Origin of the sequence: Hymenobacter metallicola, from assembly GCF_004745645.1 — a bacterium.
In the GTDB taxonomy this organism is placed as follows: domain Bacteria; phylum Bacteroidota; class Bacteroidia; order Cytophagales; family Hymenobacteraceae; genus Hymenobacter; species Hymenobacter metallicola.
This window is the reverse complement of sequence record NZ_SRMB01000002.1, coordinates 747,564-805,234: the sequence shown is the minus strand read 5'-3', so window position 1 is coordinate 805,234 and position 57,671 is coordinate 747,564. Positions and strand designations below refer to the sequence as shown.

The 57,671-nt window shown below is 60.9% G+C and carries 45 protein-coding genes and 1 tRNA gene (2 of these 46 cut by a window edge); 21 read left to right on the top strand and 25 right to left on the bottom strand.

Going from position 1 to position 57,671, the window contains the following annotated elements:
* Together E5K02_RS14140 and kbl are read left to right on the top strand one after the other, a co-directional pair.
* Positions 1-656, top strand: partial view of a patatin-like phospholipase family protein gene (locus tag E5K02_RS14140; RefSeq protein WP_135395556.1) — the 3' portion only. It extends 400 nt beyond the left edge of the window; the window shows 656 of its 1,056 coding nt (coding positions 401-1,056); its start codon lies beyond the left edge, outside the window; it ends in the stop codon at positions 654-656.
* Between the two features lie 223 nt (positions 657-879).
* A complete protein-coding gene (gene kbl / locus E5K02_RS14135) occupies positions 880-2,127 on the top strand; it encodes a glycine C-acetyltransferase (RefSeq protein ID WP_135395554.1) in 1,248 nt (415 codons plus the stop codon).
* Between the two features lie 129 nt (positions 2,128-2,256).
* On the opposite strand, the gene E5K02_RS14130 is transcribed toward kbl, so the two are convergent.
* The 6 genes from E5K02_RS14130 to folP all read right to left on the bottom strand — a co-directional run bounded on the left by E5K02_RS14130 (position 2,257) and on the right by folP (position 11,587).
* A complete protein-coding gene (locus E5K02_RS14130; protein ID WP_135395552.1) occupies positions 2,257-6,603 on the bottom strand; it encodes a PDC sensor domain-containing protein in 4,347 nt (1,448 codons plus the stop codon).
* Between the two features lie 2 nt (positions 6,604-6,605).
* A complete protein-coding gene (locus E5K02_RS14125) occupies positions 6,606-8,141 on the bottom strand; it encodes a patatin-like phospholipase family protein (RefSeq protein ID WP_167856403.1) in 1,536 nt (511 codons plus the stop codon).
* A gap of 58 nt (positions 8,142-8,199) precedes the next feature.
* Positions 8,200-9,006: a peptidoglycan-binding protein gene (locus tag E5K02_RS14120; protein WP_206025961.1), complete on the bottom strand. Its 807-nt coding sequence runs from the start codon at positions 9,004-9,006 to the stop codon at positions 8,200-8,202.
* Between the two features lie 387 nt (positions 9,007-9,393).
* Positions 9,394-9,801 (bottom strand): STAS/SEC14 domain-containing protein, encoded by a 408-nt coding sequence (locus E5K02_RS14115; RefSeq protein ID WP_135395548.1) that lies wholly within the window; start codon positions 9,799-9,801, stop codon positions 9,394-9,396.
* Positions 9,802-9,869: 68 nt separating this feature from the next.
* Positions 9,870-10,706: a diadenylate cyclase CdaA gene (gene cdaA / locus E5K02_RS14110; RefSeq protein ID WP_135395546.1), complete on the bottom strand. Its 837-nt coding sequence runs from the start codon at positions 10,704-10,706 to the stop codon at positions 9,870-9,872.
* Positions 10,703-11,587: a dihydropteroate synthase gene (gene folP / locus E5K02_RS14105; protein ID WP_135395544.1), complete on the bottom strand. Its 885-nt coding sequence runs from the start codon at positions 11,585-11,587 to the stop codon at positions 10,703-10,705. Before folP ends, cdaA begins: the two co-directional genes overlap by 4 nt.
* A 47-nt stretch (positions 11,588-11,634) precedes the next feature.
* Between folP and E5K02_RS14100 the strand changes: the two genes are divergently transcribed.
* The 5 genes from E5K02_RS14100 (at position 11,635) to E5K02_RS14080 (ending at position 16,007) form a co-directional block, all read left to right on the top strand.
* On the top strand, positions 11,635-12,189 hold the full coding sequence (locus tag E5K02_RS14100; protein WP_135395543.1) for a DUF1599 domain-containing protein: 555 nt from the start codon (positions 11,635-11,637) through the stop codon (positions 12,187-12,189).
* A gap of 157 nt (positions 12,190-12,346) precedes the next feature.
* Positions 12,347-13,456, top strand: coding sequence for a BT_3928 family protein (locus tag E5K02_RS14095; protein ID WP_135395541.1), 1,110 nt, complete (start codon positions 12,347-12,349; stop codon positions 13,454-13,456).
* Positions 13,457-13,543: 87 nt separating this feature from the next.
* Positions 13,544-14,599 (top strand): ABC transporter permease, encoded by a 1,056-nt coding sequence (locus E5K02_RS14090; RefSeq protein ID WP_135395538.1) that lies wholly within the window; start codon positions 13,544-13,546, stop codon positions 14,597-14,599.
* A 125-nt stretch (positions 14,600-14,724) separates the two neighbouring features.
* Complete coding sequence (locus tag E5K02_RS14085) at positions 14,725-15,246, top strand: shikimate kinase (protein WP_135395536.1); 522 nt, start codon at positions 14,725-14,727, stop codon at positions 15,244-15,246.
* 80 nt (positions 15,247-15,326) lie between these two features.
* Positions 15,327-16,007: a sterol desaturase family protein gene (locus E5K02_RS14080; RefSeq protein WP_135395534.1), complete on the top strand. Its 681-nt coding sequence runs from the start codon at positions 15,327-15,329 to the stop codon at positions 16,005-16,007.
* 177 nt (positions 16,008-16,184) lie between these two features.
* Here the strand turns inward: E5K02_RS14080 and E5K02_RS25565 are convergent, their stop codons facing one another.
* From E5K02_RS25565 to E5K02_RS14050, 7 genes are all read right to left on the bottom strand, one after another.
* Positions 16,185-16,355: a hypothetical protein gene (locus E5K02_RS25565; protein ID WP_167856402.1), complete on the bottom strand. Its 171-nt coding sequence runs from the start codon at positions 16,353-16,355 to the stop codon at positions 16,185-16,187.
* Positions 16,356-16,558: 203 nt separating this feature from the next.
* A complete protein-coding gene (locus E5K02_RS14075) occupies positions 16,559-18,811 on the bottom strand; it encodes a beta-1,3-glucanase family protein (RefSeq protein WP_135395532.1) in 2,253 nt (750 codons plus the stop codon).
* 537 nt (positions 18,812-19,348) lie between these two features.
* Complete coding sequence (locus E5K02_RS14070) at positions 19,349-20,731, bottom strand: ABC transporter permease (RefSeq protein WP_135395530.1); 1,383 nt, start codon at positions 20,729-20,731, stop codon at positions 19,349-19,351.
* Between the two features lie 3 nt (positions 20,732-20,734).
* The gene (locus E5K02_RS14065; protein WP_135395528.1) at positions 20,735-22,153 is read right to left on the bottom strand and encodes an ABC transporter permease; all 1,419 of its coding nucleotides are present in this window, start codon (positions 22,151-22,153) and stop codon (positions 20,735-20,737) included.
* Positions 22,154-22,160: 7 nt separating this feature from the next.
* Positions 22,161-22,868, bottom strand: coding sequence for an ABC transporter ATP-binding protein (locus E5K02_RS14060; RefSeq protein WP_135395526.1), 708 nt, complete (start codon positions 22,866-22,868; stop codon positions 22,161-22,163).
* 20 nt (positions 22,869-22,888) lie between these two features.
* Positions 22,889-25,318 carry a TonB-dependent receptor gene (locus E5K02_RS14055; protein WP_135395524.1) on the bottom strand — a complete coding sequence of 810 codons (2,430 nt, stop codon included), beginning with the start codon at positions 25,316-25,318 and terminating at the stop codon, positions 22,889-22,891.
* Between the two features lie 340 nt (positions 25,319-25,658).
* A complete protein-coding gene (locus E5K02_RS14050) occupies positions 25,659-25,970 on the bottom strand; it encodes a hypothetical protein (RefSeq protein ID WP_167856401.1) in 312 nt (103 codons plus the stop codon).
* A 315-nt stretch (positions 25,971-26,285) separates the two neighbouring features.
* On the opposite strand from E5K02_RS14050, the gene E5K02_RS14045 reads away from it, so the two are divergent.
* The 3 genes from E5K02_RS14045 to E5K02_RS14035 all read left to right on the top strand — a co-directional run bounded on the left by E5K02_RS14045 (position 26,286) and on the right by E5K02_RS14035 (position 32,114).
* The gene (locus tag E5K02_RS14045) at positions 26,286-27,374 is read left to right on the top strand and encodes an efflux RND transporter periplasmic adaptor subunit (protein ID WP_135395519.1); all 1,089 of its coding nucleotides are present in this window, start codon (positions 26,286-26,288) and stop codon (positions 27,372-27,374) included.
* Positions 27,375-27,493: 119 nt separating this feature from the next.
* Positions 27,494-30,682 (top strand): efflux RND transporter permease subunit, encoded by a 3,189-nt coding sequence (locus tag E5K02_RS14040; RefSeq protein ID WP_135395517.1) that lies wholly within the window; start codon positions 27,494-27,496, stop codon positions 30,680-30,682.
* Positions 30,675-32,114: an efflux transporter outer membrane subunit gene (locus E5K02_RS14035; protein ID WP_135395515.1), complete on the top strand. Its 1,440-nt coding sequence runs from the start codon at positions 30,675-30,677 to the stop codon at positions 32,112-32,114. The genes E5K02_RS14040 and E5K02_RS14035 overlap by 8 nt, the downstream gene beginning before the upstream one ends.
* 93 nt (positions 32,115-32,207) lie before the next feature.
* On the opposite strand, the gene E5K02_RS14030 is transcribed toward E5K02_RS14035, so the two are convergent.
* Positions 32,208-36,701: a DUF7619 domain-containing protein gene (locus E5K02_RS14030; protein ID WP_135395513.1), complete on the bottom strand. Its 4,494-nt coding sequence runs from the start codon at positions 36,699-36,701 to the stop codon at positions 32,208-32,210.
* Between the two features lie 390 nt (positions 36,702-37,091).
* On the opposite strand from E5K02_RS14030, the gene E5K02_RS14025 reads away from it, so the two are divergent.
* Positions 37,092-39,137 carry a HelD family protein gene (locus tag E5K02_RS14025; protein WP_135395511.1) on the top strand — a complete coding sequence of 682 codons (2,046 nt, stop codon included), beginning with the start codon at positions 37,092-37,094 and terminating at the stop codon, positions 39,135-39,137.
* Positions 39,138-39,191: 54 nt separating this feature from the next.
* Here E5K02_RS14025 and E5K02_RS14020 read toward each other — a convergent pair whose 3' ends face one another.
* The 6 genes from E5K02_RS14020 to pheS form a co-directional block, all read right to left on the bottom strand.
* The gene (locus E5K02_RS14020; protein WP_135395509.1) at positions 39,192-40,223 is read right to left on the bottom strand and encodes a DUF1259 domain-containing protein; all 1,032 of its coding nucleotides are present in this window, start codon (positions 40,221-40,223) and stop codon (positions 39,192-39,194) included.
* 40 nt (positions 40,224-40,263) lie between these two features.
* Entirely contained in the window at positions 40,264-41,601 is a 1,338-nt protein-coding gene (gene chrA / locus E5K02_RS14015; RefSeq protein ID WP_135395507.1) for a chromate efflux transporter, read from the bottom strand.
* A gap of 102 nt (positions 41,602-41,703) precedes the next feature.
* Positions 41,704-42,549 (bottom strand): chromate resistance protein ChrB domain-containing protein, encoded by an 846-nt coding sequence (locus E5K02_RS14010; protein ID WP_135395505.1) that lies wholly within the window; start codon positions 42,547-42,549, stop codon positions 41,704-41,706.
* Positions 42,550-42,680: 131 nt separating this feature from the next.
* Positions 42,681-42,757, bottom strand: a tRNA-Asn gene (locus E5K02_RS14005).
* A 96-nt stretch (positions 42,758-42,853) separates the two neighbouring features.
* A complete protein-coding gene (locus tag E5K02_RS14000; RefSeq protein ID WP_135395503.1) occupies positions 42,854-43,291 on the bottom strand; it encodes a Rieske (2Fe-2S) protein in 438 nt (145 codons plus the stop codon).
* A gap of 159 nt (positions 43,292-43,450) precedes the next feature.
* A complete protein-coding gene (gene pheS / locus E5K02_RS13995; protein ID WP_135395501.1) occupies positions 43,451-44,494 on the bottom strand; it encodes a phenylalanine--tRNA ligase subunit alpha in 1,044 nt (347 codons plus the stop codon).
* Positions 44,495-44,710: 216 nt separating this feature from the next.
* Between pheS and E5K02_RS13990 the strand changes: the two genes are divergently transcribed.
* From E5K02_RS13990 to E5K02_RS13980, 3 genes are all read left to right on the top strand, one after another.
* Positions 44,711-45,244 (top strand): hypothetical protein, encoded by a 534-nt coding sequence (locus E5K02_RS13990; RefSeq protein WP_135395499.1) that lies wholly within the window; start codon positions 44,711-44,713, stop codon positions 45,242-45,244.
* 80 nt (positions 45,245-45,324) lie between these two features.
* Positions 45,325-45,663, top strand: a complete 339-nt coding sequence (locus E5K02_RS13985) for a hypothetical protein (RefSeq protein ID WP_135395497.1) — start codon at positions 45,325-45,327, stop codon at positions 45,661-45,663.
* Positions 45,664-45,828: 165 nt separating this feature from the next.
* A complete protein-coding gene (locus tag E5K02_RS13980; protein ID WP_135395496.1) occupies positions 45,829-46,365 on the top strand; it encodes a hypothetical protein in 537 nt (178 codons plus the stop codon).
* A 78-nt stretch (positions 46,366-46,443) separates the two neighbouring features.
* Here the strand turns inward: E5K02_RS13980 and E5K02_RS13975 are convergent, their stop codons facing one another.
* Entirely contained in the window at positions 46,444-47,724 is a 1,281-nt protein-coding gene (locus E5K02_RS13975; RefSeq protein WP_135395494.1) for a M16 family metallopeptidase, read from the bottom strand.
* An 86-nt stretch (positions 47,725-47,810) separates the two neighbouring features.
* The gene (locus E5K02_RS13970; RefSeq protein WP_135395492.1) at positions 47,811-50,537 is read right to left on the bottom strand and encodes a TonB-dependent receptor plug domain-containing protein; all 2,727 of its coding nucleotides are present in this window, start codon (positions 50,535-50,537) and stop codon (positions 47,811-47,813) included.
* 135 nt (positions 50,538-50,672) lie between these two features.
* Here E5K02_RS13970 and E5K02_RS13965 point away from each other — a divergent pair, with 135 nt between their 5' ends.
* The 4 genes from E5K02_RS13965 to ytxJ all read left to right on the top strand — a co-directional run bounded on the left by E5K02_RS13965 (position 50,673) and on the right by ytxJ (position 53,869).
* Complete coding sequence (locus E5K02_RS13965; RefSeq protein WP_135395490.1) at positions 50,673-52,652, top strand: alpha-ketoacid dehydrogenase subunit alpha/beta; 1,980 nt, start codon at positions 50,673-50,675, stop codon at positions 52,650-52,652.
* Positions 52,653-52,774: 122 nt separating this feature from the next.
* On the top strand, positions 52,775-53,089 hold the full coding sequence (locus E5K02_RS13960; protein WP_135395488.1) for a hypothetical protein: 315 nt from the start codon (positions 52,775-52,777) through the stop codon (positions 53,087-53,089).
* Positions 53,090-53,196: 107 nt separating this feature from the next.
* A complete protein-coding gene (locus tag E5K02_RS13955; protein ID WP_135395486.1) occupies positions 53,197-53,520 on the top strand; it encodes a hypothetical protein in 324 nt (107 codons plus the stop codon).
* 4 nt (positions 53,521-53,524) lie between these two features.
* Positions 53,525-53,869: a bacillithiol system redox-active protein YtxJ gene (gene ytxJ, locus E5K02_RS13950; protein ID WP_135395484.1), complete on the top strand. Its 345-nt coding sequence runs from the start codon at positions 53,525-53,527 to the stop codon at positions 53,867-53,869.
* Positions 53,870-53,956: 87 nt separating this feature from the next.
* On the opposite strand, the gene E5K02_RS13945 is transcribed toward ytxJ, so the two are convergent.
* Positions 53,957-54,364, bottom strand: a complete 408-nt coding sequence (locus tag E5K02_RS13945; protein ID WP_135395482.1) for an OsmC family protein — start codon at positions 54,362-54,364, stop codon at positions 53,957-53,959.
* A gap of 111 nt (positions 54,365-54,475) precedes the next feature.
* Between E5K02_RS13945 and E5K02_RS13940 the strand changes: the two genes are divergently transcribed.
* Complete coding sequence (locus tag E5K02_RS13940) at positions 54,476-55,252, top strand: hypothetical protein (protein WP_135395480.1); 777 nt, start codon at positions 54,476-54,478, stop codon at positions 55,250-55,252.
* A 156-nt stretch (positions 55,253-55,408) separates the two neighbouring features.
* Positions 55,409-56,311, top strand: a complete 903-nt coding sequence (gene lipA, locus E5K02_RS13935) for a lipoyl synthase (protein WP_394346421.1) — start codon at positions 55,409-55,411, stop codon at positions 56,309-56,311.
* Positions 56,312-56,389: 78 nt separating this feature from the next.
* Here the strand turns inward: lipA and E5K02_RS13930 are convergent, their stop codons facing one another.
* Positions 56,390-56,992: a DUF4136 domain-containing protein gene (locus E5K02_RS13930; RefSeq protein WP_135395478.1), complete on the bottom strand. Its 603-nt coding sequence runs from the start codon at positions 56,990-56,992 to the stop codon at positions 56,390-56,392.
* A gap of 220 nt (positions 56,993-57,212) precedes the next feature.
* Between E5K02_RS13930 and E5K02_RS13925 the strand changes: the two genes are divergently transcribed.
* A complete protein-coding gene (locus tag E5K02_RS13925) occupies positions 57,213-57,509 on the top strand; it encodes a hypothetical protein (RefSeq protein WP_135395477.1) in 297 nt (98 codons plus the stop codon).
* Positions 57,510-57,608: 99 nt separating this feature from the next.
* On the opposite strand, the gene gcvP is transcribed toward E5K02_RS13925, so the two are convergent.
* On the bottom strand, positions 57,609-57,671 hold the end of the coding sequence (gcvP, locus tag E5K02_RS13920) for an aminomethyl-transferring glycine dehydrogenase (RefSeq protein ID WP_135395475.1). 2,859 nt of this gene lie beyond the right edge of the window; 63 of the gene's 2,922 nt are visible here — the last part of the coding sequence; its start codon lies off the right edge, out of view; the stop codon is at positions 57,609-57,611.

Genomic DNA, 57,671 nt, shown 5'->3' with positions numbered 1-57,671 from the left:
CCGGCTCGGCCGACCTTACCCTGGGGCAGTTGCACCAGCTGGCGGTTCAGCACAAGGGCCGCGACCTGTATACGACCGGCACCAACCTGACCCGCCAGCAAGTGCAGGTGTTCAGCTACGAAACCCACCCCGACCTGCGCGTGGCCGACGCGGTGCGCATTTCGATGAGTATTCCGCTGTATTTCCGGGCCGTGCTCCTCGATGCCCAGGGCCACGTGGTGCACAAGCCGGCTAAGAATCAGGCCGTGGAAGTGCTGGTCGACGGGGGCCTGCTGGCCAACTACCCCATCGACTTGTTTGACCAGCCCCGCTACCTGCCGGCTTCCCTGGCCGCGGCCAAGCAGCCCGTCGTAAACCCCGAAACCCTGGGTTTGCGCCTCGACCGGCCCGAGCAGATTGCCTACGACACGCTGGCCAGCGGCCGGCAGCAGCTGGCCCCCTACCGTATCAACAGCTTCGGTAGCTACGTGGGAGCTTTGTACAACGTGGCCCTGGAAAACCTGAACCCGGCCCGCCCCGCCGACTGGCCCCGCACAGTGAGCATCAGCACAGCGGGCTTCAACCCCAAGATCAAGCGGATGAGCACGGAGCAAAAGCAGCAGCTCATGGACAGCGGCCGGGCCGGGGTGCAGCAGTTTCTGGCCCGAAGGCTGTAGCGGTAGTATCCGCCAAGTCCTTTATCCTAGCTGTCATCCTGGGCATGCGCAGGACCTTCTCCCGCCTGAACAAACTATGCTACCAATTGTCGTTCTACGGTGGTCAGGACTTTCGCTTTGCGTAGAATGACAGCCGGGAAACGACAGACAAAAGTCCAAACCTCCGAAGTCCGTACTTTTGCCGTATCCCACTCACCACTACCCTACATTCCAACCTCACCATATGTATACCACCCTCCAGCCCGATCTGCAGCAGCAGCTCCAGGAAATCAAAGACAATGGCCTCTTCAAGAAGGAGCGGGTTATTACCTCCGCCCAGGGCGCCGAAATCCGGACCGACGAAGCGGGCGAGGTGCTCAACTTCTGCGCTAACAACTACCTGGGCCTTTCCTCTCACCCTGAGGTGATTAAAGCCGCAAAGGAAGCCATTGACACCCACGGCTACGGCATGTCGTCGGTACGCTTTATCTGCGGTACTCAGGACATTCACAAAGAGCTGGAAGCCAAGCTGGCCGAGTTTCTGGGCACCGAGGACACCATCCTCTACGCCGCCGCCTTCGACGCCAACGGCGGGGTGTTCGAGCCCCTGTTCAACGAGCAGGACGCTATTATCTCCGACGCGCTGAACCACGCCAGCATCATCGACGGGGTGCGCCTGTGCAAGGCCCAGCGCTACCGCTACAACCACAACGACATGGCCGACCTGGAAAAGCAACTCCAGGACGCCACCGCCAAAGGCACCCGCCACCGCATCATCGTCACCGACGGCTCGTTCAGCATGGACGGCACCATTGCCCAGCTTGACAAAATCTGCGACCTGGCCGACAAGTATCAGGCCCTGGTCATGATTGACGAGTGCCACTCCATGGGATTTTTGGGCAAAACCGGCCGCGGCACCCACGAGTACCGCGACGTGCTGGGCCGCGTCGACATCATCACCGGCACGCTGGGCAAAGCCCTAGGCGGGGCCATGGGTGGCTTCACCTCGGGCCGTAAGGAAATCATTGAGATGCTGCGTCAGCGCAGCCGGCCGTACTTGTTCAGCAATACCCTGGCTCCGGCCATCGTGGGCGCCTCGCTGCGGGTGCTGGAGCTGCTGACGGAAAGCACCAAGCTCCGCGACCAGCTCGAAGAAAACACCAAGTACTTCCGCAAGAAAATGACGGAAGCCGGCTTCGATATCAAGCCCGGGGAGCATCCCATCGTGCCCGTCATGCTCTACGATGCCCGCTTGGCCCAGGAGTTTGCTGCCAAGATGCTCGACAAGGGCATTTACGTGGTAGGCTTCTACTTCCCGGTGGTGCCCAAGGGTCAGGCCCGCATCCGGGTGCAGCTCTCGGCCGCCCACACCCGCGCCCACCTCGACAAAGCCATTCAGGCCTTCATCGAAGTTGGTCAGGAGCTGGGCACGCTCAAGGACCGCTCGGCCGCCCGGCCCGAAGCCGGCCAAGTGGTGACGAACACGCCGTAAAGGGAGCCGCCCGAAAGTATCAAATAACGGTTCTTAAAGGGCCGGTTACCTGGGCGGTAACCGGCCCTTTTTTATCTGGTGTGCTGCTCAAGGGGTAGCTTTTAAGGATACGGTGTGCCGGTGCTAGTGCTAGTGATGATTGGTCGGTGCATCCAGCGTAGTCTCCTGCGACGAGGCCGCCGGGCCGGAAGCCACCCCGGAAAACAGCCGGAGCAGCAAGGCCACCAACCCCGTGAGCAGGGCCAGGTACTGCTGGGCCACGCTCAGGGTTTCGCCCTGGGTAGCGGCCAGGAACACGGCCGCCGATGCCAGCAGCAACAGCAGGGGCAGGCTAAGCTTAGCCCACAAGCCTTGCCGCCGCTCTTTGGCTTCAAAGGTCAGGGCCTGCTGCCGGGGTACGGTGGAGAGAATATAGGCCCGAAACCCTTCGCTCATGATGCGCAGCCGGTCGTCGTTGCCGATGATGAGGTAGCCCTTGCGCACCAGCGAGTCGAGCACCGGCCAGTTGTTGGTGTTGATGATGCCATCCTGGGCCAGATCAAACAGCAGGAATTGCTCGTGGGCCGAGAGCTTGCGCCACAGGCTGCGAAAATACAGCATGCCCATGCGCTTGATGGTCAGCGTGACGATATCCCGCTCGATGCAGTAGCCGATTTGCTCCAGATGCTGCAGGTTCGCTTTAATGCTTGGCTCGATGCGGTGAATAAAGTCCAGGTTGTGGCACTCCCGGGTCAAGAAATGCTCGGGCAGCTTAGCCAGGTTCGGGGCCGCCGCACCGGCTGGCTGCGGAACGTGCTGTAGCGGAAGGTGCTGAATCCGGAACTGACTTAACTCATCCAGCAGTTCGTTGCCGGCCCGCCGCAGGGCGTGGTGGTCGTTGTCGTGGCAGTCTTTTTCAAGCGGGTGGCCGCAGTCGACAAAAGCCCGTGGGTGCACCCTTGAGATGACCACTATTCGCAGGTCGGAGTAGTGGTTGAGCCAGCGGAGCAAGGCCGTTTTCTGGGCGGTAATAGCGGGCTGCTCGGTCTGAAATTCAAAATGGTCGACCAGTACTATCCGGGGATGGGGCGCGGGTTTTTCCGGTTCCAGGTGCAGGCGCTGCAAGACGTGGTGGGCGGTTTTGAGCAAACGGGTGCCCTTGGCTTCCTGTGGCAGGTGCAGGGGCTGCAGGGCCTGCGGCCACTTGGTGCTGCTGTCCAACGTCCGGCAGTCAAAGCAGGGATAAGGGCCCGAAAGTCCTAGATAGCTGAGCACCCCGGCACGGGCCGCCCCGGCCGGATTGAAGACATAGTACTGCGGGTCGGTGCCCAGGGGCCAGCCCTGCAGGGCATGGTGGGGAGGCTGGTTCAGCAGCGGTGGCGCAAAGACCTGCCGGATCAGGTGATACAGCAGCCACACCACCAGGGTAAGGGCAGCCAGCGTGAGCAGGGCAGCGGCCCAGGCGTAGTGGGAGCCATGCCACCAGTCGGCGCTGAACAGGGGCTCCGGCAAGCGGGACAGCAGGTATTCGTCGTAGCCATCGGCCGGAATAATCCGACTGTGAACATTCATAAACTGCTCGACCGGCTGCCAGGACCAGCTATTGGCTTTGTTCAGCTTGGGCTGGTTTAGGCGGGGCACGATGTAATCAGGTTCCAGCAGAGTTTCCAGCCGCCCGACGGCGCTGGGGTAAAAGCGGCGCACAAAGTCTTCGGGCTGGAGCGGCGGCGCAGGGGTAGCTGGCCGGATGTGGGTACCAAAGAAAAAATCCAGGTAGGTGTTAACACAGCCTATTTTATAGGAAGGCCGGGCGGCCCGGTCGATACCAGCCGCTGCGTTGGTGGCATTGTTGAGCTGGGCCATCAGGTGCAGGTGGGCGCCGCGTACGTGCAGCAGACGCACCAGCTGGTAGCTGGTTTGGTAGCACACCAGGGCCGGAACGATACCCGCCACTCCCAGCCAGCCGAGCAGCAGAAAGGCATATACCAGGCGGTAGCGGCTATATAAGACCTGCACAACAACCTTGAGTACCGGGTGCAGCCGCGCCACGCCACGCTGCTGCCAGGACGCGGCGGCGGCGGGCTGGGGTTTGGGAAGGGGAGCCAGCGGTCGGACGTGGCGCACAAGCCGCCGTAGGCCTGCCAAGGCAACATAGCCGACGCCGACCAGCCCCTGTACCAGCAGTGCCCAGCGCCACGGATTGTTCCACAGCTCGAGGCTTTCCGGCCCTTGGGCAACGTAGATAACCCCATTCACGAGCACGAGCACGCTGCACACCACGGCCACCTGCCGCACCGGACTGCGGTTCAGGTGTTCCTCCGAGTCGGGGTCGTTTTCCGGTGCCGGGCGCGTGAGCAGTACCCGCGTAACGGGATACAAGGCCAGGGGCAATACCAGCACCAGCAGCAGCCGCACGCTCAGCAACAGGTTGGGCAGAATCAGCAGCACTACGACCAGCACTACCCCCAGCAGCAGGGCCAGGCCCGTATAGAGAGGGGCGCGCTTGCGCCGGGGCCACAGGGCATGAAACCGGTAGCGGGGCAGCACTTCTACCTGGCGCGAGGGACGGATGGCGCGCAAAATTAGGCCGCCCAGGAGCCACACCAGCCACATGCCCGTGAGCAGGGCGGCCCCCAGGGCGTAGGCCTGCGAATGCTGGGCGCGCGACACCCGCAGATCAGCCAGCGTGACCAGCGTAAGACCCAGCGACGACAAGGGGCGCACGTAGAGGCGATGGTCGTGCCCCTGGTAGCGTACCGAGAGCGTGGCCGGCTCATGAGCCAGCAACGCGGCCAGCAGCTTGGGCGAGTCGCAGTCCTCCAGCAGGTTCTCACTCAGGCCCAGCTGCGCGTCCGAATGAAACAGGATTTCTCCCTGCTCATCAATCAGGCAAAAGGCGTAGTCGGGCGGCAGGATGGGCGCCTGGAATGTGCGCAGATGCTGGGTCAGCAGGGTGCAGGTGGTACTATCAGCGGCGGGTTGCACCAAGGCAGCCGTCTTGACGGCCTGCCGGTAAGAAATAATACCATCGAGTGTGAAAGGAAGGGTAGAGTTATAGGGGCGGGGCAGGTGCATCCATTGGCGCCGCCGGGCCATGCGGAAGTATTTTCGGTCCTTGAGCGTATTGCCGTACAGCAGCGGCTTGGTGAGTTGCGGGTCTCGCAGGTAGCGGATGATGTTGCCCTTCTGATCTACCCGAATGATCATGTCTTCCTTTACCAGCGGCCGGGGCAGGGTACTGGGGCTGGCGAGTAGATCATGCGGTGGAAGCCGGTTAACCAGCATCGTGGCTTCCTCGGTGTTCTTGGCGAAGAGGCTGTCGGTGGCCCCCATACTATACTCCCGTCGATAGTAGGCTAAGGTAGTATTTAGCTCGCTCAGCTCCTGGTATAACTTGTTTTGGACCTGCGCACCCAGCTGCTGCAGCTGTTTGTCCAGCTCATCGGTTTCCGGGTAGCGGCGGGTAAGCTCGGCTACCAGGGTGAGCGTAAGCAGGCCACTGCCCAGCAGCAAACTAACTCCGCACTGCACCACGTCGCCGTAGTTCAGCCGCTCGTGCTCATTAAGCAAGCTCACTTTTAGAAAAGGCAGGCTCAGCAACCCCAGCAGCAGGCCTCCAAACAGCAACTCCTGTAACCCGCGCGGCAGGTTGTGCTGCTCGGTGCGAAACTCTTGCTGCGACACGGTTCCCGCCAGGTACCACACCTGAGTCTTATCGGCCCGCAGCCGCAGGGGCAGCATAAACAAGATGCTGGGCTGCCCGTTGATTTCCAACTCCTGCACCTGCCAGTGCGTGGTGTCCTGCTTGCTTTCCAGGAATCTGGTCAGACCAGTGGGCCCGTGCGCATGGTTCGCGTAAATCAACTGCCCGTTGGCGTCGGCCACGTAGAAATTCTGGAAAGCTTCCTGACGCACAAAGGGCTGTACAAACCGGCTGGCCGAAATAATGGTGAAAAGCGACCAGGCCGAGGAATCGGCCGCCAGAAAGCGGTTGGCTTTTGCCTGATCCAGGGTAAGAGGCTTCCAGAGCCGGTGCTGAAAAACCAGATTTTGATCTTCCGGACGGTAGGCAAATGTGGGCCGGGTCGCATCAAACTGCTGGACTCGGTCGAAGCGCAGGTCAGCGCAGAAGGGCAGCAGCCGAAACCAGGCATCCTGAATTGCGTCTACCGTAGCAACCGAAGTCAGAGCCCGCGCCGGGTCGCGCTGGATTTGGTCGATGTCCCGCTTGATATCGAACAGGGTGTCCTTGGGAAAGTTGCGGATGCTGAAGACACTGGCTACTTGCTCACTGATGCGCTGGTGCACCCGAACCCGATCCTGAATATTATGTCCTACGCGGGCTAACACCCGAAAGTAGCGCTGCTCCAGCTCGTGGCGGCGCTGCGGCAGATAAACCAGGGCATAGTAGGCCACGCTGGCCGCCAGCACCAAGCTCAGAATAAGGGTGCCGATGTGATGCTGAAGGGCACCCGATAAGGAAGACAGGAATTTCATGACTACACCGCGTGGCCGACGGCGGGGAGTTGCTGGGCCGCTATGGCAGGCTTCATGTAGGTTGGCATCACGCAGGGCCAGGTTAAGTCCGTCGGCCGGGGCTCGGGCAGGCGCGTCTTGCTGTCGTCCATAGCCCGGGACTGCTGCACCACATCCACTTTCGCCTTGCGCAGCTTTTTGTAGGCTTCCCAGTCAAATTTTGTCAGGAACTCAACCGCGCCCCGCACGCCTACCAGGAAGAGGTTGACCTTGTCGCGGTTCGGCATATTGAAATCCAGCCAGTTGAAGCCGTCCACGTTCAGGCAGTGCACCAGGTGGCGGTAGTCGGAGTTACGATGAATAAAGTCGAAGTCGTACTGGGTGCGGGCCGCATCAAACATGGCAGCTAGCACACCGGGCAGGTTGCGGGTAGCGCGTGCCATGCCCCGGTCGATGCCCAGCTTGATGCCAAAGGTTGGAGCAGCCGGCACCTGGGTGTTGTCGTGAAACAAGTCGATAGGGAAGTTCGACATGATACCACCGTCCATAAACATGACGGATTCCGGAATGGGGCCCGTGTAGCCCAGGGCTGCCCAGGCGTCGGTGTAGGACTTGGCCTGGACCGGCGGCAGGTTGTAGCCCGGCATGTGCCGGATCTGGTAGGGCTGAAAAAACAGGGGAATCGACATGGATGCCCGCACCAGCTCTGCCGGGTGCACGTGCCGCCAGTCGCCCCAGTAGAGTGGGGCCATTTCCGGAAACACCACTTTGGTTTGCGTGGTAATGTCAGCGGCCACAATAGCCACACGGCACAAGTCCTCAGGAGTGTAGGGGGTTTGCGCCGGCGCGTTATCGGCCGTGTGCGTACGGTGCAGGCCCGTCGCCGGCACCTGCGCACGGAGCGTCACCAGTCGTTCAATGGTGTTGACACCCCGCTGGTTGAGCAAGCGGGCCAGCCAGGCCTTGAACACCTCTCCCCGGTGGAGACCAAAATCGTCGCGGATATTGTCCACAATCTGCAGCCCGTCGCTGATAAGGCCGGCTTTGCTGGCCGTACGGTTCAGCCAACCCCATATACCGCGCCCCGTTTGGGTAGGCTTCAGCAGGTCGGCCGTAAAGTCGCGGGCATCGTCGTCTCCATCCACGAAGTCGTAAAAGTTCTGATTAGCCAGCTGCTCAATAATCCAGGTTGTGCTGGGCTCCTGCCGGGGGGCTGCCACGGCCATCAGCAGGGCATTGATGGAGCCGGCAGAAGTACCACCCAGGCGCAAAAACCGAATTCCGACCTGTTCCAGGGCATACACGTACCCAACCAGGGCTATGCCGAGCATCCCGCCTCCTTCCATTACCAAGTCCACGTACTGCAGTGCATAGCTGCGCTCGGGCCGCTGCGGGTCGGGGGTGTAGGCAGGGCCACCCCCAATGTCCGAAACGCGCCACCCACCCGTTTCCAGGGTTTTCAGGGCTATATAGTCGTGGAGTTTTTCCAGGGCCTCCAGCACTTGGGGGTGCCGGGTGAATTGTTCGGGTTGCAGCAGCTCAGGTTGGGGGGCAGGCATAGCGGTTGGGATATAAATAGTGACCGGAAATTCCAAAGTGGATAGAGCGGGGGCTCTGCTATTGCGCGTAGTCAATAAAGCCAACGTTGATACCGTTGACCTTGCGCTGAGTTTGCCGATAAACGCCGCCGCCATTGTCGGAGCCGCCGGCGTTGGTATTGCCTTCGATAGTTACCAGTTTGCCTCCGTTGACTTCAAGCACAATGCCGGTGTGGCCGGCGTTAGCAGTGCCGGGCCGGGCGGTGCGGATAATAAATATCTGACCGGGCCTTACCACGGCCGGGTCCTGGCGGGCCATAGCAGCCGTGATACGACTTACCCGCCCCTTTGCGCGCTGCCAATGGTCGAGACAGCCGCCCGTGCGAATGCAGGGATTGGCAACGCCAAGCTGGGCCGCCGCCTCGTCGAAGCACCAGTAAACAAAGCACATACACCAGAATACACCGGGTTGGAGCCCGGTACGCTCAATGTAGCGGTTGACCCGCGGACCCCGGTTGCTGAAGGGCGGGTGCTCGCACACGCCTAGCTCGCCCATAGCTATCTGCAGCACGCGGGCCAACAGTGGGCGAGCAGGGTCGGGGGTAGTTTCCCGGGTAATGCTCTGCTGGCCAAAAAGCGCCGTCCACGTCAGTGGCCCAAGCTCACCGTCTATCTTAAGCGGAATTCCATCCTGATCAGTAAAGCGGGCCTGCAAGCCCCGGACCGCGTCGCGGGTTTCGGGGCCAAATTGGCCGTCTGCTTGTACCGGCCCGCACCCGAGTCGGTTCAATTGCTGTTGGATGCGCCGCACGAGGCCAGCATTGTTCTCCCCTACTTTTACAATATGCCCGGGGTACCCCATGCCGGGCTTGGCCAACGGTGCCATAACGGTTGAAGGTAAGACTGGTCAGAAAGGGCCACAAATCCAGAGCAACATGCCATGCCCGTGCCCGCCGCATATAGCTTGCAGGCGTTCAAATCGGGCAGCATAAGTAGGAGAGGGGTGTGCGCCTGTCCCGGGAAGGTGGCAACGCTGCGGTTACCATAGGGCCATTACACGGGGTCGAACCGTGGTAAGGCGGAGCTTGAAGTGAAAATACGAACTTATTCCAATATTTACTTTAATTATTCTTATAAAAAAATCTAAGGCTACCCACCTCTTGTTGGTCGAAAGGGTGAGAAGCAACCGACCCGTCGGGGCGCCTACCTACCTAGCACTAGAAAGGCGCCTGCTGCTTGGTTCGAGAAGAAACAGACTAAATTCTCTTCACTTTTAGGCGCACACCGAGCGTAGCCACTGCTGAGCGGCTTGGCGGTTGTCAAAAACCTGGGCCTGGAAAGCAGTAAGCTGGCTGTAGAAGGTTGAAGCCGACTCTTGGGCCAGGGTTTCGGGTGTGGTTACCATCGCAAAAAAGCGCAGTCCGGCCCCCGCCGCGCTGGGGGCCCACTCATTGATGACCCAGTCCATCGAATGGTCCCAGGGCCCGCGCACCGAGCGGGTGTCGTTTAGCACGCACGAAAACCCGGATTGGGCCAGGGCTGCCGTGTAAGCCTGGGCCCCGGCCTTAATGCTGTCGGCCGTCAGGTAGCCCATCCAGTTCACCAAAATCCAACGGTTTTCCGTATCACTTTCAATAGTAAGATAAACGCGTCCGGTGGGAGTGGTCAGGTCTTGAGTCATAGGCTGAAAAACGTAACCCTGGCCTAAATCGTTGACCAGGCCGGCTAAACTGCCTGGCTAGCCAATGCTTACGCGGCTACTTCCGTGGCCGAAGCGGAAGCATTGGCCGGCTTGGGCGCCGCATCAAACAGGAACTCGTTTAGCCGGGCCCGCAAATCCGACGACGACAGGTTGCGGAATACTTCCCCGCCCCGCACCAGGGAAATCTGCCCGGTTTCCTCACTCACCACTAGCACCACGCTGTCGGTCACCTCCGTCAGGCCGATGGCGGCGCGGTGGCGCAGGCCCATGGAGGCCGGCACATCGGGGTTTTCGCTCACGGGCAAAATGCAACGGGCCGCCTTGATGCGGTTGTTGTTGATAATGACGGCCCCGTCGTGCAAAGGGCTAGTTTTGTTGAAGATGGACATGAGCAGGCGCTTGCTCACGGCGGCATCAATCAGGTCGCCGGAGTCGGCGTAGAATTTCAGGTCTGAGACCATGGTAAAGGCAATCAGGGCCCCGGTATTCTTACCAGCCAGGCTCTTGGCCGCCTCCACGAAGGGTGTGATGCTCATGCGCTCGGACGGCACTTCGCGGCGCCAGGGAAACACCCGCATCCGGTCGAAGGCCGTGGCCTTGCCGATGGTGAGCAGAAAGCGGCGGATTTCCTGCTGAAACAGGATGATGCTGGCCAGCACGCCCACACTCATAAACTGCCCCAGGATGCTGGTCAACAGCTCCATACCGGCGGCTTTGACCACGAGATAGAGCAAGTAGATAGACATCAGGCCCAGAAAAATCTTCAGCGCCACACTTCCCGTCAGCAGCTTGTAGAGCTGATAGAACAACACCGTAACCAGCAGCACGTCCACGACGTCTATCCAGCCAATGCGCAGGAAGCCGATGCTGAAGGAGCCAATCACGGGGAGGAAGGTAGCAGGGTGTTGGAAACGAGCCGAACGGTCTGCACCGCTTCGGCTACATCGTGTACGCGCAACAGCCGGGCTCCGTTGAGCAAGGCAATAGTATTTACCGCTACTGTTCCGCTCAGGGCGGCTTCGGGTGTAAGTCCCAGAGGCTTGTAAACCATGGCTTTACGCGACAATCCCGCCAGGATGGGCAAACCCAAAAGTTGCAATTCTCGTATACGACCGAGCAGCTCGTGGTTCTGGGCGGCCGTTTTGGCAAAGCCGAAGCCCGGGTCCAGAATAATATCGGCTACGCCCAAGGCGCGGAGCTGGGCTACTTTGTCGCGGAAGTAGCGCACCAGCTCCAGCACGAGGCCGTCGGGGTAGTCGGTGAGCTGCTGCATGGTTTGGGGCGTGCCGCGCATGTGCATCAGCACGTAGGGCACCTGCAGGCGGCCGGCGGTGGCAAACATGGCTTCGTCCAGTTCGCCCCCGCTGATGTCGTTGATGATGTCGGCCCCGGCGGCTACGGCCGCGCAAGCCACGCTGCTGCGGAACGTATCGACGGAGAGAAAGGCGTCGGGAAACGCGCGGCGCAGGGCTTCCAGGGCCGGCAGCACCCGCTGTTTTTCCTCGTCCTCACCGATATGCTCGGCCCCGGGCCGGGAAGAGTAGCCGCCCACGTCGAGGATGCCGGCCCCGGCCTGCAGCATGGCTTCGGCGCGGTGCAGCAGGTCGGTGTGGCCGGCCACGCGGCTCTGGGCAAAGAAGGAATCCGGAGTCAGATTCAGAATGCCCATTACCTGGGGCGAGGCCAGATTCAGGACGCGGCCACCGGGGCAACGCAGCGTTTGCCTCGGAGAAAAACACGTATCTTTCGCGGCCTGGGCAGACATGAGCGGAGAGGCTAAAAACCGGGATTCTTAAAAGTAGGCTGAAAATTTTGAGTAACCAAACCCAGCACGAGTACGACCAGGTGATTGGTCAATGCCGGAGCCTGTTCCTGGCCAAGACCCACGACTATGGCACCGCGTGGCGCATTATGCGCCTGCCTTCGGTCACGGATCAGATTTATATCAAGGCCCAGCGCATCCGCTCCATTCAGGAGAAGGGCGTGCAGCTGGTGGCCGACGGCGTGGAGGAGGAGTTTGTAGCCATCATCAATTACTGCATCATTGCCCTGATGCAGCTGCGCCTGCCCGCCGACGCGCCCCTGGACCTGCAACCCGCCGACGTGGAAGCGGCCTACGACGAGCAGGTGGCGGAAAATCGCCGGCTGCTGTTCGCCAAAAACCACGACTACGGCGAGGCCTGGCGGCAAATGCGGGTGGAAAGCATTACCGACATTATCCTGATGAAGCTGCACCGCACCAAGCAGATTGAGGACCTGGCCGGGCTTACCCGCGTCTCGGAAGGCGTGGACGCCAACTACCGCGACATGCTCAATTACGCCGTGTTTGCGCTGATTAAATCGGGGTTTGCGGAAGCCAAAGCGTAGTGATTAGGGCGCTTGGTAGTAGCCGCCATACCTGACAACTTTGCAATGAGAGTAACCTATTAGAAGACTGCTAGGTTAATTGCTCGTATGACACGACGGCCCTAGCCGGGCCCGTTGTCCTATCCAAGACCCTAAGCTCCCAAGACCATAAGTCCCCATGAGACTCCTTACCCGTATCTGCTGGCTGCTGCTGGGCGTGCTGTTTATCTTCTCCGGCCTGGTGAAGCTCAACGACCCCATCGGCACGGCCTACAAGCTGGAAGAATATTTTGAAGTGTTTGCCGCGTCCGTGCCCAGCATGGCCGGCTTTTTTCTCTGGTTCAAGGACAGCTCCCGCACGCTGTCCATCGTGCTCAGCTCCCTGGAAGTGATTCTGGGCGCGGCCCTGCTGCTGCGCTGGCACCTGCGCCAAACCCTGTGGGTGCTGCTGACCCTGCTCGTGTTCTTTACCTTCCTCACGTTCTACTCGGCCGCCTTTAACAAGGTAACCGACTGCGGCTGCTTCGGCGACTTTATCAAGCTCACGCCCTGGACCTCGTTTAGCAAGGATGTGTTCCTGCTGGTGCTCTGGGCCGTGGTGTTCTTCAACCAGCGCTACCTGCGCCGGGTATTTGCCCGCGGCATGCTCGGCATTATGTACATGACCCTGGCCTCGGCCGTGGCCATCGGGATTGGGGTGCGGGCCCTGGGCCATCTGCCTTACTTCGACTTCTTGCCCTATAAAGTCGGCAACGACATCGGCAAGCTGATGAAGGCCTCGGAGCCCTTACGCTACAAGTACATCATGGAAAAGAACGGGGCCACTCAGGAGTTCACCGAGTACCCCACCGATACCACCTGGAAATACAAGCAGATGGTGGCCCTGAACCCCGAGGCCGGCCCAAAAATCACCGACTTCAAGGTGTGGAACGACCAGGGCGACTACACCCAGGAGCTGCTGAAAGGCAACAAGCTGGTGCTCATCATTCAGAACACCGACAAGGCCGACCGGGACCGTTTCCTGATGATCAACAAGCTGTTGCAGTCGGCCGACTCCTCACAGAAGAAGATTTCCCACCTGGTAATTACCAGCAGCAGCCCGGCCGAATTCGACGCCTTCCGCCACGAGGTCAATCTGTCGGCCCCCTTCTACTACGCCGACGCCACCGTCCTCAAGTCCATGATTCGGTCGAATCCGGGTTTTATGCTGCTCAAGGACGGGGTGGTGAAGGGCAAGTTCCACTACCACGATATTCCGACCCGGGCTACCCTGGAAGAGCTTCTGTAGTTGGTTGTTGTTGGTTGTCAGTGGTTAGGGGTAGACGAGACACCAGCACATGCTAACGATTGACAACCAACAACTACCAATTAATCTATGATTTCTTTCGTGCTGCGGCGGCTGTTGCAAGGAGTGTTGGTGCTGGCTGGTGTGGCCCTGACCGTCTTCTTCCTGTTTACGGTGCTGCCCGGCGACCCGGTGGCCTTGCTGGCCGGCCAACGCTCGGACGTGGCCACCCGCGCCGCCATTGCCGCCGACCTGGGCCTCGACCAGCCCGTGCCCGTGCAGCTGGTCGGGTACCTGAACGACGTGTCGCCGCTGGGCCTGCACCCGCGCGACTCGGCGGCCGTGGCCAAGTACGGCGGCGTGGCCGTGCTGCCCCTGGGCGAAAAGTCATTAGTTGTGAAAGTGCCCTATCTGCGCCGGTCCTTTCAGAGCAACAAGGATGTGCTCAGCATCCTGCTCGACCATTTTACCGGTACGCTCTGGCTAGCCCTGGCGGCCATGCTGCTGGCGGCCGTGCTCGGTATTGGCTTCGGCGTAGTGGCGGCCCTCAAGCCGCATTCCTGGCTCGACCGGGCCCTGATTACGACCTCCGTGCTGGGCATTTCGGTGCCTTCGTTTGTGGCCGGTATTCTGATTGCCATGACCTTTGGCTTCTACTGGAGCCACTGGACCGGCCTGAACCTGACCGGGCAGCTCTACGAAACCGACCCGTTCACGGGCCGCCACCTGGTGCTGCGCAACCTGCTGCTGCCCGCCTTTGCCCTGGGCATCCGGCCCCTGGCCGTTATTACCCAACTCACCCGCAGCTCCATGCTCGACGTGCTCAGCCAGGACTACATCCGCACGGCGAGGGCCAAGGGCTTATCGGGCTACCGCGTAGTGGTCGGCCACGCCCTGAAAAACGCCCTGAACCCGGTTATTACGGCCGTGTCGGGCTGGTTGGCGTCCCTCATGGCGGGAGCTTTCTTTATCGAGTATATCTTCAACTGGAAAGGGCTGGGCACCGTTACGCTGCGCGCCGTCGAAAACCTGGATTTTCCGGTGGTAATGGGCGCCACTATCTTCATTGCCTTCCTGTTTGTGGTCGTCAATATCGTGGTCGACGTGCTCTACACCGTGCTTGACCCCAGGGTAAAGCTCAGGTAGCGTCCTGCTGAGCAACGTGCCATGGCGAGGCACGAAGCCATCCGCCTTCTGTGAAGGCCGCTCCGCCCTTTTACCGCGAAGTCCTTGCCTGACAGTACCTTCTTCTCATTAGCACCCTGACCACAATGCGGCTTTATTTGATTGGTATGCCGGGGGCGGGCAAAACGACGCTGGGCCGGGCGCTGGCCGCCGCCTACGAACTGCCCTTCCGTGACCTGGACGAAGAAATTGTCGCGCGCGAGCAACGCAGCATCGCCGATATTTTTGCGGCCGAGGGAGAGGCGTATTTCCGGCAGCGCGAAGCCGCTGTGCTGCGCGAGGTGGTGGCCGAACTGCCCGGGGTGGTGCTGGCGACGGGCGGGGGCACACCTTGCTTTCACGCCAATATGGACTTGTTGCTCCAAACCGGCTACCCGCTCTACCTGGAGGTGCCCATCGAGGAGCTGCTGCAGCGGGTGCAACGGGCGGCGGGTAGCCGGCCGCTCCTGGCCCAGGTGGACAGCCCGCAGGCCCTGGAAACTCGCTTGCGCGAAACCTTAGCCGCCCGGGAACAGTTTTATAGCCGCGCGCCGCTACGCTGTAGTGGCAGCGCCTGCACGGTTGCGGCTGTGCAGCAGCTGTTGCACCAGTATCGGGTGAGCGGCTAACTTGAGCCCGGCTGCGTATTCGGCGCAGTGTTTGTGCGGCTCTGTGTACTTTTGCTTTTTCTAATAGCTGATCATTGCTTATGAATTCCGCTTCCTCTACATCAGCCCCCGAACTAGCTCCTTCCCCGGTGAAAACGCCTGACCAGATCAAGCCCAAGCACAAGGGCTCGGCTCAGCTGTTCAAAAACCCCGTGCTGGAGCGCCTTACCCACACGCACATTGCGCTGCCCGTATCCATCTTCCTGATTACGGCGGTGGTAAGCCTCTACTACGGCCTGACCCACGGCTTTATCAGCGGGCTTTCGGCTTTTGGCCTGTTTTTGCTCGGCTGGTTTATGTTCACTTACGTGGAGTATGCCATGCACCGCTACCTCTACCACATTCCGGCCACTACGCCCCGCAAGGCCAAGTTCCAATACACCCTGCACGGCGTCCACCACGAGTATCCCAAAGACAAAACCCGCCTGGCCATGCCGCCCATCATTACGGTGTTTGTGGCCTCGCTGCTGTTCTTCATCTTCCGCTTCACGTTTGGCAGCTACGCCTTCGGTATTCTAGCCGGCTTCACCTTTGGCTACGCCCTGTACCTGTTTGTGCATTACGCCATTCATGCCTACGCGCCGCCGAAGAACTTCCTGAAAGTATGGTGGACTCACCATGCCCAGCACCACTACCGGCAGGACGAAATTGCCTTTGGCGTTTCGTCTACCCTCTGGGACCATATCATTGGCACCATGCCCAGCAAGAAGGCCGAAAGCTAAGCCGCTACTTTCCTAGCAAAAGCCTGACTGGAAACAGCCAGGCTTTTTGCTTTTATCTGCTCGTGCCTCTGTAGAACGCCCCTGCCAGCTACAGGCACCAGAAGTAGGAGCGAGGGTTGTAAGCCAAAAAGGGCGCCTACAAGGCGCCCTTTTTTCGTGCATGACTATTGGGCAGGCTTAGCGGCGGATTTTACGCACTAAGAACCACAGCAGCAGCACTACCAAAAACACCCCAATGAGGGCCGTCCAGGCGCCGGCTTTGAAGATGTCGCCAACTAAGTCGCAGCTGCTGAGCGAGAAGGTGAGAAGCAGCAGGCAGAAAGGCAGGAGAAAACGGTAGTTTTTCATGGGAGTGCGAAGAGAAGTGGGAGAGCAGGCCACTGGAAGGGCCTGACTCTGCTTGAATACTGGCCGGTGGTGGAAAAGGTTGAGGCCGCGCTTCCCGCCCGAACCGCCCTTCGGGTCTTAGCCGGCAACATGGTCGGGGCTCGCCCACCAAAAAAGGCGGCCCGCGAGGACCGCCTTTCTGGTGCGTGTGCTACTGAGTGCTCCTACTTTACGAAGCGGCGCAGTACCTGCTGCTGGTCTTTGGTAACTACCGACAGCGTGTAGATGCCCGCGGGCAGCGCCGCCACGTTCACCGGGCCCTGGTCGAGAATGCCCCGTTGCAGCACCCGGCCGCTGACGTCCCGAATCTGGTACTGGCTGCCCGTAAGCTCCACGGCTGCGCGCAGCTGCAGGTGGTCGGCTACGGGGTTGGGGTACAGCTCCAGGGCTTCGGGTTGGCTGAGCCCAGAGTTGGTAGCCAGCGTGGTGCCGGCCGTGCGGGCCGCGGCGGCCTTGCTGATGCGGACCCAGTTGATGTTCCAGCCGCCGGTTTGGGCGTAGATGCCGAAGTTGTAAGTACCCGCGTTGATGGTCACCGTGCGCGACACCGTGGTCCAGTTCTGCCAGCCGCCCGTGCCAGGAATAGCCGAGTTGCCCAGTTGAATGGCGCCGGCGTTCAGGTCCGAAGAGATAGTGCCCCCGCTGCCCCCGCTGGCCACGCGGTACTCGATGGTGTAGCTGCCCGAGGTGGGGAAGTTGATGCCATTCCAGACCAGGTAGTCGCCCGCGTCCACGTAGCCCATGTTCTGGCCGCCGCCCGCGTCGGTGCAAGTTTCCACCGTCATGCCGTTGTTGACGCTGGCCGCCTCGGCCTGTAGCGTCACGCTGAAGGTAGACGTGCTGGCGGCTCGTACCCGCAGCGAAGTAGCCTTGTCGTTCCAGTTGCCGGTGCCCAGCGGGTTGTTTACCAGGCAGCCATTACCGGCGCTGCCCACTGTCAGGGCGCTGCCGCCGAAGTTGTCGTTTTCGTAGAGCACCACCTCGTAGCCGGCATTTACCTTGAGCGAGGAAATGTCGTCGTTGAGAATGCCGCGGCTTTGCAGGGCGGCCAGGGTATAGTCGCCCACGGGCAGGTTAACGGCCGTGCCGGTATAGTTGCAGTCCTTGTACATGGTGCTCACGCCCGCCACTGGGGGCGGCGTGCTGCCGGCGTAGCCGCCGAAAGTAGCAATAACCCGGGTTGGCTGGGGCGTGTGCAGGGTGGCCGACTGGTCGTTCACGTCGTCGTAGGCAAAGCCGTACGAGAGGTTATCCACGCTAATGCCGGGCAGGTGCCAGAAGCGGGCGTAGTAGTTGGCTGGCGCGGCCTGGTAGTACTTCGAGGCATCGTACCAGTTCTGCTGGCCGGGGGCGGCGGTGGTCACGTCTACCACGTGGCGGTTGATGGCGGCCGTCATCTGGGCTTGTACTACCAAGTCACAGTCGCCGTCGCTCACGCGGTTGTCGAGCAGGCCCTTGCCTTCAAACGCCATCTGGGTGGTGGGGCGGCCGTTAATAATGCCCGTACGGCCCGCAAAGGCCCCTGATTGGCCCACCACAACCAGCCGGTCGTTGGCGTCGACGCGGCCCTTGAACACGCCCGCGTTGCCGGCGTAGAAAATCAGGTCCGTAGTCTTGTACTTGTTCCAGATGGCATCGATGTAGCTCTTAAAGTAGTTGCCGTAAGGGCCCGCTACGGTGCCGTTCGAACCGTCCTGGAAGGCAGGCGTTTTGGAGGGGAAGGTGATTTCGCCGGTGGTGCTGTTCACCGTGCCCTGAAACTCGGCCGGCACGTTAGCTTTGTAGGCGGCCACGATGTCGGCGGCTGACTTCAGCTCACCCGTGCGCTTCTGGTAGCCGTTGCCAATCAACTCCAGCCCCATCGGGTAGCGGAAGGCGTCGACGCGGGTCGTATTGCCGAAGAAGCCGAACTGGTTGTTGGTCAGCTCGATAAACTCGTACATGATGCCCTTGTTCGGGTCGTTCGGGTTCTGGTGGTTGGGGGCCGCGTAGCCCGAGGGCGCCCCCGACGAGCCAAAGAAGTACAGATAGAGCTGCTGGCCCCGGGAAATGAACACCCGGCAGCCGGCAATGTAGGGCAGGGTGAAGGTCTTATTGGGAATGCTGCTCAGCCGCGTGAAGCAGGCCGCGTACTTGGAGTTCTGGCCCGGGCCGGTGTTGCCGTTGTAAGTGGGGCCGGTTACGGTATTGTACGACGAGGACATGGGCAACACCTGGCTGTTGGCCGCGTTGATCCACACGTGGTTGCCGGCCGGGTCGATGCCCACGATGGCCACGTAGAGGTCGGTGTCGGGGAAGGGCGAGTTGTTGGCAATGGTAAACGGAATGCTGCCTTGGGCCCAGCTGGCCGTGGTCAGAAGCAGCGCGCAAAGCCCGGTAAGCAGGCTCCGCAACAAGGTACGGGTAGGGGTTTTCATGGAGATTGGGTAAGAGTGGGAATTGGGTTGGAAAGGGCAAGCCCCGCCTGGCTCACCTAGAACTAGGCGGGTAAGTGGCCACGCACTGGCACGGGCAAAAGACGCGAAAGGGCGAAAAGGCAAGTAGAATAAAGGGCGGGAAGCGCCCTGCGCAGGCCGGATATGAGGCGCCAGATGACTACAGCGGGGCCTGGTGTGATTTAAATATAATAGCCTTTTTCGAAGAAAAACAAGTGCGGAAACGAGGCTGTACTGCTGTCAACGGGTTGTGGGGGCGCCTACGTCGCACGCGGGCTACAACTACTGCACACACTTTTTAGCCCGTAATCGAAAAAGCCTTGTTTTGCTAATAAGGGAGATAATTAAGCAATTCGTTTAAAAAACAATCAAAAAACAGGGTTGCAGGACGATAATTTTAGAAATGTGATAATGTATAGCCGGAAGCTCGTAGAGCAGACTACCCGAGCCTGCTCTACGGACCATGGTGCCAACGGGTGATATTTACCGCCGGGCCAGCCTGCTACACCCCGACTGGTTTTAGCGGGGAGTGACAGGGCGCACGCATAGCAGCCCTAGTCCCAGCAGGTGCACCAGGGCCACGCTCAGCAGTAGCTTCAGGAGCCCGTGCTGCACAGTAGTTAGCTCCGGGGCACTGATAAAAGTATGAGTTGGTTCCTGAGCATAGTCGGCGTGGGTAAACGCAACCCGGCGGAAAAGAAAGGGGTAGTAAAACGCCCGCAGCGCGTCGTGGTGCCGTTCCGCGCTGCGCTGAAACTGCAAGTGGGTGGGCAGGTCGGTGCCGGCCAGGGCGTTGAGGCTGCTTTGGGCGCTGATGGCTGGCGACAAAAGGTTGAGCTTCTCAACCAGGTCGTAGCGTTGCTGCAGGCCCTGCGCATACGCAGCCGCCTGCCGGGCCACGGCCAGGTCGCCCAGGTGCTGAAAGGCGTAGTACCAGCGCCACGCAAACCGCTCCCGGATGGTGGTCGTGTCGCGCCACTGGGGGTAGAGAGCAAAAAAACGGCTCATGGTCTGGGCCTTGGGCCGGTCCCAGCCGGCATGAATTTCTTCGCGCTGCTGAATGGTCAGCGCAATACCCTGCGGCACGGGCCGGGCCGCGGCGACGCCCAGATTCAGCAGGCTGGGCACCAGCACGACCAGTAGCAGCCACACGCCCAGCAAGCTCACGGCATTCACAGCTGAAGGGCGCTGCAGGCCCGCGACGACCAGCACCACGCCCAACCAGAACAGGCAGTAAAGTGTCGTCAGGACCAGCCAGCTGGCCACCCGCCCATCCGGGGGGACCCCGGCCCAGAGCATGCCCACCACCGAGAGCAGCAGGGCCAGGGTCAGTACCAGCACCAGCCGGAAAGCTAGTTTGGCCCCGACCACCACCGCGGGGCGAACCGGCTGAGCCAGCAGCAGCGGCAGAACGCCTTCCTCCCGCTCCCCGGAAAGCAGGTTGAAGCTCAGGGCAATGATAAGGAGCGGAAACAGGTATACCAGCACAAAGGCCAGGTCGAAGTTGCCGCTGAGCGTCTTCATTGGGTTGGTGTTGTCGGCGGCGTAGAGCTGGTTTTGCAGGCCCAGCAGGCGCAGCTTCACGTACGTGGGGTTCACGTCGCGCAGGCCCAGGGAAAGCGCCGCCCACGAGTCGGGGTGGTGCACGGCGAATGTTGAGTGGTAGTAGCCGATGTCGCCGGCATCAGCCGGACCGGGGAATTTCTCTTTCAGCTCCGCAATGTTGCGGCGGGTAAGCTCGGGCAGGGTAGCCAGGTGCTGGCGCTGCCGCTCAATTTCGGTGGTGCCGTAGTAAATACCGTAGAGGCCCGTGGCCAGCAGCAGGCCGCACAGCAGCACCAAGCCTTTGGCCGCGCGGAAGTGGTGCCACTCGGCGGAAAACAGAATCCGGAATGTGTGCATACATCAGGTAACAGAAGTGGTAGAAATGAGCCGCAGCCCCAGCCAGCTCAGGCCCACGCCCCAGAGCAGCAGCGCCGCGAGGGGCAGCAGCAAGTGGGGCCAGGCCCAGCCCAGCGTGGGGGCGTGGTAGGCAAATACCGGCAGCTCGCGCCAGGTGCGGGCGTCCAGCCGCCGCTCCTTGTCGCCGTAGCCCATGCCGGCTTGTAGGTGGTTGAGGCGCTGCACCAGCATGTAGCGGTAGGCTTCGGCGGCCTGCTGAAAGTGCACGTAGTGGGCAAAGTCGGAGCCGGCCAGGCCCATCGACAGCGGCCGGATGGCTTGGTAGGGGTTCAGCAGCCCGGCCCAGTCGGAAAGGCGGTTTTGGCGCTGGTACGTGGCATTCAGAGCCGCAAAATGCTGCTGATACACCTTGGCCGAGTATGCTTCGCCCGCCGCCATTTGCAGGCCGGCCACGCTGACGGGCAGCTTTTCCTCGGAGTCGACCCCGTACTGTTTAAGTAGGGCGGCTTTCAAAGCGGCGGCGCGCTGGTCGTGCGGGTCGTGGCCATTGATGCCGTGCTGGGCCTGCTCGTGTACCTGGGCGTCCATTTGCGCTTTCGTGGTAGTCGGATACAGGGAAGCGCCCAGGTTGGCCGTGGCTTTGGGCAGGATGATGCAGCCCAGAATCCAGAGGCCGAGTAGGGTGACCAGGGCCGCCCGGGAGCTGGCCTGCCGCGCCGATACCACCACGGACCCCACCACGAACAGAAAGAAATAGAGGGCGTAGCTCAGGCCAAACAAGAGCAGGCGCAGCAGCAGGTCGGGGCCGGCGGCAAATTCCTCGCCCGTAAACAGCAGCGCGGCGGCCAGCCCCAGGGCCGGGGCCACCACCAGGGCCACGGCCTGGCTCAGACCCCGGATTTTGCCCCAGGCCACCTGGCGCAAGCTGACGCCCTGGCTGAGCAGCAGCTTCAGCATGCCGGTTTCGCGCTCCTGCGTGAAGGCGCCGAAACACAGAAATATAATGAGCAGGGGCACCAGCAGCTGCAATACAAAAGCCACGGTCATCTCCCCAAACCGAATCAGGGAGCCCGACTGCTGGGCCTGGCTGAAGTTGACGCTGTTTTGCTGGTGGGCTTCCAGGTACACGACGCTGCCCGTGTAGGTGTCTACGCCCGCGTCGAGCAGGCTCAGGCCCGACTTGGGCCGGAAGGCAAATGAGCCGTAGTGGGCCACCCGGTGCGGGTGCCGGGCCGGCTGGTTGCGAAACTGCTCGTTGACGGTGCCCTGGGCCAGCTCCCGTTCTTGCTGCAGGCTGCGGTAGGAGGCCCGGCCCACCAGCGTAGCGGCCAGCAGCAGGGCCAGCACCAGCCCGCTCAGCACCACAAAGCGCCGGTCGCGTAGGGTGCTGACGAATTCTTTTTGCGCAATGCTATGGATCATCAGCGGGCTAGTGCATGTAGGTGAGGTAAAGCTGCTCCAGTTCCTGGGCGTTCAGAGCGGCGGTGGGGCGCACATCCACCAGCTCTCCTTCCCGCATGATGCCCACGCGGGTGCCTACTTCCTTGGCCCGGAAAATGTCGTGGGTGGCCATGAGCACGGCGGTGCCCTGGGCGCTGAGCCGCCGCAGCAGCTCCGAAAACTCGTTGGAAGCTTTGGGGTCGAGGCCGGAGGTGGGCTCGTCGAGCAGTAGCACCTGGGCGTGCTTGGCCACGGCAATGGCAATGCCCACTTTCTGGCGCATGCCCTTGGAGTAGGTGCCCACCCGCCGCCGCACCGCTTCGGCGGGCAGGCCGGCATCGGTGAGGTAGCCCTGCAATTCCGGTTGGGAGTACCGGTAGCCAGCCAGGCTGCTGAACAAAGCCAGGTTTTCCAGGCCCGTCAGGTGGGGGTAGAGCATGACTTGCTCCGGAATGTACGCCAGGTATTCTTTGATTTTGAGCGGGTTGGCCGCTACTTCCAGCCCATTGACGAAGGCGGCGCCCGAAGTAGGCGATACAAAGCCCAGGAACAGATTAATCGTCGTGGACTTGCCGGCCCCGTTTTGGCCCAGCAAACAAAAGATTTCGCCCGGAGCAATCTGCAAATCCAGCCCGCGCAGGGCCAGCTTGTCGGCGTACTGCTTGCGCAGAGCCCGGGCTTCGAGAAGGTAAGTCATATAAAAAAGAATGGGTGCCGTTAGAAAGTGTAGCCCAGCGTGGCCAGGAAGTTGCGCGGGGCCCCGGGGCTGGCCCGGAAGAAGTCGTAGCCCCCGACGAAGTAGTACTGGTCCAGCACGTTATTGACGTTCAGGTGGAAGTTGAATTTGCCGGTGGTGTAGAACAGGGCCGCATCGAGCACCGTGTAAGCGGGCCAGTACGCCCAGTACAGCTCGCCCGTAGTGGTGTTGGCCACCTGGTTTTCGGTGCGGCGGCGGCTCACGTGGTTGCCGCCCACGGCCACGCCCAGCCCCCGCAGGGCCGGCGTCAGAAAGGTGTACTTGGTCCACAGGCCGGCCGAGTGCCGGGGGGCATTGGCCAGGGGCTGCCCGTTTTCCACGGCCAGATCCGCCTCCAGCACCTCGGAGTGGTTGAAGGCGTAGCTGGCGTTCAGGCTCAGATTAGGGAGGATGTTGCCGGCCAGCTCCAGCTCCGCTCCGCGGGAACGGGCTTGGCCATTCTGCCGGTACACGGGCGCCCCCTCGGGCGTGAGGGAACCGGTATTGACCAGCTGGTTGCGCTTCACAATCTGGTAAGTGGCCACGGTGGCCAGCAGGCCCTTGTTGAAAAATTCACCCTTGAGGCCGGTTTCCAGCTGGTAGCTGGTTTCGGGGTCGAAGGCGGTGGCGCGGCCGTAGCGCTCCGGAAAGCGGATGTACTCGGGCTTGAGCGGCCGGAAACCAGCGCTGTAGGAGGCAAAGTACTTCAGGTTGTCGCGCAGGGCGTAGGTCAGGCCGGCCCGGGGCAGCAGCTGGCGCTGCCGGATGTTCTGCTTCCCGTCGCCGTAGTCCCGCTCGTCGGCAAACAGCTCGTAGCGCACTCCCAGCAGCAAACCCAGGCGTTCGGTCACGTCCAGCTGGTCCTGCACGTACACGCCCGTGGTGTGGTACACCGAGTTGATGTAGTCGGTGAAAAACTGCGGCAGGGGCCGGCGCACGTACTTGGTCGGGTCCTGTATTTCGTAGAGCGGCTTTTTTAAATCGAACGTCAGGGATGAGGTGACGCCGTTTACCACCTTCTGCCGGGCCTCAAACATGGTGCTCTGCGGGTCGGTATTGAAGCGGATGTAGTCCACGCCCGCTACCACTTTGTGCGCTACCGGACCCGTAGAGCGGTTGAGCACGAAGTAGGCGGCCAAGTTCTTAGTGTACTCCTCGGCGCGCCGGTCGAAGTAGCGCAGGTTCATCACCGTATTGGCCGGGGCGTCGGCGTAGGTGTTCAGGGTGCGATGCTCGCTCAGATCCTCATGGTAAGTAAAATCCAGGTAAGAGGCGTTGAACGACAGCCAATTGGTGAATTTGTGGTTGAGTGAGGCGTTGAGGTAGTAGGTGCTGGTGCGGAAATAGTCGCTCGGCTGGCTCAGGGTAAAGGACTGGGGCAGGGCGTACAGGTCGCCCCCGCGGATGGGCAGGCCCCGGTCCAGGTAGCCGTCGATGTGGGTATACACCAGCTCGGCGTTGACAGTCGTCTTATCCGTGGGCAGAAACGTCACGGTGGGCGCCGCCATCAGGGAGCGGGTATCGTTCACGGCCCGAAACGTATTCGACTTCTCAAAACCAGCGTTGAAGCGGTAGAGTAGCGTTTTCTGGTCGTTGAGCGGGCCCGTAAGGTCGGCCGTGGCGCGCAGGGTATTGAAGCTGCCGGTAGAGAAGCTCAGGGCCTGGCGGGCCACGTCCAGCGGCTTTTTCGTCACCATGTTCACCGTGCCGCCCGGGTTGATGTCGCCATACAAGGCCGCGCCGGGGCCTTTGAGGATTTCGACCCGCTCCAGATTCACCGTCAGCGGCGTTTGGGTAAAGGAGTTGCCATAGCTAAAGCCCGAACGCAGCCCGTTCAGCAGCCGGAAGCCACTCTCGTAGCCGTTGCGAAACCCCCGGATGGTCAGGTCGTCGTAGTGCGAGTATTGGGTTACGCCCGCCACATTTTTCACTACCTCGGTCAGGCGCAGGGCCTGGCGGTCCTCCATCAATTCCTTGGTCACGGTCGAAATCGACTGGGGCACGTCGATAAGGCGGGCCGCCGTTTTGGTGCCCACAAAGCTGTAGTCGCTCTTGTAAGAGGTTTCCTTGCGCCCCAGCACCTCTACTTCCTGCAGGGCCGTGGTGCTGGGCTGCAGCACGAAATCCAGGGTCAGGAAGGGCGAATCGGGGCTGAGCGCCACAACGCGGCGCTGCTCCTCGTGGCTAAGGCTGCGGACAATCAGGGTGTATTCGCCCTGGGGCAGGTCTAGCGAGTAATGCCCATCGGCCTCGCTGAACGCCGAAAATCGACCGGACAGCTCCACGATGGAAACTCCCTCCAGGCCCCGTCCTCCAGCCTCGGTAATATGACCATCGAGGTGGCCGGACAACCCTTGGGCGCCCGCAAAAAGAGGGCACAAAAGCCCCAGAAACAGAAAAAGTCGTAGCATGAAAAAACGGGAAAGCCCGGCATAGGCGGCAAGCCCACCGCGCGGGTGAAGTCGGTAAAAAAGAGAGGGAATGGGGTGCCCAACCGGTTACAGCACAATTGGGTAGCTACCCAGGGCGGCTGTCAAAAGCAGCGGCTGAGCCAGAAGCTGGCTACCCCAGCGGCAGATGGGCTGGTCGGCTAGGAGGCGAAAAAAGGGCGATACAACCCGGACCCTGCTGGCCGCAGCGGGCGATGGGGCCACGGAGCGCCGCGGCAGACTGCGCCCAGGCAACCGGGCGGTAGGCCCGGGCACGGGAGTGCCAGCGCAACGCTAGCCGCTCACCAAGGGGGCGCCGGCCTTAAACTTGAAAAGCAGGGGGGCCGCGCAGGGCCGCGCCGTCGAGCAGGTGCGAGGCCCGGCATACGGGCGCCTGGGGCCGGTACTCGGCGTAGGTCAGCACGCGCCCGGGCGCGGGCAGGCTAACTGGCCCAGCCGGCTGAAAGGGCGCATTGTAGAGCTGCTCGACGTGGCAGTGCTGGTGCTGGGCTGATAGCACGGCTTTGGTACGGCCGGTCACCGCGAGTGACTTCACGGGCCGGTCATCGGTGTGCTGGTGCACGTGCAGGCGCAGGACGGCCGCCTCGGGAGTCAGCACCCGAAGCAGCAGCAATAACAGCCACCACGCTACAATTTTACGCCCTGTATGCACTCGGCCTTACCAGTTGATGGAAAGCAAATGTAGGTAGTTTTTTTCCAGATGCATCATTGATGCATCTGGAAAAAACGCTGCACCTGGGCCGGGTACTCGCTATATAGGGTAGCGGGCCTACCCACCAGGGTAAGCCCTGAGGCCGCTAACCGCCCTGGGCCGCGGTCTACATTGTTTGTGGTGCTTCCTCTATTCCTTCATTCAGCCTTAATGTAACGCGGGTTGCTTTGCCCTCTCAATCACACGGCATCCGCTAGAATCACCATTCAGGTTCTTATGAAAAGAACAATCATGCTCATGGCTCTGGGCCTAGGCTTCTTGTGCAGCACGACCAGCTGCTCGAAGAAAGAAGAGGAAAAGGAAGAAAAGGTCAAGTTTCTGGTCACCAGTCCGCTGCAAAAGGACACGACCATCACCAAGGACTACGTCGCCCAGATTCACTCCATCCAGCACATCGAGCTGCGGGCCCTGGAGAAGGGCTACCTGCAGAAGATTTTTGTCGATGAAGGCCAGCAGGTGAAGCAAGGCCAGGTCATGTTTCAGATCATGCCCCTGCTCTACCAGGCCGAGCTGAAAAAAGCCGAGGCCGAAGCCAAATTCGTGAGCATCGAGTACCAGAATACCAAGAAGCTGGCCGACGGCAATGTGGTGTCGCCCAACGAGCTGGCCCTCTCGCAGGCCAAGCTGGAAAAGGCCCGGGCCGAAGTGGCCCTGGCCCAGACGCACCTGGGCTTTACCACCATCAAGGCCCCGTTCAGCGGCATCATGGACCATTTTCAGGCCCGGCTCGGCAGCCTGGTCGATGAAGGAGATTTGCTCACGACCTTGTCGGACAACAGCAAGATGTGGGTGTACTACAACGTACCCGAAGCCGAGTACCTGGCCTACAAAGCCCACGTGCAGGCCGACGCCAAGCCTCAGGTAAAGCTGCGCATGGCCGACAACGAGGTGTTCGAGTATCCCGGCGTGGTGCAAACCATCGAGGCCGACTTCAACAACGAAACCGGCAACATTGCCTTCCGGGCCACTTTCCCCAACCCCAAAGGCCTGCTGCGCAACGGCGAAACCGGCTCGGTGCTCATGACGGTGCCCCTGAAAAACGCCCTGATTGTGCCCCAGAAAGCCACCTTCGAGGTGCTCGAAAAGAAGTTCATGTACGTCGTCGACGGCAAGAACCGGGTGCATCAGCGCGAAGTGACGGTGGCCTCCGAAATGCCCGACCTCTACATCATCTCCGCGGGCCTGAAAGCGGACGACAAAATCCTGCTCGAAGGCATCCGCAAAGTGAAAGACGGCGACAAAATCAGCTTCGAGTACCAGGAGCCCAAGTCGGTCATTGCCCACTTGAAAGTGTATTCTGAATAGCATTAACGGCCTAGGCAAGTCCGATGGAGAGACGCGTATTCGCGTCTTCCGTCGGGCCGGCCGGTAAACAACATCAGCACGCAGCAGACGCGAATACGCGTCTCTACAGCCCCTAGATCATGTTTAGTAGATTCCTTCGCCGACCCGTGTTTGCCATCGTCATATCGGTGGTCATCCTGTTCCTGGGCATGCTGGCTATCAAGACCTTGCCCACGTCCCAATTCCCGGAGATTTCGCCGCCCATGGTGATGGTGAGCACAGCGTATCCCGGGGCCAGCGCCAAGGTGCTGACCGAATCGGTGCTCATTCCGCTGGAGCAGGCCATCAACGGCGTGCCCGGCATGAAGTACATGACCTCCGACGCCGTATCGGCCGGGGAAGCCAACATCCAGATTGTCTTCAACCTGGGCACCGACCCCGAGCAGGCCGTCGTGAACGTCAATACCCGTATTGCGCAGATCCTGAACCGCCTGCCGGTGCTGGTGCAGCGTGAGGGCGTGGTGGTCAACCGCGTGGTGCCGAACATGCTGATGTACGTGAACCTCTACAGCAAAGACAAGAATACCGACATGCGGTACCTCTTCAACTTTGCCGGGGTCAACATGCTGCCCGAAATCCAGCGCATCGACGGTATCGGGCGGGCCAGCATCCTGGGCAGCCGCCAGTACGCCATGCGCGTGTGGCTCAAGCCCGACCGGATGCGGGCCTACAACCTGTCGGTGGATGACGTAATGGAAGCCCTCAACGACCAGAGCGTCATTGGCTCGCCGGGCCGCATCGGCCGCTCGGACGGCAAGGAGGCCTCGGCCTTGGAATACGTGCTGACCTACAAGGGCCGCTTCAACGACGTGGAGGAGTACAAGAACGTCATCATCAAGGCCAACGCCAACGGCGAAACCCTGCGCCTCAAGGACGTGGCCAACGTGGAGCTGGGCTCGGAGTTCTACGACATCTACTCCAACCTCGACGGCTACCCCTCGGCGGCCATCATGCTGAAGCAAACCTACGGCTCCAACGCCTCCGACGTCATCAAGAGCGTGAAAGCCAAGCTGCAGGAGCTCAAGAAAACCATGCCCCCCGGCATGGACTACAAGATCAGCTACGACGTGTCGAACTTTCTCGACGCCTCCACCGAAAACGTGATTCACACCCTGCGCGACGCCTTTATTCTGGTGGCCATTGTGGTGTTCCTCTTCCTGGGCGACTGGCGCTCCACGCTCATCCCGATTATTGCCGTGCCCGTGTCGCTCGTGGGCGCCTTCATTGCCATGCAGGCTTTCGGGATGACCATCAACATGATTACCCTCTTCGCCCTGGTGCTGGCCATCGGTATCGTCGTCGACGACGCCATTGTGGTGGTGGAGGCCGTGCACGCCAAGATGGAGGAAAAGCACCTCTCGCCCTACGGGGCGGTGCGCGAAGTAGTGGGCGAAATCAGCGGGGCCATCATTGCCATTACCATCCTGATGACGGCCGTATTCGTGCCGGTGGCCTTTATGAGCGGCCCGGTGGGGATTTTCTACCGGCAGTTCTCCATCACCATGGCCTCCAGTATCGTCATTTCGGGCATCGTGGCCCTGACGCTGACGCCGGTGCTCTGCGCCATGATTCTGAAGAACACCCACGGCCAGCCCCGCAAGAAGACGCCCATCAACCGCTTCATCGACTGGTTTAACCGCGGCTTTGAGCGCCTGACGGGCCGCTACACCAACATCCTGGAAAAAGTCGTCGACCGGCGCGTGTTCACCTTCGCCATTCTGATTGCCTTCGGGCTGGGCATCTTCGGTATCTCCTCGACGCTGCCCTCGGGCTTCATCCCGGCCGAAGACCAGGGCATGCTCTACGCCATCATCCAGACCCCGCCCGGCTCGACGCTGGAACGCACCAACGCCTTGTCGCAGCAGCTTTCCAAGCTGGCCGAGAAAGTGCCGGGCATTGAAAGCGTGTCAAGTTTGGCCGGCTACGAGGTGCTGACCGAAGGCCGGGGCTCCAACGCCGGTACCCTGCTCATCAGCCTCAAGCCCTGGGAAGAGCGCAAGGAATCCGTGCACGACATTGTGGAGAGCCTGGAGAAGAAAGCCAAGGAAATTCCCGGCGCTACCATCGAGTTCTTCGAGCCACCGGCAGTACCGGGCTACGGCGCGGCGGGGGGCTTCCAGTTGCAGCTGCTCGACAAAACCTCCACCGGCGACTATAAGGCGCTGGAAAAGGTGAACGAAGACTTCATGGCCGAGCTCAAGAAGCGCAAGGAGCTGGCTGGCCTGTTTACCTTCTTCTCGGCCAACTACCCGCAGTACGAGTTGCAGATCGACAACCAGCTGGCCATGCAGAAGGGCGTGAGCATCGGCAACGCCATGAACACGCTCAGCATCATGGTGGGCTCGACCTACGAGCTGGGCTTTATCAAGTATCAGCGCTTTTTCAAGGTGTTCGTGCAGGCCTCGCCCGAGTACCGCCGCCTGCCCAAGGACATCCTAGACATGTGGGTCAAGAACGACAAGGGCGAGATGGTGCCGTTTTCGGCCTTCATGAAAATCGTGAAGGGCCAGGGCGCCAACGAAATCAACCGCTACAACATGTACCCCACGGCCTCCATCCGCGGCGACGCGGCTCCCGGCTACAGCTCGGGTGAGGCCATCAAGGCCGTGCAGGAAGTAGCCCAGAAAACCCTGCCCCGCGGCTACGACATCGACTGGGGCGGGCTGTCGAAAGACGAGGTGAGCCGGGGCAACGAGGCCATCTACATTTTCCTCATCGTGCTCGGCTTCGTGTACCTGGTGCTGGCCGCCCAGTACGAAAGCTTCCTGCTGCCGCTGGCCGTTATTCTGTCCTTGCCGGCCGGTATTTTCGGCTCCTTCCTGCTGATCAAAACCCTGGGGCTGGCCAACAACATCTACGCCCAGGTGGGCCTGGTCATGCTGGTGGGCCTCTTGGGCAAAAACGCGGTGCTTATCGTGGAATTCGCGGTGCAGAAGCACGAGGAGGGCATGTCGGTGCGGGCCGCGGCCATTGAAGGCGCCAAGGTCCGCTTCCGTCCGATTCTGATGACCTCGTTTGCCTTCATTGCCGGCCTGATTCCGCTGGTGCTGGCCCACGGCGCGGGCGCCATCGGCAACCGCACCATCGGCACCTCGGCCCTGGGCGGCATGCTGTTCGGGACCATTTTCGGGGTCATCATCGTGCCGGGCCTGTACTACATTTTCGGCACCCTGGCCGCCGGCCGCAAGCTCATCGGGGATGAAAACGAGCACCCTTTGTCGGAGTTCGAGCCCCACGTTTTAGTTGAAGAAGTTGAGACTCATGCTTAAAAGACGCATTTATCAAAGCCTGAGCGCCGCCGTCCTGGCCCTGACGGTAGGAGCCTGCAAAGCGCCCCAGCTGGTACAGAAACAAGAAAGCCGCACGGTACCGGCCAGTTACGCCGGCAGCCCCCAGGATTCAGCCGCTACTGCCGGCAATATCCAGTGGAAGGAGTTCTTCACCGACCCCCACCTGGTAGCCCTGATTGATACGGCCCTGCTGCGCAACCAGGAGCTGAATATCACCCAGCAGGAAATCGAGCTGGCCCGCCAGGAAGTGCGCGCCCGCAAAGGCGAGTACCTGCCCACGGTAGGGCTTGGGGCCGCCGCCGGGGTGGAAAAAGCCGCCCGCTATACCCTGCCCGGGGCCACCGAGGAAAACGTGGACATCAAGCCCGAGCGCCGCACCCCCGACCCGCTGACCGACTTTCAGGCGGGCGCCTACGCCAGCTGGGAAGTCGACATCTGGCACAAGCTGCGCAACGCTAAAAAGGCGGCGGCCTCGCGCTACCTGGCCTCGGTAGAAGGCCGAAATTTCACGGTGACCAACCTCATTGCCGAAATTGCCAACTCCTACTACGAGCTGCTGGCCCTCGACAATCAGCTGGCCATTGTGCAGCAAAACATCGACATCCAGACCAATGCGCTAAAGGCCGTGCGCCTGCAAAAAGAGGCGGCCCGGGTAACTGAGCTGGCCGTGCGGCGCTTCGAGGCCCAGGTCCACAACACTCAAAGCCTGCAGTACGGTATTCAGCAGCGCATCATTGAAACTGAAAACCGGCTCAACTTCCTGGTAGGCCGCTACCCGCAGCCGGTAGCGCGCAATGCGGCTTCCTTCACCGAACTGGTACCCCTGGCCGTTCGGGCCGGGGTGCCGGCCCAGCTCCTGCACAACCGGCCCGACATCCGGCAGGCCGAGCAAAACCTGGTGGCCGCCAAGCTCGATGTGCAGGTGGCGCGTACCAACTTCTACCCCTCGTTGCGCATTACCGGCGCGGTGGGTACGGCGGCTTTCCAGCCGGGCTTGCTGGCCACCTGGCCTGAGTCCATGCTGTTGTCGCTGGCCGGGGATGTAGCGGCTCCGCTGATCAACAAAAACGGCATAAAAGCCTTGTACTACAGCGCCAATGCCCGCCAGACCCAGGCGGTGTATAACTATGAGCGCACGGTGCTGAACGCTTATGTGGAGGTGGCCAACCAAGTTGCCAGTATCCGCAACCTGGAGAAAAGCTACGGGGAGAAAGCCCAGGCCGTGCAGGCCCTGAACGAGTCGAACACGATTTCCAACAACCTCTTCCGCTCGGCGCGGGCCGACTACACCGAGGTGCTTTTCACCCAGCGCGACGCCCTGGAATCGAAATTCGACCTGATCGAAACCAAGATGCAGCAGCTCAATGCCTCGGTGAATGTGTACCGGGCCCTCGGCGGGGGCTGGAACTAAACAGCCCTGATCCTAAAAAGCCCGCGGCAGTAGCTGAGCCCACGCTATGGTGTGGACCCGGCTATTGCCGCGGGCTTTTGTACTGGAGGTCTTTTATAACAAGGTGACGCGCTTCACGACCCGGCCAGCTGGCGTCTCAATCACCACTATGTAGAGGCCGGCCCGGCAGTGGGTCAGGGGCAGGGTTAGCTCATCGGCAGCAGCCGACGATACCAGCGACGTGGCAACCAAGCTGCCGATAGTGTCATAGATGCGCACCTGCTGAACGACAAAGTCGGCCTGGCGCCAGCTAATGGTCACCTGGTCGGGGGTGGGGTTAGGATAAACCGTAACCGCCTCGTGTAGCGGTAAGGTACTCATCGTAAACGCCTCGCCCGACTGCCCCCGGCCCCCGGCCCCGGCCGCAGTCAGGATTCCGGAACTAGCCCCGCGGGGCACTACCACTTCCGCGCTGGTGGCCGTAGTCCGGACAATGCGGGTGGCTAGTCCGCCGAGCAGGATGGTGTCGTTCAGGCCTTCTTCCCGGAAGTTACGCCCAGTCAGGATGACCGTAGTACCCACGGTTCCGTGCGTGGGGCTGAAGCTGGTTATAACCGGGGCCGGAATAACATGCAGGCTCGTGGTAGTAGTGGCCAGCCCGCCGGGCGTTTGCACCTGAATAGGCCCGGTTTGGGCGCCCGTCGGCACTTTCACCACCAAGCGCGTGGCCGAAGCTTGCAGCACCTGCCCGGCCTGGTTGCCCCCGAACATAACCACGTTGCGCGTCCCCGAATCGGCGAAGTTGGTTCCCGTCAGGGCTACAGTAGCCCCGGTGCGGGCCCGGCCCGGGGTGGTAGTGCTAAGGGTGGGCGCGTACCAGACCATGAAGGGCTGCGGGCTTTCGGCCTGCCCGCCCAACGTCCGGATTCGGATCTTACCCAGCGTAGCCCCCGCCGGTACTTCTACCTGCAAGCCGCCGGCAGTGACCTGGAGCACCCGCGCCGGAACCCCGTTGAAGGTAACGGTATCCTGCGCCGCCACGGCCGAGAAGTGCGCCCCGGTCAAGGTTACGATGGCGCCGGGTTGGCCCTCGCCCGGGCTGACGCTGGTGAGCGTGGGGGGCTGAAACACGGTGAAGTCGGTGCTGCGCGTTCCGCCGTCAGACGTGGTCAGGGTAAGCGCGCCGGTCGTGGCACCCGCTGGCACCCGCACCGTAAGCGTCGTGCTGGTCGCACTCAGGACGGGTGCCGCCACGCCGTTGAATAGTACGCGGTTTGTAGCGGGCGTTGGCGAAAACTTGCGGCCCGTGAGCGTAACCACGGTGCCAAAGCGGCCCTGGGCCGGCGCCATAGCCGTAACGACGGGTGAGGCCAATACATCCGGGTACGTAAGGGCTACGGCCGGCACCACGCTCCGCGGCATGTCGTAGATGCGGTTGGTGGTGGTGTCGGTCCGGACGGGTTCGTTGTAATCGAAGAAAATATCGGCGAAGTTGTCGATGCGGGTCCGGGCGGGCAGGCCAGCCTTAGGCTTGATGCTGAACTGCACAAAGCCATTGCTGCCCGCCAGATTGCTGGCGCTATCGGGCAGCATGATGTTGTCGAAGGTAAACGTGAGCACCGGGCGCTGCCGGCCACTTACGGTCAGGCGGTAGGGGTGCGACACGGCTCCCACCTGCAGGGTGCTCAGATCCAGGTTGGCGGCTAGCGTATCTACCACGGCCACCCGGTAGGCGACGTCGTTGCCCGTATTCTGAAACCGGATCTGATACCGAAGCACCTCGTTGGTAGGAGTGTAGTGCTGGGCCGTGAGCCCCTTCGGCACCACCTGCTTATCGTTCGGGTCGTACGAGTCGAGGATTGGCTGGCAATCTTCCGCTGCCGTGGGCTGCTGGTCGCCTGCCGACAGGGCCAGCATGGCCGCGCTGGGTAGGCTCGAGGTCCGCAAGGCAGCCAGCTCGACGGTAGCACTGGCAAGCGGCCCGTACGGGTGGTTGGTGGGTTGGTCTACTTCTACCCGCACCACGGGCCCGGTGGCCGTCCAGCGCAGCACCAGGCTGTCGGCCGCAGCCAGGGAGATGTTGCGCATCAGGGCCAATTGCGCGTCCTGATAAATGCGCAGGCCCAGGCTGTCGGTGGTGGCGGCGCTGCCCCGATTGGTGATGGCAAAGCGGACTTGGCTGCTGCCGACCACGGCGCCCGAAACGGCCAGGGAAGCCCGGTTCCAGCCCGCCGGCGCCGGGTAGGCATTGCCGGGCCGAATCCAGGCGCGGGTGCACACGGTCAGGCCCCGGATGGCGGGGTTGCCACACGTTACCGAATCCTGAATGGTGATGGTGCCGCGCTGGCCGGGCTGCAGGGCCCCAACCTGAAATACGTAGTGGCCGGCCGCATCCAGGGTGTGCGGCACATTGGCTTTCACAAAAACGACTTCCGGCGGCAATGCCACCGTCACGGTGGCGTTGGGGGCCGCCGCAAAGCCGGTGTTGGCGTAGCTTACGGCCGTGGTGTTGCGGAAGCAGCGCCGCCGCCGATCCGAAGCCACGTTCACCGTCAGATACGGGGCCGTGCTTACCTGATTCCCAAAGTTTACCCCGCTCACGGCATTGCCGTAGGAACTGAAGACAACGGCCGACGGGCCGGCGCAAACTTGCTGCACCACCCGGCCCGGCTGCGGCGGTGGCAGCAGCTGCTGCACGGTATACGCCCCCGTGTCGACGGCCACCGTGTAGTTGCCGTTTTCATCGGTCAGGCCGTACGAGCCGCCGGGCTCGGCTACCACCACCATGTTGGGCAGGGCCGGCTCGTTGGCTTGCTGCACACAGTCGCTGTTCAGGTCCTGGAATATTCTGCCGCTCACCAGGTTTTCGGGTGGGCGGGTCGTGGGCACGTACAGCCGCAGCACGTCGTGCCCCCAGGTGGCCGAGGTGAGGCGGGTACCCGTTTGATTAACGGTTATCAGGGCGGGGCTGCTTCCCACGACCAGCTTCACCTGCCGGGTGCTGTTGCCCTCAAACATGGTGATGTAGTTGTTTTTGCCAACGCTGGCGTACACGTTGCCCGCCCCATCTACGGCCAGGCCCGCGTCGCCGGGCGACAACGAAGCGGAGCCTTGGAAGGAGGGCGGAAATGTCGAGAGAAACTCGCGCAGCACCTGACCACTGGGGCTGAATTTCTGCACCCGGCTGCCGGCCCCGTCCGATACGTAGATGTTGCCGCGGTAATCCAGCACTACCCCGCGGGGCGCATAAAACTGCCCGGGGCCGGGCCCGCTGCCACTGCCGCCCGCCCCAATCATCTGCAGCAGCCGCCCCTGGGCATCGTACTTGCGCACCGCGCTGTAATAATCGAGCACAAACAAATTGCCGCCCGCGTCGACGGCCAGGTCGGTGGGCCAGTAGCCGTTGGGGTTGGTCTGCGGATTGGGCAGCGAGACTTTGCTGATAAAACGGCCCTGTGGGTCAAACTTCTGCACGCGGGGCGGAAAGCTCTGGCCTTCCAGACTAAATATGTTGCCAAACAGGTCGATGGCAAAGCTGGTGAGCGCGCCGAATTGGCCATCGGCCTGTCCAGGCCCGCCTATCGTGGCTATCTGCTCGCCGGCGGGGTTCAGCTTGACGATGCGCGCCAGGTTTTGGTCGAGGTAGTAGATATTGCCCGCCTCGTCTTGGCGCATGCGGTTGCCAAATACCCGCTCGTTGCCCCACTTGTTGAGCAAAGCGCCACCTGGGCTCAGCTTGCGGATGGAGCTCACGCTTTGGTCCCGGTCAAAAGAATCAATAGCGTATACGTTGCCGTCTTTGTCCAGGGCCAGGGCCGCGTGCGTGCCGCCAAAGGAGCCGCCGCTTGCTCCGAAACTTCCCAAATGCACGCCCTGGGCATTGTAGCGCTGAATTGCACTCATCCGTGAGCTAACCACGTAAAGCGTATTGGCCGCGTCGATTCCGAGCCCTATCGTTTGGCCAAAAGCCGCCGACCCCGCGAAGCTTAGGGATAGGGTGCCGAGCAGCTGTCCCGCGGGGCTGAGCTTGACAGCTGTCGAGTTTTTGTTGAGCACATACACGCTGCCGTCGGGCGCGAGCTTCACGTCCGAGGGCTGCACCAGGGCTTGGGTGCCGCTGGGGGCATACACCCACTGCACCTGCCCGCTGGCGCTAAGCTTTTGCAGGCGGTTGTTGCCCGTGTCGGCCACGTAGATATTGCCGGCCGCATCGACAGCTACTCCTTCGGGCTGCTGCAACTGCCCCGGTGCCGCGCCCACGCCGCCGATTTGCGTGAGTGAGTCACCGGCCGGGCTGTACTTGCGCACAAAGGACTGGGCCCGGTTTACGACAAAAATGTTGTTCTGCCCATCCAGGGCCAGGGCCCGGTAATCGGGGGTGCGCGTGGCCGAACGCAGAGGAATAGTTTGCAGGTAGCGGCCCCCGGCATCAAGCTTTATGAGGCCGGCGCGGTCCAGTACGTACAAGGAGCCGGTTGAGCTGACCTTGATGTCTTGCGGGAAGTCGACGGGCGTGCCGATGATCCGGTCGAGCCGAAAGTTGCGCAGCTGAGCCGAAGCCGAAGTAAAGGTTGCCAGCAAACAGGATAGCAGTAAAAGTTTCCTCATATATAAGGGAGTAAGAAGCGGATAGGAGTTGCGCCCTCGGGCCGCGCCGAGGGTAATTGGCGGCCCGACGCGGGCCCTAATAACCGTATGGTTGACCTGCTGACAAAGGTAGGCGAACAGCGGTATCAACCATTGTTTTAGGCGAGCTTAATCGTTAGTGCCCAGTGGCCTGGCCGGGGCGCGCGGACCCGCCGCCCAACCAGCTCTGACCTCGGTAACTGCTGCTCCGGCCGGGGGCTGCTCAGGTCAAAGCAGCCAGTGCCCAGCGAGGGGTAGGGCGGCAAACTTATGCGGGTAGGGTTGGGTGCACGCAAGAAAGCGGGTACCCAAGCTTCTACAGCTCATAATTTGGTGTCACCTTTGAGGTTCAGTCAACAAGAGCCGCACGTGATGAACGCCACCGAACAAGAAGAAAAGGCCTATCTGGAGGAAATCAAGGAGAAGCTGGCCTTCGCCGTCAAGCGGATCGATGATGCCGTAAAGCAGTTCTCCAACGAGCTGCGCCAGAAAAAAGAGTACATCCATGAGCACCAGTCCGGCATGGACGACGCCGACATGGTAGCCGCGGGCCAATCCATTAACCGGATGGCTTTCACGGGCGAAGCAGCCGTGGCCCGGAAACGCAAGCTGATTAAGCTAAGTCAGTCGCCTTACTTCGGCCGTATCGATTTCACCACGCCCAGCCAGGTGACGACGCCGGTATACATTGGAGTGCATTCTTTCTCCGATGAGCAGCAGCGCCAAAATCTTATCTACGACTGGCGCGCCCCTATTTCCTCCATGTTCTACGATTTCGAGCTCGGGGAAGCGTCCTACGCCACTCCTTCCGGCACAATCCAGGGGACCATCGGGCTGAAACGGCAGTACAAAATCCGGGACGGCCGGCTGGAGTTCATGCTCGAAAACGACGTGAACATTCACGACGACGTGCTGCAGCGCGAGCTGGCCAAGTCGTCCGACGACAAGATGAAAAACATTGTCGCCACCATTCAGCGCGACCAGAATGCGGTAATCCGCAACGAGGACGCCATTGTGATGGTCATTCAGGGAGTGGCGGGCTCGGGCAAAACCTCCATTGCCCTGCACCGCATTGCCTTCCTGCTCTACCGCTACCGCGAAACCATTGCGGCCAAAGACATTCTGATTATTTCGCCCAATAAGGTCTTTGCCGACTATATCTCGAACGTCTTGCCCGAGCTGGGGGAAGAGCATATTCCCGAGATGGGCATGGAAGAGCTGGCCGCCGACCTGCTCGACAACCGCTACACCTTCCAGACCTTTTTCGACCAGGTATCGGCGCTGCTCGAGCAGCACGACCCTGCCTTTATCGAGCGTATTCGGTTCAAGTCATCGTTTGAGTTCCTCAGCAAGCTGAACCAATATCTGATTCATATCGAGAACAACTACTTCTCCTTGAGTGAGCTACGGGTTGGTAGAACGGTGGTTTCCGGCGTCTTTCTGCAGCAGAAGTTCAAGGCCTACCACCGGGTGCCCCTGCTCCAACGCTTTGCGCTGGTGGCCAACGACGTGCGGGCCTACGTGCGCGACGCCGTGGGGCGGAAGCTGACCGGGCAGGAGAAAGCCACCATCGGGGAGGGAATTCCGCGCATGTTCAAGTTCAACAATGTGCTGGACTTTTACCGGGACTTTTACCGCTGGCTTGGCAAGCCCGAACTCTTCAAGATAGACCAGCGCCTGAAGCTGGAATACGCGGATGTCTTTGCCCTGATCTACCTGCGCATCCGGCTGGAAGGGCTTACGGCCTACGACCAGATCAAGCACCTGCTGGTCGACGAAATGCAGGACTACACGCCCGTGCAGTATGCGGTCCTGTCGCGCCTGTTTCGGTGTCGGAAAACCATTTTGGGCGATGTAAGCCAGACGGTGAATCCGTACAGCGCTTCCTCGGCCGAAACCATCGAACGGGTTTTCCCGCAAGCCGACATCGTGAAGCTCTACCGGAGCTACCGCTCGACCCTGGAAATCACGACCTTCGCCCAGCGCATCACCCCCAATCCCGACATCCTGCCGCTGGAGCGCCACGGGCAGCCACCCGTACTAACGTCCTGCACCAGTCAGGCGGAAGAGCTAGCGACGATTCAGCAACTGGTTACGGCCTTTGCAAGCTCGGGCAGCCACTCTTTGGGCATTATTTGCAAAACTCTACGGCAGGCAACCCAGGTGTATGAGGCTTTGCAAGGAGCCGGAGTTCATTTGCTTACGGCCGATTCCACTTCGTTCAAGGAAGGTGTCATCGTCACCACCGCGCATCTGGCCAAAGGATTGGAATTCGATGCCGTTATTGTGCCCTTTGTCTCCGCCCGCAACTACAAGACGGAAGTAGACCGGAGCATGCTCTACGTGGCCTGTACCCGGGCTATGCACCAACTCACCCTCACGTATTCGGGTCCTGTCACCGCCTTCCTGGCCTCCTAGCTACCTGCTGCCGATTTCTAACAGGTCGTTTCGCGCCTCGGCACCGTGCGGGTATTAGTGCTTCATGCCGGGCATGCCGGGCGCGGCTTTGCCTAGTTGGTCGAGGGCGGCCCGAAAGCCGGCCGCTAGCTGCAACGCCGGCCCCCGGCCGTAATAGTGCAGAAACAGCATGCGGGGCTGGTCGAAAAGCATGTGGTTGTGTACGGCCACTACTTCCAGGTTGTGGGCGCGCAAGGTCCTGATAACCGGGTTGACTTCGTGCTCCAGCATGGCAATGTCACCGGCAATGTGGGCATCGGCCTGCCGGCCCGCAAACGAAGCCCAGGAGTTCAGGCCGATGGCCGCCGTCATTTCCGTATGCATCATGACCACCTGCAGGTCGGCGCGGCCTACGGTGTACTTGTAGGTGGGGCCGTTGGCGGTGCCCGAGTAGCCCACCAGCTTGTCGAGGGCGGCAACGTCGAACAACTCCTTGCCCGTAGGAGCTGAGCCGGCGGCTGGGGTGGCCGTGTTGCCAGCTTGTCCCGCCGCTGCCGGAGGGCTGGGGGGCTGGTTGGCGGGCAGCAGCTTGGAGTCTTTCAGGGCGGCGGCAAACTTGCGGGCCAGCTCGGCCGGGCTGCCCATGCCGTGGATGTGCATGTAGAAGATCCGCGGTTCTTCGTAGAAGAAATGGTTGTGCACGGCGCCCACCTCCAGCCCCTGCGCCAGGGCCGCCGACATCAGCGGGTTCACCTCTTCCTGCAGCAGCACCGTGTCGCTCATCAGCATGGCCGACTTCCCATCCAGCGTGTGTTTGATGGCCACCCACCCGCCAAAGCCAAACGGAATCGGAACCGGCTCGCCGTTGATGCGCATCTTCAGGTCGTTGCGGGGCAGGGCGGTGCTGTGGGTAGCCTGAGCCTCTACGTAGGTGCCCTTCTTGCCCAAAGCGGATTCGATGCTGGCTATTTCGGCGGCACTAAGCGGCGGGGTTGGGCCTTTGCGCAGGGCCGGGGTGGCGGGGGCAGCGGCGGGGGCCAGCCAGGAAGCGGCGCCGAGCAGCGCCGTAGCCCGGACGGCTTCACGCCGGGAAAGAAGGTGGCTCATGGGAGGAATTTGGGCGGGAAGGAACGGGGCAATATACAAGTTAGAGCGCCGCCTGCGCCAGGTAATACAGCAGGCCAGCCGCCGCGCTGATGCCAATCCACAGAATCATATTCAGCTTGAAGCGGTAGAGGGCGGCCAGCGACACCAGCACCCATACCAGGCTGGGCCAGTGCACCCCGGCGAGGTGAGGCGTGCCGGCGGGCAGCAGAACACTACCGCCCAGGTACACGGCCAGATTCAGCACCACACCGACCACTGCCGCCGTGATAATGCTCAGCACGGCCTTCAGGTGCAGGTTGTGTTGGGTACGCTCAATGAGCGGCGCCCCCACGAGGATAAACAGAAAGCAAGGCAGAAAGGTGTAGTACGTAGTGGTAAGCAGCCCAAGGCTACCCAATGCCAGGGAGGCGCCAAAATGCGTGTAGCCCCCCATGAAACCCACAAAGGCCAGCACCATAATCAGCGGGCCGGGCGTGGTTTCGCCCAGGGCCAGGCCGTCGAGCATCTGCCCCTGCGTGAGCCAGTGGAGCTTTTCTACGCTCACCTGGGCCACGTAGGGCAGCACAGCATAGGCTCCGCCGAAGGTAACCAGCGCCGCTTGGGTGAAAAAGAGCGTGAGCGTGCGCCAGAACGGGAAATCCGAGGTGGTGAAGGCCAGCACGGCCAAAGGTAGGCCCCAGAGGGCCAGCGCGGTGCCCAGCTGCCCCAGCAGGCGGGGCCAGGAAAAGCCGGTGCCCGGTATCACGGAGTGAGTGGTCAGGAAGTACCCTGCTTCCGCCTGGGCGGCCCGGGCCTGCGCGGCACCTGCGTGGGTGCGAACCGGAAAAAAGCGCTGAGCCAGCAGCGCCACGACGGCCGCCCCGATGATGAGCAACGGAAACGGCACATTAAACCAGAAGATGCCCACGAAACTGGCGGCGGCTACGGCGTAGTGCAGCAGGCTCAGCAAGGACTTCTGCCCAATCTTGACCATGGCCAGCAGGATAATAGCTACCACGGCGGGCTTCAGACCCATAAACACGCCTTGCAGCGCCGGCAACGTGCCCACCGTGACGTAGAGCAGGCTCAAGGCCAGCAGGATAAACACCGAGGGCAGCACGAACAGAATGCCGGCCGCCAGTCCGCCCCGGGTGCCGTGCAGCAGCCAGCCAATGTAGGTGGCCAGCTGCTGGGCTTCGGGGCCGGGCAGCAGCATGCAGTAGTTCAGGGCGTGCAGAAACTTGGCATCCGAAATCCAGCGTTTTTCATCCACCAGTACCTGGTGCATAATGGCAATCTGCCCGGCCGGACCGCCGAAGCTTATAAAGCCCAGCTTCAGCCAGAAGCGCAACGCCTCGGCAAAGGTGGGCTTGGAAACGGGAGTGAGCACCTGGTTCATATGCAGCGGAATGGGCAGGAGTGAAAACTGCCCGCTCCCTGGCGCAATGATACGTCTGCCCCATAGGAGAAAATAGAACGGAATTTTCCCTTGGTAGAATCTTTACCTCTTAGCTTGTTTTTTCCGGTGGGCAGCCGGGGCCTCCCCCGTGTGCTGCTTGAAGATGCGGGTGAAGTGGCTTTGGTCGGAGAAGCCGGTCAGGTAGGCTATTTCGGCCAGCGAATAACGGGTGGTGTCGAGCAGGTGCAGGGCCTTGTCGATGCGCAGCTTGCGGATGTACTCGCCAAAAGAGAGGTTATCAAAGTAGCGGGCAAACTCGCGGGAGAGGTAGGTGGGGTTGACTTGCAAGGCACTGGCCACGTCGGTCAGGCGCAGGTTCAGGTTGGTGTCCACATGGTCCTGGATCAGCTCGCGCAGCTGCCCGGCCCAGGCGGGTGGAGTGCTGCCCCGCTCTTTGCTGCGCTGCACGTAGGCTGCGTAGGCCTGCACGAGCAGCTGCTCCTCGGGCTGCTGGGTATGGGCTTGGCCTTGCAGATGCTGTGCCCAGGTATACAGCGCGTCGTAGAGAATGAGTCCTTGCTGCAGCAGTTGCTGGTCGTCGCGGATATTGTAAGCCAATCCTGCCGAAATAGCCCAGAGGCCGGCGGCCTGCTGGGCCAGGGCGTGGTGGTCGGTGTCGGCCCCGCGCACAATGGGGGCCAGTGCCTGCAGTGCCGGGTCGGCGAGCTGGTACTTGCGCAGAAAGTAATCGAAGGTACACTCCGCACCATAGTGCGTAAACTCTACACCCGGCACGTCGAAAGGAGTAGCCCCCGTGCGAGTTGCCGTCGGGATTACCTGCTCGGCGGGCACGTACAGGATTTCCGCCGCCGGGTCGATAAACCGCAAGATTAGCCACGGGCACGCCAGGCGGTCAATTTTCGGACACTCTCGGGTAATCCACTGCATGGCTTGGGAGAAAGAGGGGCTTTGAAGACCAGTATCCGGGCAGCAAGGTATCCGCTTTGCCCCATAGTTGGCACCAGCCACAAAGAGAAAGCCCGGTAACAGACTGGGTTAAAGTCTACTACCGGGCTTCGTGGCGCTCCCTCCTGGGCTCGAACCAGGGACCCTCTGATTAACAGTCAGATGCTCTAACCGGCTGAGCTAAGGAAGCGGTTATGGCGACGTTTATCTGTCGTTGCGGGTGCAATATTAGCAGGTCGATTCAGTTCCTGCAAGCATTGCCGTAAAAATAATTGCAAATAATTTTCTAGTTTGTGATTGTCAGTACGTTGCCAGAAAGCGACGTGGGGTAGCGGCGCAGGGGTAAGTTGGCCGGCCCACCCTGTACCTGGCCTTGGAAGTTGAATTGCGACTTGCAGCAAGGATCAACTAGCTGCACAAACGGGGAAATCTTAACCCGGGCGCAGGTATCGGCCGAATTATAGGTGCAGGTGCGCTCGAAGGCCAAGTAGGTGCTGGCGTTCTGACGAACTACAATCAGTCCGCGTACGCCGCCTTTGTGGTACACGGCCCCATTGTCGAAGCGCAACGCGCTATTCTGCTGGTCGGTCAGGTAGAGTACCTCGCTGAAGGCCGTCAAGGGAATCTGGGGCTGCGCCTCGGAAGTGCCCTCGCAGCTGGTGAGCAGGCCCAGGCACGCGGCCCCCAAAGCAGCCGTAAAACTCCGAAAGCTAAACCATGTCATATGCAAAGTGTCTTAAATAAGGTAGCCAACGTGCGTCCCCGGGTTCTAGTACGTAGTCGGGCAGGCTTCTAGCAGCAGGCAGAAGCCGCCTTGCAACGATACAGCGCGGGCTTCTCGTTCCAAGGCGGCTTCGGGCTTGCCGGTACTTTCCTTATTCTATTACTGCACGCCTTCAAACTGGCGCAGGAAGCGCATATCGTTTTCCGTGAACAGGCGCAGGTCTTTAATCTGGTACTTCAGCATCGTGATGCGCTCAATGCCCATGCCCCAGGCGTAGCCCGAGTACCGCTCCGGGTCGATGCCGGACTGCTGAAGCACGTTGGGGTCGACCATGCCGCAGCCCCCAATTTCAACCCAGCCGCTTTGCTTGCAGATGTTGCAGCCGGTGCCTTTGCAGATCAGACAGGTAATGTCGATTTCGGCGCTGGGCTCGGTGAAGGGGAAAAAGGACGGGCGGAAGCGGATCTGGATATCCTGGCCAAACATTTCCTGCACGAAGTAATACACCGTCTGCTTCAGATCGGCAAAACTGACGCCTTCGTCAATGAAAATGCCTTCCACCTGGTGAAACATCATGTGGGCCCGGGCCGAAATAGCCTCGTTACGGTATACCCGGCCCGGCATGATGCTGCGAATCGGGGGCTGCTGACTTTCCATCACGCGCACTTGCACGGTGCTGGTGTGGGTGCGCAGCAGGGCATCGTGGGTAGGGTCGGCGGGGTTGCGGGTCACGAAGAACGTGTCCTGCATGTCGCGGGCCGGGTGGTTTTCCGGGAAGTTCAGGGCCGTGAAGTTGTGCCAGTCGTCTTCTATTTCGGGCCCTTCGGCTACGTTGAAGCCGATGCGGGAGAAGATACGCACCATCTCTTCCCGCACCAGACTCAGCGGGTGGCGTGTGCCCAGGGCGTTAGGCACCACGGGCAGTGTGTAATCGAACGTCGGGTCGGCCGGAGCATTGTTGGCCGCCGCTTCCAGCTCCTGCTGGCGCTGGGTGAATTTGTCCAGGGCTAGCTGCTTAAGCTGGTTGAGCTCCTGGCCCACGGCCCGGCGCTGCTCCTGGGGCACGGTTTTGAGAAGGTCAAACAAATCGGCCAGTTGCCCTTTGCGCCCGGTGAAGGCAATGCGGAACTGCTCGAGCTGGTCGGGGGCAGCAAGGTCGTAAGCTTCGATTTCGGCGCGGAGGCGGTTGATTTGGTCCTGCATAGTGCTGCAAAGGTACGCTTCCGCCGCAAAATCCGCCCGCAAATCCGGGGAGGAATCCGGGGCGCACACCAGGCCGGAAAAAGTTGGTATGATTGCTGCAAAACCCCTCTTATAAGCGGCAAAGAAGGCTGAACGCGGGGCGCCACCCGTTCGAGTTAGATGCCGACGGCCCCAGGCCGAATTTATTTTCATCCTCCTTTCAGTCTTCCCTTCGTTATGAACCGTTTCCTGACTTCGGCTTTCTTCCTGTTTGTAGTAGGCACTGCCTCGGCGCAGGCCCAAACCCGCAATACTTCCGCCGCTCCGGCCGCCGAGTGGGCCGAGCCCGTGCTGGACCCCTGGACGATGAACATTCCTACGGCCGCCGAAAAAGCCGAAGCCGCTACCACTACTACGGATGAGGCCGCCGGCTACAACACGGGTTGGAGTAGCGCCCCCGGCATTAGCCTGAGCCTGCACGACAAGCCCAGCACCGACTGGTGGGGACGGCCGATCAAGAAAAAGGCGAAGAACAACCTCACTACGGCTCCCGTTGCCCAAGTCGCCACGGCCGACGAAGCCAGCGACGACCCGATGATGCACTCTTCCGGCGTGATGATTGCGCCCGGCATGAACACGGCGCCTTACCGCGGCACCAGCACCGATTACTGGGGCCGGCCCGTCCGCAAAGCCAAGCGTCAGGATGCCAAAGTAGCCGCCAAGATTGCCAAGTCTTCAACCGTAGCTACCACGGCCGTATCGGGCGAATAATTCAGGTGCCGGTTCGCCGAAAGTTCGGGGGTACCGTATTAGCAACCAGGAGTGTATGTTTCACTTTTTCCTGGTTTCTGATGCGGTACCCTCGACTCTTTTTCTGCTTATTGAGCTTCATTGTGCTGGCGCCGACGTTGGTGGCCCAGGCCCAAACCAAACGCGCCAGCGGCTACCACAAAAAGGCTTCGGCCAGCCGCTCCCGGGCCGTAGCCCGCGTCTCCAACTCGCGCCGCTATACCGACGAGGATCGGCAGCGCCTGGCACCCGGTATGCGCATCAACATGCCCACCCCGCCCAGCACCGATTACATGGGCCGCCCCATCAAGAAAAAGGCCCCTAAGCCCGCCTCTACCAACTCAACCATTTCGGCGGCCAAAGAAGCTCCGGCCCCGGCCCCGGCGCGCAAGCGGCGCTAAGAATAAATATGGCTCCCGGCCCCATACTTAAGGATGGAGTAGATATTTTTGTGCTTTCAGGCACAAATTTTACTGTTTCTGCGTAGTGGGGGAGAGAAAATCTTCTACTACCACTCTTTTTTAGCTATGCTACGTCCCGTTTTTTCGTGCCTTTTGTTGGCTGCCGTGTTGAGCACCTCAAACGCACTAGCCCAGCAGAGTAAGGCCAAGGCAGCTGCCAAGCCTGCCGCCGCTCCGGTAGCAGTCGAGCCGGCTCCTGCCGCTCCCGAAACCGCACCTGCCGCCAGCAGTGGGTTTGCTGCTCCCGCCGCCGGTGTTGAGTCCAACCCCCAGTCCAACGGCTTTGCCATTGCCCCGGGCTTCACGGCTGCTCCTTCCCACCGCGTGCGGATGGACTACCGGGGCCGCCCCCTAGCTCCCTACATCAAGCGTAATGTGAGCACCAACACTTCCACGACGGCTCCGGCTCCCATGGTGGAGGCTACGCCTGTAGCTGCCCCGGCTGCCCCCGCCGTAACGACTACCGAAGTAGCCGCTCCGGTGGCTGCTCCGGCAACCAAATCGGCCTCGGCTTCTGCCACTAAGAAAGTAAGCAGCGCTGGTGCTACGGCAGCACCTGCTGCTAAGAAGGCCGCTCCTGCCAAAAAAGCACCGGCTAAGAAGGCTGATGATGGTTGGGGTTCTTCCGGCAGTGGCTGGTAAGCCGTTCATGCAACCCATATAAGAAAAAGGCCACCCGGAATTCCGGGTGGCCTTTTTCTTTTGCTACTACATGCCGCGCTACTCTTCGGCAGCGGCCGTAGCTAGTGCGGGAGTGGCTATTTCCGATTGGGCCCGGTAGTAGAGGGTGCTGCTGTTCTCGGGACGTAAAACTTCCTGGGCCATAGCCAGCAGGCCTTCCGGCGTTACGGCTTGTACCTTGGCGCTTTCCTGGTTAACCAGGTCAGCGTCGCCCAACAGCTTGGAATAAGCCAGCGCCATGGCGCGGTTGAGCAGCTCGATTTCCTCGAATACGATGCTGGCTTCGGCCTGATTTTTTACTTTTTCCAGCTCTTCGACCGATACCAGCTCCTGGCGCAGTTCCGCTACCACTTCCTCGACGGCGGCGGCGGCTTCTTCCATCGTGGTGCCCGCATTGAGGCGGCCACTGATAACGAGCAGGCCCGGCTCCAGAGAACCGGTGCAGGAAGCTGATATCGAGTTGAACAAGGGCCGGTCTTTTACTAGACGCTGATACAGGCGCGACGACTTGCCGCGGCCCAGGACGTCGCTCAGCAGGTCGGCCGTATGATAGCCTGCATCGGTGCGGCCGGGCATATGATACACCCTATACAAAGCACTGACAGGCACATCGGCCGTAATATCGAGGTGGCGGGGCGCCTGCTGGCGGGGTTCGGCGGGCAGCTGCCGCTCGTAGCGGGTGCCCGCGGGGATGGGCTCAAACCACTTCTCGGCCAAGCGGCGGGCTTCGGCAACCGTAACGGCCCCGGCCACAACCAGAATAGCGTTAGAAGGCGAGTAGTGCTTGGCAAAAAAGGCCCGTACATCGTCCATCACCGCATTTTCGATGTGACTAACCTCCTTGCCGATAGTGGGCCACTGGTAGGGGTGCACCTGATAAGCCAAGGGACGCAGCTTGAGCCACACGTCGCCGTAGGGCTGGTTGAGGTAGTTTTGCTTGAACTCCTCGACCACCACTTTGCGCTGTACTTCCAGGCCGTTTTCGGAGAAGGCCAAGCCCAACATGCGGTCTGATTCGAGCCAGAAGCCGGTTTCGAGGTTGGCCGCCGGCACCGTGAGGTAGTAGTTGGTAATGTCGGGGGAGGTGAAGGCGTTGTTTTCGCCGCCCACGTACTGCAGGGGCTCGTCGTAGCTCGGGATGTTGACCGAGCCCGAGAACATCAGGTGCTCAAACAAGTGTGCAAAGCCGGTGTGCCGCTCGTCTTCGTCGCGGGAGCCGACGTTGTAGAGCACGTTGAGCACGGCAATAGGGGTGGTATGATCTTCGTGCACAATGCAGCGCAGACCGTTGGCAAGAGTGAATTCTTCGAAGTGAATCATAAGGCAAGATAGGGGGAAGCGCAAAGAAGTAACGTAATAACCCGCGCCGGGGTGCCCGGGTTCGGGACTACGGCCCGCGTTATGGACTAAAACTGCCCGCGCACACCCAGCTGCCACACCCGGGCCACGGGGTACACGCTGGCATCCTGGCCCGCCAGCAGGGGCGAGGCGCCCCCGCTGCTGACGTTGGGGTCGAAGCCGCGGTAGGAGCCCGTCACGAACAGGTTCTGGCCGCCTACCCACACGCTCAGGCGGCGGGACCGGCTGTTGAGAACCTCGTAGCTAACCGCCAGCTGGGACAGGCGGAGGTGGTTGCCGTTTTCCAGGTTGTTGTCGCCGAGCCGTAAAAAGGGTGTGTATACCAGGGGCCGCGGTATAGACGTGTTCTGATTGGCCGGCGTCCAGTAGTTGAGGGCCCGCGCCGAGGCATTGAACCCGCCACTGGGCCGGTCCAGGCCCAGCAGGGTAGGATTGTAAATCTGATAGCCAAAGAGCCCGTCGAACTGGGCCTGCAGCTGCCAGCGTTTCCAGCTCAGCTGCTGGTACACGTTCAGGGTGCGACGGGGCAGGCCATTACCCTGGTACACCCCGTCGCCGTTGTCAATTCTCCCATTGTTGTCCTGGTCGCGGAACCGAATCTGGCCGGCGTTGGGCGAGCCGGCGGGGTAAGTGCCGTCCTGTTCGAAGACGAAGAAGCGGCTCACCGGCTGGCCTTTCTCCAGATTGTCAATTTTGTCAACTGCCTGGTCATTGAAGCGCAGGGCGGTTACCTTATTCTGGTTGGCGGCTACGGCCACCGTGCTCAGGCCCCGCAGCTGCCCCAGCTGCCACGACCCTTGCAGGGTGAGTTCCAGGCCCTGATTTTGCAGCCCAACCAAGGACTGGTAGTAGTAGGTTTGGGGCCCATTGGTGCCGTAAAACTGCCCCGACAGCAAGGTTTGGGCATCCTCTGTCCGTCGGCGGTATACCTGCGCATCCAGCGTTAGTTTATCCTGGAGCACGCCCAGGAGCAGGCCGGCGTCCAGGTGGTCGGTCTGGTCAAATGAGTAAAAGCTGCGGGTGCGGCCCGCGCCCGTGCGCAGCGTCAGGGTGCTGACCACCGATTGATGAAGCAGGAAGTTTTCCCGGCCCAGGTGCCAGCGTACTTCAGCCCCCGGAAACCACCGGTGCTGTTCGCTGCGCTCATCGGTGGCCAGCAAAAAGTCGGCCCGCATGGAGGCCTGTAGCTCGTAGCGCCCGTCGTAGGCGTACGTCACGGAGCCCGTGGCATTGTGCAGCGGGTCATTGTCGAGCTGCGTTTGGAAGTACGACTGTCCGATGGTGGGGGACGGTAGATTCGGGTCGTTGGAGTAGATATCCTGTTGCAGCCGTAGTTTCCGCTTATACCGCTGCTGTTGGTAGTGCAGACTACCCGTCACGGCGTGCCGGTCTTGCAGCGTCTGCTGGTAGCGCAGCTCGGCGCCGTACACGCCCGTCTTGGTGTCGGAGGTGGCGCGTTGCTCGTAGTTGACCACAGGGCTGTTTGGCGGCGCAAAGGCGGGCTGGTGCAAGTCGCCCTGCAGCTCGGCCAGCTCCCGGCTGGCGTAGGCCCGTACCGCCAGGGCCGGCATAATCTGGTAGTGCAGTTGCAGCTGGCCCTGCAGGCGGCGGGTGCGGGGCGCGAAGTACACCTGCTCCAGATTGCGCAGCGGGTCGTAGGTGTAATACGGGTCTGGGGCGGGCGGCGGCACCAGAGGTTTGGCCTGCAGCAGGCTGGTGAGCAGGTTGCCCGCATCCGACTGGTAGCCGGGCTGGCGCTGGTCGAGCTGGCTGCCTGCTACCCGGGCCGTGATGGTCAGCTTGCGGCCCACTGGCTGCTCCACGTTGGCGCGCAGGCTGTAGCGGCTCAGCGCCGAGTTGCGCAGCACGCCCGCCTGCTGCAGGTAGTCGGCGGCCACGTAGTAGCGGGTGAGGTGGTCGGTCAGGCCGTCCAGGCTCAGGTTGTGGCTTTGCATGCCCGCCACCCGGAACGCCTTGTCCTGCCAGTCGGCTTCCGGTAGGCTGTTGAGCTGGGCCGGGCTGTAGGGCGGCGTGAATCCATCGTTACGAGCTGCTTCGTTGGCCATTTCGGCGTATTGGCGGGCATTCATCAGCTCGTAGCGCTGGCGCACCTGCTGCAGCCCGCCCCAGCCGGCGTAACGCACCCGCAGCTTTTGAGCCAGGGCGAGGCCGTCAGCACCGCGGCGGGTGCTGATGCGGATAACCCCGTTAGTACCCTGCATGCCGTACAGGGCGGTGGCTGCGGCACCCTTAAGCACTTCCACCTGGGCCACGTCTTCCACCGGCAGGTCCAGCAGCGGATTGCCCATGGGCGAAAACGGCACGGCCGACTCCACGGGGTTGTACGGGTTCGAGTTGATGAAGCGGTAGGGCCCAGTCCACTCCTCGGGCTTGGCATCCAGGTTATACACCGGAATACCATCTACCACATACAAGGGCTGACTGTTGCCCGCCACGTTGGCTACGCCCCGAATGCGCACCGTCGCCCAGGCTCCCGGCGCCCCGGAAAAGGGCGTTACCTGCACGCCGGCAATGCGCGACAAGGCCGGTTGAATGGTGGTGCCAGGCTGTGGGCCTTGTCTGGTTGCCTCAGTGATAACAACTCCTGCCGTTCCGCAGCTAAGCAGTATCCCAAGGGCAAAACTGTCGGGCTGCTGGGTGGCGCTTGGCTCCAGCTGTAGGGCAGGCTGCCGCGGCGCTAAAGTATCAAGCTGCTGGGCACGGGTTAAAACAGCTCCGAGTAGAGCCGTGGTAGTGAATAAAATTCTCTTCATAAAAGGATAGCAGGGAGGAAATCAGCCCCGAAGATAGATGCAGTAAGCCCGTGCTTTTCACAATGCCGGCTCAACAATTTTCCTTTCGCCCAAACCTGTACTTTTGCCCCGATACCACCCACCCTCCTGCTGATTATGAACTTCGACCGGAAAGACTACTCCAACGACATTCTGCTCCACCTCTACCAAGGACTGCTCAAGCCGCGCATGATTGAGGAAAAAATGCTGATTCTGCTGCGGCAGGGCAAAGTTAGCAAGTGGTTTTCGGGCATTGGGCAGGAGGCCATTTCGGTGGGCAGCACCCTGGCCCTGAACCCGGACGAGTACATTCTGCCCCTGCACCGCAACCTGGGCGTGTTCACGGGCCGCAACATTCCCCTCGACCGGCTTTTTGCCCAGTGGCAGGGCAAAACCACCGGCTTCACCAAGGGCCGGGACCGGAGCTTTCACTTCGGCACCAACGAGCACCACATTGTGGGCATGATTTCGCACCTGGGCCCCCAGCTGGCCGTGGCCGGCGGCATTGCCCTGGCCGATGTGCTGGACAAGGAGCCCCGCGTAACGGTAACGTACAGCGGCGACGGCGGCGCTTCCGAAGGCGACTTCCACGAGGCCCTGAACGTGGCCGCCGTGTGGCAGCTCCCGGTCATCTTCATCATCGAAAACAACGGCTACGGCCTGAGTACACCCAGCAAGGAGCAGTTCCGCTGCAACTACTTTATCGACAAGGGCCCGGCCTACGGCATGGAAGCCGTGCAGATTGACGGCAACAACGTGCTGGAAGTCTACGACACGGTGCGCCGCCTGGCCGAGGACCTGCGCCAGAACCCCCGGCCCGTGCTGCTGGAGGCCCTGACGTTCCGGATGCGGGGCCACGAGGAAGCCTCCGGCACCAAATACGTGCCCCAGGAGCTGTTTGAGGAGTGGGGCCAGAAAGACCCGGTCGAGAACTACGAGAAGTGGCTGATTCAGGAGGGCATCCTGGACGAAGAGGCCCGTATGCGCTTCCGCGAAACCATCAAGCGCGAAATCGAGGAAGGTCTGCGCGTGGCCGATGCGACGCCTATGCCCACGGCCAGCATCGAGCAGGAAGTAGCCGATATGTACCAGCCTTTCGACGCGCCCGAGCAGAACCCACCCGCCGACGGCCCCAGCACCGACAAGCGCTACGTCGATGCCATCAGCGACGGGCTGCGCCAGAGCATGGAGCGGTTTCCGGAGCTGGTACTCATGGGCCAGGACATTGCCGACTACGGTGGGGTGTTCAAGGTGACCGAAGGCTTTGTGGCGCAGTTTGGTAAAGGACGGGTGCGCAACACGCCCCTGTGCGAGTCGGCTATTGTGGGGGCGGGGCTGGGCCTGAGCATCCGCCGCAAGAAGGCCATGGTCGAAATGCAGTTCGCTGACTTCGTGACCTGCGGCTTCAACCAGATTGTGAATAACCTGGCCAAAAGCCACTACCGCTGGGGCCAGAACGCCGACGTGGTGGTGCGCATGCCCACCGGGGCCGGTTCGGCCGCCGGGCCCTTCCACTCGCAGAGCAACGAAGCCTGGTTTACCCACACGCCGGGGCTGAAAGTGGTATTCCCTTCGAACCCCCACGACGCCAAAGGCCTGCTCAACGCCGCTATTGAGGACCCCAACCCGGTGATTTACTTCGAGCACAAGCTGCTCTACCGCTCCATCAGCGGCCCGGTGCCCGATGCCTATTACACTACGCCCATCGGCAAGGCCGCCCTGGCCCGGGAGGGCTCGGAGCTGAGCATCATTACCTACGGCGCGGGCGTGCACTGGGCCACGCAGCTGGCCGACGAGCTAAGTCTGGACTGTGATATTCTGGACTTGCGCACCCTGCTGCCCTGGGACGAAGAAGCCGTGCGCCAAACGGTGCTCAAAACCGGCCGGGTTATTCTCTTTCACGAAGACACGCTGACGGGCGGTATCGGGGGCGAAATTGCGGCCTGGATTGCCGAACACTGCTTCGAGCACCTCGACGGCCCCGTGCAGCGCGTGGCTTCCCTGGATACGGCCATTCCGTTTGCGCCCCCGCTGGAAAAGGCCTTTCTGCCCCAGCAGCGCCTGCGGGAGCGGGTCGAGAAGCTGCTGGCTTACTAAGCAACCTCTCAATGAGCACCCGCCCGGCCGCTCCTACGGTTGGCGGGCGGGTGCTGGTAGAGTCTGGGTTGTTCTTTATCTTTCCGAATTTCCCGGTCGCCTTATTCTGAAGTATACCCTGCATGAGCCCGTTGTTTGATAAAATGCGCCGTGGGAGCTGGGCCATAGGGCTGGGTCTGCTGCTGCTGTTGGGGGCCGAGTCCTGCCGGCCCTACCGGATGCCCAACCCCAAAGGGCCGCCCCAGCCCAAGGTCAAGGCGGGCAATAAGGACGAGGTATCGGCCGATGGGCGTAGCACCGCCGCTTCTTCGGAGATTAAGCCCATCCGCAATAGCTACGACAAGAAAGGCCTGCTGAAAAAGCCTAAGTATGAGCGGCGCCGCCTCAAGAAAAAGGTGGGGCAGCGCACTTTCCTGGGGGTGCCCTTGCCGTTTTAACTTTTCAAAGATCACCGCAACGGCTTTTGCGTATCAGGCAGAAGTCGGTCTAAACCATTTAGGTACCCAATCCTCTAACCGGCTCAGCCTTCCTAATTGTAGCCTCTATGCGCTTCATCTACTTAGCCACCGGACTACTGCTGTGCGCCAGCACGGCCGCTCTGGCCCAAACCGAGGATATGTATCCGGCGCGGCAGCGCGCCGAAAACCGCAAAGCGTTGCGGGATGCCCGCAAGGTAAAGGCCGAGTACAAAGACTCGCATTTGGCCGTCAGCAAAACGGCCCTGAAACCCGGCGGTACCGGGCGCCCGCAGCAACCTAAAGACGGCCGCGACAGTTATAAGTTTGACAAAACCGGTGTACCGCGCGTGAGTGAACCAGCCCACGTGGGACTGGGGTTGCGCAAAAAAAAGAAAGCGACGAAAGACTAATCCTATGAGCACTCCCTGGCTGCCTCTTACCGAATCCGACCAACTCACCGACATCGTGCGGGAGTCGCATGAGCACCCGGTGCTCATCTTCAAGCACAGCACCAGCTGCTCGATTAGCGCCGCCGCCAAAAGCAAGCTGGAGCGCCAGTGGCCCGATGCCGATTTAGCCGACGTAAAAATTTACTACCTCGACTTGCTGCGCTTTCGGCCTATTTCCACTGAAATAGCCACCAAGTTTGGTGTGCGCCACGAGTCGCCCCAGCTGCTGCTGATTCAGGATGGCGAGTGCCGCTTCGACGCTTCGCACATGGGTATTCGCCTTAGCGACGTGAAAAGCCAATTGGCCTAACGGGGTAGCTACCAACGGAAACTGGGCGTAGTGCCACTCTTCCTGCAAGAGCTTGCACCACGCCCAGTTTCCGTTGTAAAAGCAAGCCTAGAGGTCGTACGAAAACTGAACCTCCTGCCGGATTTCAGGGTTCAAGCTTAAAGCCACTGGGCAAGTGCGCGCGGCATTTTCAAGCAGGGCGCGGTCCTTGTCCGACAAGCTGGCCGGAAGACGAAAGTTTACATCAATCTGGGCAATGCGCCGTGGCTCTGAGGCCATGTGCTTGTTCACCTCGAAGCTAACGCCGGTCATGTCTAGCTGGTGCCGCTCGGCCACGATGCCCATAATGGTCATCATGCAAGCGCCCAAGCTGGCACTGACCAGGTCGGTGGGGGAGAAGGCTTCTCCCCGGCCGTGGTTGTCGACGGGGGCATCGGTGAAAATGGTAGTGCCGGAAGCCGTGTGAACAGCTTCGGTACGCAGTTTACCGGTATAGCGGGCGGTGGCGGTGCTCATAGTCAGAAAGTTGGCAAGACAATGCTCACAAATTTACGTACTTTAGATTGTAAGGCCCTACTGCCAGCCTTTTCGCGGTTTATTTCCCCATCTTTAGCTAGCCTACCCACCGTGCGCAACCTTTACAGTTTTGGTTTTTGTCTGTTCGCTCTGCTTGGCGCAACGTCTCAGGTGCAGGCCCAGAGCTCCGATGAACCGTCGTACCGAAAGGAATTTACCTACGGAATCAACTTCAATACCCGCGGCGGTCTGATTGGCGGAGTAGCCGTGCGCTCTACCCGGGTACTAGACGAGAAATGGTCCCGCTTTTGGGGAGTTGAGGGCGTGGAAGTAAAGCACCCTAAGGAGCAGCGCCGGCTGAATCCTAATTCGGGGGGCTCTTTCGTGTATGGCAAGTCGAATTACTTGTTTGTGTTGCGGCCTTCCTACGGGATGCAGCGGGTTATTTTCCGCAAAGCGCCCGAGTCGGGGGTGCAGGTGAATGCCCTGCTCGGGGCCGGGCCGTCCATTGGCCTGCTGATGCCGTACTACATCTACTACGATTATACCGTGCGCGAACGGCCGGGAGTAGCAATCCAGGAAGACATTCGCAGTGAGCAGTACGACCCGATGATCAACTCTTCGGAAGCCCGTATTCTGGACCGTGCCCCCCTTTTCTCAGGGGCCAGCCAAACGCAAGTCAAGGTTGGGGCTCATTTGCGCGGGGCCCTCAGCTTTGAGTACGGCCGCTACCGCGACGCCGTAGCTGGTATTGAAACCGGGTTCCTGTTCGAGCTGTATCCCAAAGAACTGATGATTCTGCGGGCCCAGAACATTGACGACAAAACACTGAACAACAAGTTTTTTCCTTCCGTGTATCTGACCCTCTACATCGGGCATAGAAGCTAGGCGGCTAGCACTACATTTTCTGCTGCTAAAGAGGACTTTTCGGGCGTTTGGGTGTTTAGTACCTGACGACTGAAAAGTCCTCGTTTTTTAGCCATCTGCCCCGGGTGGTACTCATAACTGCTAACTGACTGCTACCTTTGTAGTATGGATGACCTGTTGCTTACCCTACCCATCATTCAAGCCGAAACGGCCGCTCCGGCGGTGCCGGCCAAGCCCCGCAAGCCCGACTGGCTGCGCGTGAAGCTGCCGGTAGGGCCTGAATATGCCAAAGTCCGCCGCTTGGTGGACGAACATAAGCTGCACACGATTTGTGAGAGCGGCAATTGCCCGAACATGGGGGAGTGCTGGGGTGCTGGTACTGCCACGTTTATGATTTTGGGCAACGTGTGTACGCGCTCCTGCTCGTTCTGCGCCGTCGCTACGGGCCGCCCCAATGAGTACGATACCGACGAGCCCCGCCGCGTCGCCGAAGCCATTCAGCTGATGGGCGTTAAGCACGCCGTCATTACCAGCGTCAACCGTGATGAGCTCAAGGACCGCGGCGCCAGCATCTGGCACGAAACAGTAGTGCGCATTAAGGAACTCAGCCCGGCCACCACAATTGAGACGCTGATTCCGGATGTGAAAGCCAACTGGGCCGCCCTGGAAACCATGATTGCCGGTGGCCAGGAGGTAGTGTCGCACAACGTGGAAACGGTGGGCAGTCTTTACCGCCTCGTGCGGCCCCAGGCGAAGTACGACCGGAGCTTGGAGCAGATTCGCCGCACCAAGGAAGCGGGCAAGCGTACCAAGTCGGGTATCATGCTGGGCCTGGGTGAGACGAAGGAGGAAATGTACCAGGCCATGGACGACCTAGCCGCCAACGGCCTCGACATCCTGACCCTGGGCCAGTACCTGCAGCCCACCAAGCGTCACATCGAAGTCGCCGAATTCATCCACCCCGACCTGTTTGCCCACTACCGCGAGGAGGGTTTGCGCCGGGGGCTAAAGTACGTGGAGGCCGGCCCGCTGGTCCGCAGCAGCTACCACGCCGAGCGTCATGTCAACGTGCCGATTTAAGGTAGCTACCATACCAGAAACAAAAAGAGCGGCTCCGTTATCGGAGCCGCTCTTTTTGTTTCTAATACCTAGAAGGAATTACCGCTGCGCCTGGTTGTCGGTCGGCGGGTAGGTGCTCAGCACACTGCCCACAATACGGTAAGCTTCCTGCTCGGAAATGGTCTGCTGGTCGATCTGCGCCTCCCCGAAGCCGCGCCAGGCCAGCTGCTTGCGCTTAGCGTCCACTAGGTCGATGATAACCGTACCGGCTTTGTAATCAGTAACGGGCTGCTGGTAGAAGCCGCGGCCGTAGCCATAGTAGCCGTAATAAGGGTAGCCCCAGGGCGAATAGGTGTTGTTCGCGCGCTGCTTGTCCTCGACTTTGGCGCTGTAGGCCACGTACACATCGGGGTTTTTGTCAACGCGGGTCAGGCCTTTCTTTACCATCTCCGACTCCACGGCCGTGCGCAGACGCTTGTCGAGAAAAGACTGGTAGCCTTGGGCCGGGCCGCCTTCACTATCCTGGGGCTGCTGTGGATACCAGGCCCAGGTTTTGAAAGTGCGGAAGTTTACGGAATGGTCAAAATCGGAAGTAACCCCCACCCGGGAAGAGGTAGCGCAGCTGGTAGCACCCAGCAGCAGGGAAAGACCCACAGCAGCCATAGCCACCGGGCGGGTAAAGAAGCGGGATATGCGGTTCATCGTCGTTGATCAGATAGTGAAAGGAAGAACCCAAGGAGCGAGAATCAGCCGAAGACAAAGGCTGAAAAATCCAGCTTTCAGGGTCTGCTGTTTTAACGTTGGGAGGCCTGCCAACGTTCCCAAAGTAGTAGGCTAGCAGCCTATTCCGGGAAAGAATTTTTACTGGAAAATTCCTTTTACCCTTGAAATAGCCCTATCTTAACGGACCTAATAACACCTTATGCGCAAACATCTACTTTACTTCTCAAGCCTGGTCACCTTAGCCTCCTGCAGCGCTGCCGGTGAGACGGCCTCCTCTACTCGCCCCAACCGAACTCCGGTTGCCTACAATACCGTGGTAGAATGCACCCTGTACGACGGCATGACTAAAACCTCGGCTCAGCTTACTACCATTGGCTCCGGCATGGAAGTGCAGGTGATGGACACGGTAGATGCTTATTTTGTGAAGGCCAAGGTAACCAAAGACGGCAAGCCGCTGACTGGCTACATGTACCGCACCTGCTTCCCGCAGCGTTAGGCTACTGCTAAGTCGGCTGCCTGGCTTCACGCCTGCTTCCAAACTCAAATAAAAAGAGCCGCCCCGAAAGGAGCGGCTCTTTTTGCTGAGCAATAAGGCTTAGTAAGACGGGCCTTTATCCGTGGCGACCAGCTTTTCTTCCTGGTCGGCATACTCTTCGAG

What these genes read in the sequence shown, in the direction of transcription:
- kbl (WP_135395554.1), top strand. Translation starts at nt 880, where the DNA reads ATGTATACCACCCTCCAGCCCGATCTGCAGCAGCAGCTCCAGGAAATC.
- E5K02_RS14130 (WP_135395552.1), bottom strand. Translation starts at nt 6,603, where the DNA reads ATGAAATTCCTGTCTTCCTTATCGGGTGCCCTTCAGCATCACATCGGC.
- E5K02_RS14125 (WP_167856403.1), bottom strand. Translation starts at nt 8,141, where the DNA reads ATGCCTGCCCCCCAACCTGAGCTGCTGCAACCCGAACAATTCACCCGG.
- E5K02_RS14120 (WP_206025961.1), bottom strand. Translation starts at nt 9,006, where the DNA reads ATGGCACCGTTGGCCAAGCCCGGCATGGGGTACCCCGGGCATATTGTA.
- E5K02_RS14115 (WP_135395548.1), bottom strand. Translation starts at nt 9,801, where the DNA reads ATGACTCAAGACCTGACCACTCCCACCGGACGCGTTTATCTTACTATT.
- folP (WP_135395544.1), bottom strand. Translation starts at nt 11,587, where the DNA reads ATGTCTGCCCAGGCCGCGAAAGATACGTGTTTTTCTCCGAGGCAAACG.
- E5K02_RS14095 (WP_135395541.1), top strand. Translation starts at nt 12,347, where the DNA reads ATGAGACTCCTTACCCGTATCTGCTGGCTGCTGCTGGGCGTGCTGTTT.
- E5K02_RS14090 (WP_135395538.1), top strand. Translation starts at nt 13,544, where the DNA reads ATGATTTCTTTCGTGCTGCGGCGGCTGTTGCAAGGAGTGTTGGTGCTG.
- E5K02_RS14085 (WP_135395536.1), top strand. Translation starts at nt 14,725, where the DNA reads ATGCGGCTTTATTTGATTGGTATGCCGGGGGCGGGCAAAACGACGCTG.
- E5K02_RS14080 (WP_135395534.1), top strand. Translation starts at nt 15,327, where the DNA reads ATGAATTCCGCTTCCTCTACATCAGCCCCCGAACTAGCTCCTTCCCCG.
- E5K02_RS25565 (WP_167856402.1), bottom strand. Translation starts at nt 16,355, where the DNA reads ATGAAAAACTACCGTTTTCTCCTGCCTTTCTGCCTGCTGCTTCTCACC.
- E5K02_RS14075 (WP_135395532.1), bottom strand. Translation starts at nt 18,811, where the DNA reads ATGAAAACCCCTACCCGTACCTTGTTGCGGAGCCTGCTTACCGGGCTT.
- E5K02_RS14070 (WP_135395530.1), bottom strand. Translation starts at nt 20,731, where the DNA reads ATGCACACATTCCGGATTCTGTTTTCCGCCGAGTGGCACCACTTCCGC.
- E5K02_RS14065 (WP_135395528.1), bottom strand. Translation starts at nt 22,153, where the DNA reads ATGATCCATAGCATTGCGCAAAAAGAATTCGTCAGCACCCTACGCGAC.
- E5K02_RS14060 (WP_135395526.1), bottom strand. Translation starts at nt 22,868, where the DNA reads ATGACTTACCTTCTCGAAGCCCGGGCTCTGCGCAAGCAGTACGCCGAC.
- E5K02_RS14055 (WP_135395524.1), bottom strand. Translation starts at nt 25,318, where the DNA reads ATGCTACGACTTTTTCTGTTTCTGGGGCTTTTGTGCCCTCTTTTTGCG.
- E5K02_RS14045 (WP_135395519.1), top strand. Translation starts at nt 26,286, where the DNA reads ATGAAAAGAACAATCATGCTCATGGCTCTGGGCCTAGGCTTCTTGTGC.
- E5K02_RS14040 (WP_135395517.1), top strand. Translation starts at nt 27,494, where the DNA reads ATGTTTAGTAGATTCCTTCGCCGACCCGTGTTTGCCATCGTCATATCG.
- E5K02_RS14035 (WP_135395515.1), top strand. Translation starts at nt 30,675, where the DNA reads ATGCTTAAAAGACGCATTTATCAAAGCCTGAGCGCCGCCGTCCTGGCC.
- E5K02_RS14030 (WP_135395513.1), bottom strand. Translation starts at nt 36,701, where the DNA reads ATGAGGAAACTTTTACTGCTATCCTGTTTGCTGGCAACCTTTACTTCG.
- E5K02_RS14025 (WP_135395511.1), top strand. Translation starts at nt 37,092, where the DNA reads ATGAACGCCACCGAACAAGAAGAAAAGGCCTATCTGGAGGAAATCAAG.
- E5K02_RS14020 (WP_135395509.1), bottom strand. Translation starts at nt 40,223, where the DNA reads ATGAGCCACCTTCTTTCCCGGCGTGAAGCCGTCCGGGCTACGGCGCTG.
- chrA (WP_135395507.1), bottom strand. Translation starts at nt 41,601, where the DNA reads ATGAACCAGGTGCTCACTCCCGTTTCCAAGCCCACCTTTGCCGAGGCG.
- E5K02_RS14010 (WP_135395505.1), bottom strand. Translation starts at nt 42,549, where the DNA reads ATGCAGTGGATTACCCGAGAGTGTCCGAAAATTGACCGCCTGGCGTGC.
- E5K02_RS14000 (WP_135395503.1), bottom strand. Translation starts at nt 43,291, where the DNA reads ATGACATGGTTTAGCTTTCGGAGTTTTACGGCTGCTTTGGGGGCCGCG.
- pheS (WP_135395501.1), bottom strand. Translation starts at nt 44,494, where the DNA reads ATGCAGGACCAAATCAACCGCCTCCGCGCCGAAATCGAAGCTTACGAC.
- E5K02_RS13990 (WP_135395499.1), top strand. Translation starts at nt 44,711, where the DNA reads ATGAACCGTTTCCTGACTTCGGCTTTCTTCCTGTTTGTAGTAGGCACT.
- E5K02_RS13985 (WP_135395497.1), top strand. Translation starts at nt 45,325, where the DNA reads ATGCGGTACCCTCGACTCTTTTTCTGCTTATTGAGCTTCATTGTGCTG.
- E5K02_RS13975 (WP_135395494.1), bottom strand. Translation starts at nt 47,724, where the DNA reads ATGATTCACTTCGAAGAATTCACTCTTGCCAACGGTCTGCGCTGCATT.
- E5K02_RS13970 (WP_135395492.1), bottom strand. Translation starts at nt 50,537, where the DNA reads ATGAAGAGAATTTTATTCACTACCACGGCTCTACTCGGAGCTGTTTTA.
- E5K02_RS13965 (WP_135395490.1), top strand. Translation starts at nt 50,673, where the DNA reads ATGAACTTCGACCGGAAAGACTACTCCAACGACATTCTGCTCCACCTC.
- E5K02_RS13960 (WP_135395488.1), top strand. Translation starts at nt 52,775, where the DNA reads ATGAGCCCGTTGTTTGATAAAATGCGCCGTGGGAGCTGGGCCATAGGG.
- E5K02_RS13955 (WP_135395486.1), top strand. Translation starts at nt 53,197, where the DNA reads ATGCGCTTCATCTACTTAGCCACCGGACTACTGCTGTGCGCCAGCACG.
- ytxJ (WP_135395484.1), top strand. Translation starts at nt 53,525, where the DNA reads ATGAGCACTCCCTGGCTGCCTCTTACCGAATCCGACCAACTCACCGAC.
- E5K02_RS13945 (WP_135395482.1), bottom strand. Translation starts at nt 54,364, where the DNA reads ATGAGCACCGCCACCGCCCGCTATACCGGTAAACTGCGTACCGAAGCT.
- E5K02_RS13930 (WP_135395478.1), bottom strand. Translation starts at nt 56,992, where the DNA reads ATGAACCGCATATCCCGCTTCTTTACCCGCCCGGTGGCTATGGCTGCT.
- E5K02_RS13925 (WP_135395477.1), top strand. Translation starts at nt 57,213, where the DNA reads ATGCGCAAACATCTACTTTACTTCTCAAGCCTGGTCACCTTAGCCTCC.